Raw genomic sequence first — 57,671 nt, 5'->3', positions numbered from 1 at the left:
ATTATAACCGCATTATTTCGCAGCGCACAAAAGGCGAGGATTATGCCTTGTTTCAGCGTGGGGTGATACAGGGCTTACAGGGTAACTATGATGCTAAAATATCAACCCTGAATGATGTATTGCAGCAATTCCCTAATTCTGACTATGCAGATGATGCCTCTTTCGAGATAGCCTATACTTACTTTTTAAAGAACGACGGGCCTCGTGCTAAAACTGACCTGCAGGCGATGATCCAAAAGTACCCGCGAAGCAGCTATGTGCCGCGTGCTATTGTTACCATCGGTTTGATTGATTATAACGGCAACCAGGATGACGCGGCTGTGGAATCATTCAAAAAAGTGGTGTCTGATTACCCATCAAGCGATGAGGCTAAACAAGCGCTTAAACAGGTTGAAAAAATATATACCGACAAAGGCGACGCGCAAACCTTTATTAATTACGCAGGCACTACTCCTATCGGCAACTACACTACTGCCGAGCAGGAAAATATTATGATAACCGCTGCCAACAATCTTTACTTAAAAAACGATTGGCAGGGCACTGTTAACGCGGTGAACGCCTATCTTGATAAATTCCCGACCAAGCAGATTTATGATAAGCAGGCACGCTACCTGCGCGCGCAGGGCCTTACCAATTTAGGCCGTACGCAAGAGGCCGTGGTTGATTACAACTATATTTTGAACGACTGGACAAGCGCTTATACTGAAAAATCACTGATCAGCATGGCTAAGCTGTACATGGCGCAAAAGAAATATAATGATGCCGTGGTATTCCTGAAACGTTTGGAAACCAACTCCGAATACAAGGCCGATTATACGTACGCGGTGAACACGCTGCTTTATTGCTACGATCAGATGCGGATGTCTGACGATGTATTGAAATACGTAGCCATCGTTCGTGCTAACGAAAAAACCGGCCAGGAAGATAAGTTCCGTACTGGTTTATATGCTGGTAAAGCAAACCTGGAACTGGGTAATACCGAAGCCGCCATTAAGGAGTTTAATTATACGCTTGCCAATACCAAAACCGTTGCAGCGGCCGAGGCTAAGTATAACATCGCGTTGATAGAGTATCAGCAAGGTAAATACAAGGCATCTCAAAAAACATGTTTTGAAATAGCCAAGGATTTCCAGAACTACGAATACTGGTCGGCCAAAACATTCATCCTGCTGGCTGATAACTACGTTAAGCTAAAGGATAATTACCAGGCTACGGCTACCCTGCAAAGTATCATTGATAATTATACTGCCAAGGATGATATACTGCCTGAAGCAAAACAAAAACTGGCTAAACTTAAAGGTATCAAGATAACACCTGAAACCACGCAGGCCGACAGCACCGGCACTGCCGTGCAGGACACCACCCAGCAATAACAGGAGCATTCAACGAACCAACGAGCAAAGACACATGAAATTAAGATACACCTACATATTGTTTACCGCGCTAACGGCTTGTTACTTTGTACCGGCAACCGCGCAGGTAAAAAACACTACTAAAAAAGGGCAAAAAGCCGCAACGCCGGCATCGCAAAGCAATGCCAAAAAACTGGGTGATGCAGCCTCGAAAACAGCGCAGGATACCACTAAGAAAGGCCAGAATAACCCTAACGAGGGGGGTGCCATCTCTGAGGAAATTGTAGTAACCACCTCATACAAACCGGTATTGGCTGATGCGGTAAAAATTCGCCGTAACCCTGATCTGGAAGATAAAACACCATTTAAAGCGCCATTGAGCTACAGCTCGATTGATAAACGCCTGACCAAGGATAACGAGATACAACAGTTAGAGGCCATGAAACGCCCGCCTGAGCGCGACTCGTTACCGACCAATAATTATGTTAAAGGCGGTCTGGGAAGTATGAAAACCACGTTTGGCGAAGGCTACTTCTCCAACGGTGCTGATGAGGCTTTGCAAGTGGGCGGATACATAAAACACTTTTCACAAGGCTCATCAGTATTCCCTAAACAAAACGAAAGCCGTAATGAATTGGGCATTTTTGGCAAGAGCATTACCGATGAGCATACCTTGCGCGGTACCATAACTTATAAACGCCGTGGTGTTAATTTTTATGGTTATAACCGTGATATTGAGCCGCAGCTACAATTTGAACCTCAAAAGCAAGCCTTTAACACCATTGCTGCCGAAGGCGAACTGGCCAAAAACTATCGTGATGTAGAGAACGACTTTACCTATGCGCTTAAAGTTAACGGTTATTCGTTCAATAACTCCTTTAATGCTAAGGAAAGCAACCTGGTTTTATCGGGTTTTGTAAACCAAACGGTTAAGCAGTTTTACGCTGGTTTAGCCGCGTCACTTGATCTGGGTACACAAAAAGACAGCCTGTACTCTTACAACAATAGCATCATCCGCTTAAACCCGTACATCAAGTTTCAGGGCGAAAAGTATAAGATAGACGCGGGTGTGAACATAACCAAGGAATTTGGTTTGAGCAGCCGCTTCTCCATCTTCCCGGCAGCCAAACTGGAGTTCCAGGTGATCCCGAAATATGTTCGCCTGTTTGCCGAAGCTAAAGGTGATATCAACAAGGCATCTATCCGTGATTTTTCTGAAGGCAATCCGTTTATCACCGAAAACATCACCCTTAAAAACTCTGCTGACCGTTTAGCGCTGAGCGCAGGTTTAAAAGGCACACTGGCACCGGGCCTGGGCTTTAAGGCTACCTTCTTCCGTAACCGGGTTAAGGATATGCCACTGTACATTGCCAACTTTAATACCAACAGCACCAACAATAAATTCGCGGTTATTTATGATGATGGCACCGCTACCGTGAGCGGCTTTACCGGCGAACTGGATTTTAAAGCTACTGATGACCTGAACATATTCGGCCGTGCCGAGTTTAAAGATTACAAAATGGACACCGAAGCGCAAGCCTGGAACCTGCCTAAATTTAAACTGACCGCGGGTACCATAATCCGCATTAGCGATAAGGTGAACATTAATGGCTCGCTATTAATTCGTGGTAACGCTTACGACAGGATACTTGATCCACTGAGCACTACCTTTACTGAGCCACGCGCGGTTGAAATTAAATCGTACGTTGACCTGAACGGCGGCGCGGAATATAAAGCGACCAAGCAATTATCCATATTTGTACAGGTAAATAACATCCTGAATAATACTAACCCAACCTTTTTATATTATAATAATTACGGGTTTAATATTTTTGGCGGCGTTGGCTATGCCTTTTAATTTATTTAATAATTAACCGTACTTTTACGGGAATGGACTTAGCCTACTACTTAATTGATTTACTTGGGCAGCGTGGTGAGGTAAGCGTACCGGGCTTGGGCCATTTCTTCTACGCACGGGTAAATGCCACATACAAGGCTGATGAGGCGCGCATCTATCCACCGGGGCAAAAGCTGGAATTTGAGCAAAAGCCTGTAAACGGTGATGATGCTTTTGCCGCCTTCATTTCACAAAAAAAGAACATCTCCATGGCATCAGCAAGGTATTTTGTTGACCGCTATGTGAACGATGTAGTACAGGAAACCGCCATTCGTGATTTTGCTGTGGCCGATAAGGGCTGGCTGCGTAACGATGGTTTCCAGATAGTTTTTAAAAATGCTGATACCGCCGCAGGCAATACGGTAAACTTTGGTTTACCTGCATTGCATCTGCCTAAAAAGGGACAGCAAAAGGTTAAAATAACAACAGTTGTATTAACACCGCCGCCCCCGGTTATGGATGAACCGCAAACGGTTAGCCAACAACCGGTTGTAGAACAACCACAGGTAAATGAGCCTGCTATCATAGCACCGCAAATTACAGTTACACCTGATGCGCAGCAAACTGTTACACAGCATACAGCACCGGTAACAGAAACACCGGAAGCCGGTTTTGTAGAAGACGAAAAGCGGGGTTTAAACGTTTGGGTAATTACGGCTATTGTTGTTGCCCTGTTGGCTATTGCCGGCATTGGGCTGTATATGTATAACCCGGGATTGTTAGGCTTGGATGGTGATAACCGGGCGGCTACCGTAATACCAACTACTGATAGCCTGGCCAATAGTGTTGACACAGCCACGGTTGAACCGGAAAATACTCCTGGGGCATTGGCTAAAACTGGCGATACAACTGAACCGCAGGCCAACATGAGCCTGAACGATTCGGTTAAAACAGTGGTTATTGATTCCCCTGCCGCAGTAAAAAAGCCAGGCGCAGGAGTTCAGGCGGTAAAACCACAACCTGAAGCTGTACAACCTGCCACTAAACCGGCTGCAACTGCCCCGGCAACAGGTTACCCTTACACGGTAATTATTGGCGGCTCGTTCGCTACCGTTCAAGAGGCTGAAAAATGTATCGTAAACTATAAAAAGTTAGGCCTTGAAGCCCATATTTTAGCGGAGCCCGGTTATGGTAAAAAACGTAAGGTAGTTATAGGCACTTACAAAACACTTGCAGAAGCACTCACAGAAAAAAACAAACTTATAAAATCAAAAAAAGTCAGGGATGATGCTTACACCCTGGAAATTACTAAAAAACGATGACACTATTACTACAGATTGCAGATACGGCTGCACAAATGGCGGATACAGTGAATAACGCGGCGGTACCAACCGTACCGGCAGATGATTTGCGCTTTGGCGACCTGTTGCTTAAAGGCGGCTGGGTAATGATACCGATCGGTATTTTAGCGGTATTGGGCCTGGTTATATTTTTTGAACGCTTTTTTACTATCCGCAAAGCCTCTAAAGATGAATCGAGCCTGATGGCGCAGGTTCGTGCCAGCATCATGTCGGGCAACCTGCAATCAGCCGTAGCATTATGCCGCAACAGCAATACACCGCTTGGCCGTATGCTGCAAAAAGGCTTACTGCGCATTGGCCGCCCGATAAAAGATATTGAAGGCGCTATTGAGAACGTAGGCAAACTTGAGGTATCAAAGCTTGAAAAAAACATCGGCATCATTGGCATTGTAGCGGGTATAGCGCCCATGTTTGGTTTCCTGGGTACTATCGCGGGTGTAATCCAGATCTTTTATAACATCTCAAAAACTGATAACATCAGCATGGGTGTAATATCAGGCGGTTTATACGTAAAAATGGTTACCTCGGCCGCGGGTTTGTTTGTTGGTATCGTAGCTTACATTTGCTACAACGTACTTAACATGATGGTTGATAAAGTGATATTAAAACTGGAAACTGACGCTATTGAATTTATTGACCTGTTAGAAGAGCCAAGCAAATGAATTTGAGAAAAAGACAACGGGGCGCGACGGCAGAGGTACACACCTCGGCACTGAACGACATCATGTTTTTCCTGCTGCTGTTCTTCCTCATCGCGTCAACCGTTACCAACCCGAACGTAATTAAGCTGATGCTGCCTAAATCATCATCAGGGCAATCTGTTTCAAAAAAAACCATTACGGTTTCGGTAACCAAGGATTTAAAATATTACATTGATAAAAAAGAAACACCGGTAGACCAACTGGAAGCTACCTTGGGCGGCTACAAAAGTTTGGCAACAGAATTGACCATCGTATTATACGTTGACCGTACCGTAGCTATACAGGATGTAGTACAGGTAATGGATATAGCCCAAAAACTAAACATTAAACTGGTATTAGCAACGGAGAAGAAAGGTTAATCGGTTTGCAGTGGGCGGTTTGTAGTTGACGGTTAACATATTTTAATCTGAAAACGAAAATGAATCTCCTAAGTAAATAATATTCGAAATTGAAAATCCGAAATCCGAAATCAAAAAATGGATTACCGCGAAGAAAATAATTACCCTAAAGCATTTTTGGCAACGGGTATTATACTGGGCATAGTGCTTGCGCTTAGCTACTTTATTGTGTTTCATTCGCTGCCTAAGCAGGAGGATGGTACCGGGGGTATCCTGGTAAATTACGGCACAGTTGACGAAGGTATGGGCGATGCCTACATGAGTATGGAAGAGCCATCCGTAGCCGAAAAAGCTAACAACACCCGTCCTGATAAAGTTACCCCTGACCCGCCGACTGAAGACAAGGTACAGTTGGATAACAGCGATAAGGACGTAGTTACCCAAAATAATGAGGACGCGCCCGAAATAACCGCGAACACCAAAAAACCAAGCCCAACGGTAGCCACCAAACCTAACAAAACAGAAAGCAAACCGGTAATAAACCAAAATGCCCTGTTTAAAGGTAAGCCCAACAACGGCACCGGCAGCGGCGATGGTACAGGCAGCACACCCGGCAATCAGGGCAAAACCACCGGTACAACACTCACCAACAGTTATGATGGTACAGGCTCGGGCGGCGGCGGCGGTGCAACATCCGCACCGGGTTGGGACAGGGCACCTGCAAAACCGGATGTAGGCAATCGTTACAATGGCAAAGTTGTTATTGAATTCACTGTAGATAACAACGGCAATGTAGTTAATGCAGGTGTTGGTCGTGGTACTACCCTCATAGATGATGAATTGGTTAGCAAATGTGTACAAGCCGTACGTAATGCCAAGGTAACGCCATCATCAAGTACGGCAGACGGCCGTAAGTACACCCAGGTATTTGTATTTAAAGCGAGATAAGTTGGGCGGTGGTCATTAGTCATCAGTCATTTGACATTAGTTAATTAAGTATTCAACCTTATGACTAATGACCACCGCCCAATGACTAATGACCATTGTCAACTGACCAATGACCATTGACTACTGCCCATACTATGACCACCTACGCTGAGACCATCGACTATTTATTCAGTCAGCTACCCATGTTTACGCGCATCGGGGCAGCGGCCATAAAAAACAGTCTGGATAATACCTTTGTCCTTTGTGATCTGCTGGGCGATCCGCATAAAAAATTTAAGAGTGTACATATTGCCGGCACCAATGGTAAGGGGTCAACCTCGCACATGCTGGCCGCCATACTGCAAACAGCCGGTTATAAAACCGGGCTGTACACCTCCCCTCACCTAAAGGATTTCAGGGAACGCATCCGTATAAACGGACAAATGATTGCCGAGCAAACGGTGGTTGATTTTGTTGAAAAACACAAGGCGGACTTTGAGCGAATACAACCCTCTTTTTTCGAGATGACGGTTGCCCTGGCTTTTGATATTTTTGCTCAAGAGCAGGTAGATATAGCTATTATTGAAGTTGGCCTGGGCGGCAGGCTCGATTCAACCAACGTGATCACGCCCCTGCTATCCCTCATTACCAATATCGGCTGGGACCATATGAACATGCTCGGCAACACCCTGCCTGAGATAGCCGGAGAAAAGGCCGGTATCATCAAACCAAATATCCCGGTAATTATCAGCGAACGGCAGGAAGAGATTGCCAGTGTGTTTATTAAAAAGGCCGCTGAGCTAAACGCTCCAATTACTTTTGCTGCCGATAATTGGCAGGTAGAAGTTCCCGGTCAGCAGCATGATGCTTTAATACACAAAACCATCACTGCAAAAAAGGGGCAGCAAACTTATAAACTGGATGTTGACCTGACCGGCACCTATCAGCAAAAGAACATAAAAGGCGTTTTAGAAGCGGTTGAGCAATTACGTGCCCAAGGCTTCAACATAACTGATGAGCATGTTGAACAAGCGCTTAAACAGGTAAAACTATTAACCGGCTTGCATGGCCGTTGGGAGGTATTGAGCACCTCTCCCCTTACTATATGCGATACCGGGCACAACCCGGATGGTATTGTCGAAGTGCTGAAAAATATAGCTGCAATAAATTATAACAAGCTCCATTTTGTAATAGGCATGGTGAACGATAAGGATATCACCAAAGTATTAGCCATGCTGCCGCAAAATGCCATCTACTATTTTTGCAAACCAGATATACCACGTGGGCTTACTGCGGAAGAATTACAGGCAAAGGCCGTATCATTCCATTTAAGCGGTGATACTTATACTTCGGTAAAGGCGGCACTCCAGGCGGCGCAGTCAGCGGCCAACAGTAACGACCTCGTTTTTGCCGGTGGAAGTACTTTTGTTGTAGCCGAAATAGTGGCGTAAGAAAGCCTTTCCCTCCCCTTTTGTAACAATAAGAAAGCATTGTGTTTTTCGGGTAAGCATTTGCGATAAAAGCCTATTTTTACCACAACCAACTCATTAAACAGCATGACATATCAACCTGCAAAAAACAGATATCAAAATATGCAATATCGCCGCTGCGGCAAAAGCGGTATAAAGCTCCCGGCCATATCATTAGGCCTATGGCATAACTTTGGGCATGTAGATGTTTACCATAACTATCAAAAAATACTGCACCTGGCATTTGATAGCGGCATAACACATTTTGACCTGGCCAACAATTACGGCCCGCCTCCAGGATCGGCCGAAGAGAATTTTGGCAAGATACTGAAGGCTGATTTCAGCGGCTATCGTGATGAGATGATCATATCCAGCAAGGCCGGTTATACCATGTGGGATGGTCCGTATGGCGACTGGGGTTCCAAAAAATACCTGGTAGCTAGTCTGGATCAAAGCCTGAAACGCATGGGGCTGGACTATGTCGATATATTCTATCATCACCGGCCCGATCCTGATACGCCGCTTGAAGAAACCATGCAGGCACTTGATCTGATCGTTCGCCAGGGCAAGGCTTTGTACGCGGGTATATCCAACTACCCGGCAGATCAAGCTGCCGAAGCCATTAAAATATTAAAGCAACTGGGTACGCCATGCCTTATCCACCAGCCAAAATATTCCATGTTTGAGCGTTGGGTTGAAGGTGGTTTGTTGGATGTACTGGAAGATAACGGTGTAGGCTGTATCCCCTTCTCACCATTGGCCCAGGGCTTGCTTACCAACAAATACCTGAACGGCATTCCTGAAGATTCGCGTGCGGCGAAATCAACCGGTTTTCTGCAAAAAGACCAGGTGACCGAAGCACGTATCAGCCAGATAAAACAACTGAATGATATTGCCGTACAACGCGGCCAAAGCCTGGCGCAAATGGCGCTGGCCTGGTTACTAAAGGACGAGCGGGTTACCTCCGTGCTGATAGGTGCCAGCAAACCGGAACAACTGGCCGACTCGCTGAAAGCGCTGGATAAAATTAAATTCTCTGCCGAAGAACTGGCAAGCATTGAGGGTATTTTGAAGTAATAAGCGATAAACTTAACATAACGGCTATGTAATTACTACATGGCCGTTTGTGTTTATAAGCAAAAACTTTTTATTTTAAACCGGTAAAACCTTTACTTTATTTTTGATGGATACTACAGCATACGCCAAACCCGACAAATCGGTTATTCAACCTTCAAAAGCATTCAGGCAGCAAATAGCGCGTTCGGTAAATGCCGTTGTATTGTTTGTTATTGTTTATATATTCCTGCTGTTAGGAGCCATAGTTTGCGCGGTAATATTTGGTGCTTTAGGTGTAGGCCTGATGTATTTAAAAATTCACTTTATTACGCTCGCTTTAGGTGTGGGGCTTATTTTTTCGGGCTTGATGCTGATCTTCTTCGTTATTAAATTCCTGTTTAAAAAAACCGGTGATAATGCCGGCGAGCGCTTTGAGCTATTTGAAAACGACCAGCCCGAACTGTTCAGCTTTATCAGGCAGCTAACTGCCGAAACCGGTACGGATTTTCCAAAACATGTTTACCTCTCGCCCGAAGTAAACGCTTATGTAAGTTATGATTCTACTTTTTGGAGCATGTTTTTACCGGTTAAAAAAAACCTCACCATTGGTTTAGGTTTGATAAACAGCCTTAACCGGTCGGAATTCCGGGCGGTACTGGCACACGAGTTCGGGCATTTCTCGCAGCGCAGCATGAAGTTCGGCAGCTATGTTTATAATATGAACAAGGTGATCCATAACATGCTGTATGATAATGAAAACTACGAACATATTATTGACCGCTGGGCCAGTTTCCACGCTGTATTAAGAGCTACAGCATGGCTGAATGTGCAGATCATTAAAGGCATACAATTCATCCTGCAAAAGGTATATGTGTTTTTAAACAAAAACCAGATGAGCCTTTCAAGGCAAATGGAGTTTCATGCTGATGCTATATCAGCCTATGTTGCCGGGTCAAACAATGCCATTACCGCATCGAGGCGGTTGGATATTGGCAATATCTGTTACGATACCATTTTAAATTATTGGGACGGTGAGATAAAAAATAAAAAACGTGCTGATAATTTTTACCCGCAACATGGCGAGATCATCCGCTACTTCTCGGAACTTAACCGGCTTGAAACTGATAGCAACGGCCTGCCCGTAGTAAATCACCGCATTGCCGAGCTCGATAATGAGCAGGTGGTTATTGAAAACCAGTGGGCATCGCATCCGTCAAGCCGCGACCGTGAGGCCGCTCTTGAGGCGCTTAACATTCAGCAACCGGTTGATAATAAGAGCGCCTGGTCACTATTTAATAATGCCATGCAACTGCAGTGTACATTTACTGATCAGATGTATAACTCGGTTACCGACAGCAATCAGTTTGAAAAAACAGGCCTGGAGAGTTTTAAATCACAATACTATAAAGTAATAGAAGAAAACAGCTATCACCCGGGGTATCGAGGCTTTTACAATGGCCGCCTGATAAACGCTTTTGATGTAAATGAAGCCATAGCGCAAGCACAAACTACTGCTATCACCCCTTTTAACGAGCTGTTTACCGATGAAAAGAGCAACCTGCAAAAACGCACGCTATCATTAGCGGATGATATTGCTAAACTGGATGCCATCATTGAAAAACGTATTGAAGCGGGCGTTAAAACCTTTGACTTTAAAGGATCAAAATATAATAATGCTGAGGCCGCCTCCATAAAGGAGATACTTACCGGCGAATTACAGGATGTGGAAAGCCAGATAAAGGACATGGATAAGCAGTTGTTTATCCATGCCTACAACAATGCCGATGAGCTTGAAAAACAAAAGCTGAAAGAGGGATATCAGCAGTTATTTAATTACCAGGAGGAAAGCAATGGCGATTATGATATATACAACAAGGTTTGGGCGGCATTGTCGCCGTTATTTAACACCATGCCTTATACCGAAATTGAGCGCGCAGTAAAGGAATTGTATGAAATAGAAAAATCTTTAAAATCCCGCTTGCAGCAGATCACGCAGGATGACACTTATAAAGTGGTTATAGATACTGAACAGGCAGAAGCCATTGAAAAATACTGCTCAAACAACCGGGCGTACTTTGTGCACCCCAACTATGACAACGATGCCATAGCCATACTTGAAACAGCCCTGGCAAGCTACCTGGATATAATTACCGAGCGGATATTCAAACTAAAAAAGCAGCTACTGGAGTTTCAGCTAACCTTGTTAAACAAAAAAGCAGGCTTGTAGGCCTGCTTTTTTGTTATTAATCAAATCCATTTACTATAAATATCCCGGATTTTGTTTCAATTTAGGATTCAAATCAATTTGCTGACGAGGAATAGCAAATAAACTCCTTGTGGCAGTGCTTGGTTGATGATCCCACCAGCTACCGGTAGTAAACTTACCAAAACGTATCAGGTCATCCCTGCGGAAACCTTCAAAAATGAACTCGCGCCCACGTTCGTTTAACAATTCGTCCATTGTTAAAGTAGCCGTAGTATAAGCTTTACCTTCCCAATCGGCAGCGCTGTAAGCACGTTTTTTGCTATCATTAATCAGTTGTACAGCTTCAGCAGTAGCAGCACCACCATTTTTACGCATAATAGCCTCGGCTTTAGCAAAATAAATCCATGTTAATCGGTATAAATGCCAATCAGTGCTGTTATAATTAGCATTGGGAGGTGTGCCATCAAAACCAGGAATCTCATTACCCAGTTTATATTTATTAAATCGCACACCACTATTTTCTTCACCATCGCTCATGGTTGACGAAGTACCGCCTGATTTGTTACGCCTAATGTTATCAACAAATACCAATGGCTGCCCATCATATTCATTACCACCTGTTGCAATAACAGGCTTGCCATCATCAAAACGTGTCATTGGCCCTTCTAATATCCATTCTTTTTTACGCAAATCTTTGTCATCAAACTTAGTATAGTTACCAGGAACAACCACTACACCATCGTTACCATTACGACCACCACCGTAGATAAATCGTTGCTGGAAGTGATAGAAATCACCGGTCCATGATGGTTGAAAATTAGCACGTTGAAACTCATAAGCTATTGAAAATATAGCTTCTTTTGACAGATCATTATTTGGCTTAAAAGCATCAGTAATGTTAGCATCAAGCTCCATAGCACCATTAAGCCCACCTGCCTGATTGTTGATCAACTTGTTGGCAGCGGCAATACAATCATCCCAGCGTGGGGTACCTGTCCAAACCTCAGCATTCAGGTAAAGCTCAACCAGCATTGCATAACCACCTGCCTGGCTCATACGGCCAAGCATTGTTTTAGATAGTTTTGGTGCCTTTTCTACATTATCTAAAATCTCCTTTTCAATAAAATCAAAAGCCTCTTTCCGAGAAAGGTTGGTAGGATAGTCTGTGGTTGGACCATCCGGTACAATTGTAGTAATAGGTATATTACCAAAAAGATCCATCAACTTTAAAAAGTGATAAGCACGTAGCAACTTTAGTTCTGCAATAAACTCACCCTTTTCCTTTTCACTTAGTCCAACATCTGCCGCATTGCGTTTTTCAATATTTTGAATGGGTATAGTGCATAAACCAGCTCCCCAGTACATTAACACCCAAGCATTATTTAATCCGTCCTCATCATTAGTCCAGGTATGGTAGTGCAAGCGCTTCCACTTACCACCATCTTCACCATGACGGCCTTTAGTTGGCCACGCCAACTGATCCGCTGATAGCTCACTCGGCCTCCACCAACCATCCTGCCCTGATGGTGTAGCCCAGGCATTAGCATGTGTATAAGGACGTAGTACAGCTGATATGATCTCATTCCTATTAGTATAAAAATCAGTAGCCGGTATTACACTGTAAGCTTTTTCATCAAGCTTGGTACATGATCCTGCTGCTAAAAGAACAGTCAGGCATGCGGTATATTTTATATTTTTTATAATATTTTTCATGCGCTCTTTTTTTAAAATCCTAAGTTAACACCAAATAAAATTGTGCGGGTACTTGGATATGGGCCACGGCCATCTATACCCGGAGCCAAACCGGTATCATTTACAAAATCAGGATCATTACCTGTATAGCTGGTGAATGTAGCCAGGTTTTGGCCGGTTACATAAGCACGAAGGCTACGTACGCTTTTGGTTTTAAGTTTAAAGGTATAGCCAAAAGTAACCTCGTCAAGCTTCACAAATGAGCCGTTCTCCAGGTAGTAATCTGAATACATATAAGTATCATTGATCTGAGCATATTTTGTAAATGCACTTTGTAATAGGTTGGAGCCACTTACTTTATTACCATAAGATATAGCTGTTGTATTTAATATCTTATAATCAAACTTGCCTCGTAAAAATATACGCAGGTCGAACCCCTTGTAATTAAATGTATTTGTTAGTGATGCGTAGTACTTAGGTATACCATTCCCTAATTTTTGATAATCAGTTACATTTTTGTCAGGCGAATTATTTATCTCAGCATTTGGTATCTTTTCACCATTGCGGTTATAAAACAGCCATTTTCCATCATCTGTGAATCCTGCAAAACGTTTACCCCAAAATTCACCTATTTCACCTCCCTCATAAGTACGTATGGCCCTGCCTAATGCACCATATCCACCTATATCCCCGTATGGTTGATAATTAACAGTAAAAATATCATTAGAGTAAGAATCCAGTGTGTTTTTTGTGGTGCTTGCAGTCGCATCAATATTCCATTTGAATCCTTCATACTTGATTGCTGCAAAACTTAATGACAATTCAATACCTTTTGCCGAAACTTTACCAACATTGGCGTAAATGTTATCTAATACATAAGGAGGTTGCGGCGTTCTGTAACTATCTACCAAGCCATCAGTTGTGCGCTTAAATACATCAATAGTACCACTTAGCCTGTTGTTAAGTAATGTAAAATCAGCACCAATGTTAATCTCCTTTTTACGTTCAAACCTAAAAAACGGGTTAGCGTTGGTTGTTGGACCCAAAGTTTCACGATATTCGCCATCAGGATACAAATAATAGCCTCCGCCACCTAAATAAACGTCAGATTGGTATCTATCAACAGATGCATTACCTGTGACACCATAGCCGGCTCTAAGTTTTAAATAATTAATGAAGCTGGCATTTTTCATAAACTCTTCCTGGCTAAGCGTCCAGCCTGCTGAAACTGCCGGGAAATTACCCCATTTGTTTTCAGGTCCGAATTTTGTTGAACCTTCTCGGCGCAGGATAAATTGCAATAAATACTTATCCTGATATGAGTAATTTACACGGCCAAAAAAACCAACAAGTTTGTCGGCACCTTTATTACTGGACATTCCAGCCTTGCCTGCCGTAAGTTGGCTACCAAGACCAAGATTATTTTCTTCAACAGCATCATTCAAAAAACCGTAATTGCTGGCCGAAAAACTCTCGTCAACATTATAACGGTAACTGTAACCAAACACACCCTTAAGGCTATGATCGCCGAAAGTGCGAGTGTAATTAATGGTTGGCTCAAAAGCGAAGTTTTGAGCTAAATAAGTACCGCGCTCTGCGTAGCCACCATTCTTATATACATCATTTTCCTGCGAGAATTCGCTAAAAACACTACGGTATATACCATCAAGATAGCTGTTACGCTGGTAAGATACAAAGGCAGATGCTGTTAAACCTTTGGTTATCTCATAATCAGCCCTCGCATCAGCGGATGAGGTTTGCTGCTGTCTTTTATTGGTTTCCTGTTGTAATCGTGCAAACTGGTTAGTACTGGTACCTTCAAAGTAAAAAGTTCCGTCATCATTATAGTTAGATAGTGTTGGGTTACGCATAAACTGGTCTTCCCAGCCTCCGCCTCCTAATAAATTGCTTCTGTTTATGTTTGTTACTAAATTAATTTGTGTGTTTAATTTATTATTGAAACCTTTTTGGTTCATGCTCATGCGGATAGTGTATTCAGTACGACTATTTTCTTTTGCAATTCCTTCGAGGTTACGGTAATTTAAACTCACCCGATAGTTGCTCTTGTCAGATCCGCCTTGTAATGATAAATTATGGTTTTGTGACAAATTACCTTTGTTAACCAAATCATTAAAAAAATCTGAGGAGTGTCCGTAATCTGTACCATTTATCTCACCTGCGGCAAGCCTTTGCCTAAATTCAGCAGCATTTAAAAAATCCGGCTTTCTTGCCACAAATTCTTTACGTACATAGCTTGAATAGTTAAATTGAGGTGGGCCAGCCTTTGCTTTTTTAGTAGTAACCAATATCACACCGGCACTGGCATTGGTACCGTAAATTGCAGCACCAGAACCATCTTTCAACACGTCGATTGATTCGATATCATCCTGTTGTAAAAGATCAAGATTACCACCCGGTATACCGTCTATTACAACTAAAGGCTGTGCACTACCATTAACAGAAATTACGCCACGAAGCTGTATACCTACACCGGAGTTTGGATTGCTACCGCCACTTCGGGTAATTTGTAAACCAGCAACCTTACCCTGTATAAGGTCAAGCGCATTGCGCGAACCACTCTGCCTGAAGTCAGATGTATCGGCATGGCCGGTAGCTGAAGTAATCTCGCCCTTTTTTTGCGAACCGTAACCTACTACAACTACCGTGTTTAATCCGCGCGATTCTTCGAGCAGGGTTACATTGATATTGGTTTGTGTACCTACGGCTACATCTTTAGATGTAAAGCCGATTGACGATACGGTAAGCACGGCATTATCGCCGGGTACACTGATGGTAAACTTGCCGTTCATGTCAGTAGCTACCGCGGTTGTTGTGCCTTTAATTTTAACGGTAGCACCCGGTAATGATAGCTTTTGCTTATCAACTACAGTACCTGTTATTTGCTTTTGCGCGTACGCTTGCAAGGTTAACATACTGGTGATAATTACGGCTAAAAGTACCGTAAGTTTTTTTAGGGGAGGCCCCTGGTTCGATGTGCATTTTTTTACATGCGGACGCACCCCCGCCGGGTTAAAAATGGCTTTCATAAAATAAAATTGTAAGGTAAAAATTCACTTACCCGGATTGGGCAAGCATCGAATAGCTTAAATCGGACTCTAACCTAAGGCTTTATTTATTTAAGCACAACAAAAAAAAATTGCGATGCGATGAAAATCATCTCTTCCGGCCTTATTATCTTAAAATATATTGATAAACCGTTTTATTTACAGCATTATAGCGTTTTTGTAAAAATCAAGTTACAATTAAACCGTTTTATCAAAAACAGCTCAAGCCACTACTTATAACTATTAATTAACCCTGTCGAATTACAAATCTTTGAAGATCGATATCTATTTAAAGGTTACAATCATCGCCCTTTATAATAAATGTTCTCATTACTTATAAGATTACATCTAAAAATCCCTGTCGATATTTATATTTACACAACATAAATTTTATCATGAAAAAGTGGTACATCATCCCGTTGTTACTTTCGCTGACCGCATGCCGTAAATCAAATATGATAACGGTTATTAACCAAGGAATAAGTGGCAATAAATCAAGTGATGTGGTAGCACGTATTGATACCGCGCTGCAATCAAACCCTGATATAGCCATCGTAATGATAGGTACTAATGATGTTTCAAGACAGGTACCTTACAATACCTATACTAACAACCTTACCTTTGTTATAAACAAGATAAAAAAAACAGGGGCAAAAGTATTATTGATGAGCCCGCCCCCACGTGGAACGGATGTGATCTCCGCTCCTGATAATTTTAAAAATGGCCGAACGGACACGATTGCTTTGATCATAGATTCCCTCAGTAAAAAGTTTGATTGTTATTACTTAAATATAAATAAGGAATTTAAAGAGGCGGGTACGCCCAGTGCCGGTAAATCAAGCATGATATTTAATAGTGCCAACAACCCGCAAAAGCCGGATGGTGTACACCTGACCATTGAGGGCCGGCAATTTATCGCAGCCAAAGTAAACCGCTTTATTCAGGATAATTTTCCTAAGGGAAGCTACAGCGTGGTTGTTTGTATAGGCGATAGTTTGACAGCCGGCGGCTCAAAAACCTACCCGGCCTATCTCCGCATTCTTTTGAATGCGGATTAATTTACGGCAAATCAAACAAGGGCGTAATCCGGCAAAACTATTCCAAAAGCGCATATTCTGTATAGCTATAAACAATTGTGCAGTGAGAGCTAACCGCCACAAAACATATTGTATAAATTGCTGTTAGCCACATAAGTTTACCCCTGATTATGACAAGCAAAAAATTACTCCCGCCGTTTTATGAACATCTGGCTCTGGTGCTTATTGGCATTATCTCGTTAAGTTACCTCATTATACTGGGTAAAGAAATACTTGACCCATTGATGTTCGGCTTTTTATTCGCAGTGTTGTTACTGCCGGTGGCTAACTTTTTAGAGCGCAGGCTAAAATTTCCGCGCAGCATATCGTCATTTACCGCTATCATATTATTTATTGGCTTTATAAGTTTGGTTGGTTACCTGGTAGGCTCGCAAATATCGTCGCTGGCATCAGACTGGCCCATGCTGAAAACGCAGATCACCGAATCTATCGCCAATATACAAGGGTGGATAGAAAACTCCTTCCATATTAACACTGATAAGCAGATGAATTACGTGCACGATACCACGCAAAAGATAATGGAATCGGGTACGGTAGTGCTTGGTACTACATTTGGGGCGGTATCATCATTGCTGCTTTTTTATGTTTTTATATTGATATTTACCTTTTTTATTCTTTTTTACCGCAGGTTGCTCTTCCGTTTTGTGATCCGTGTATTCAGCGACGATCATTCATCCACAGTAGTGGATATTGTTGAAAATATTCAGAAGATACTGCGCCAGTACATTGTAGGACTGATACTGGAAATGGTGGTTGTTGCCGGTATTAGCTGTGCTGTTTTTTGGATATTTAATATTAAGTACGCCGTTCTTTTAGGCATACTGGTTGGCCTGTTCAACATCATACCTTACATTGGCATATTTACGGCGCTGCTACTAAGTACGGTTGTAACCTTTGCCACCGGCAGCATACAGCAAACGGTTACCGTAGCCATATCTGTAATAGGCATACACGCGCTGGATGCCAATGTGCTTTTACCCATTATTGTAGGCTCGAAGGTACGCCTTAACGCGCTCATCACCTTTATAGGTATAATTGTGGGCGAAATGGTTTGGGGCCTGTCGGGTATGTTTTTGTCTATACCGGTTATCGCCATATTCAAGATCATATTTGACCGTGTGCCGAGCCTTAAACCCTGGGGCTACCTGTTAGGCGGCGATTATGAATATGATGATACCGCGCAAAAGGAAATGAAAACCGAATAATAGCTTGCTTTGATGTAATTTCGCCCATCAACAAAACATACTATGCCAGGTAAATTCTGCTTACTGTTTATGGCCTGTTTATGGCTTTCAACTACCGCGACAGCACAAACAAAAGCACCCTCATTTAACATTGTGCCATTGGGTGTAAAGGGCGGTATTGATGAGAGCAATCTGTCTGCTTACATGGTTGGCGCAGCAGGCAGCAACGGTTACATTTGTCTGGATGCCGGCACCTTGCACTACGGCATTGAAAAGGCCATAAGCAAGCATACCTTTAATGTATCTGCAGAAACGGTGCTAAAGCAATATATTAAAGGTTACTTTATTTCGCACGCACACCTGGATCATGTTTCGGGCCTCATCATCAACTCTCCCGAGGATAGCACCAAGAGCATTTACGGCCTGGCCTCATGTCTCGAAACTATGAAAACCCATTACTTTACCTGGGATAGCTGGGCAAACTTTGCCGATGAAGGCGAAAAACCGGCACTCAAAAAATACGCATACAAACCGATGGAACCGGGAAAACCGGTTTTAATTGATGGCACCGGGCTTACTGTACAGATATTTCCGCTAAGCCACTCTAACCTTACAGGAGCCGCTTACCTGGTAAAAAACAACGATACCTATATACTTTACCTGGGCGATACCGGGCCGGACGAGATAGAAAAGAGCACCAAACTCCGCGAGTTGTGGCAAGCCGTTGCTCCACTGATTAACAAAGGACAGTTAAAGGCGATGATGATCGAGGTAGCGTACTCGAATGAGCAGCCTGACAAAAGCCTGTTCGGCCACCTTACACCCAACTGGCTAATGAAAGAAATGCAGGTACTGCAAAATTATACCGGCGCGGGTAAACTTAAAGGCTTTAACTTGATAGTAACCCACGTTAAGCCGCCGCAAAAAAACATCGATAAATTAAAGCAGCAGCTTAAACAGCAAAACGTGTTAGGATTGAATTTGATATTCCCGCAGCAGGGTAAGCGCATACGGCTTTAACTATTGCGTTTCGAGCAGATCGACGCAGTTTTTGGATAACGTACTGAGGCGTACCTTTACACCGGCTAAACCAGCGGTATCATTTATCTTTTTATATAGCGAAGTAATAGTGTTCATGGTATCTTCGTTCGGGTCGCAAGCCTGGGCTTTTTCCAGATGTGCTATTGCCTTTTTTACCGAATTGATATACGCCCACTTATTAGCGGTTGTTGCATTAGCCTTTACTTTCTTTTCGTTACTCTCAGCATCCTTTATATAAATGTACCCCAAGGCAAGGTGGGCCACATAATAGTCAGGCGCATGCGCTACCACCCTCTCGTAATAAACCCTGGCCTCGGCAGGTTGTCTTTCCTCATAAAGCTTACCTAAAATGTTATAATAATTAACGCGTGCTTTGGGTGGCAGGGCTACGCTATCAGCCATAATGCTTTCGGCAATACGTTCAGCATTGTCGGCATTACCCTCAAACATGGCCATGTTCAAATCAAGATATTTATCAAAAACGGCGGCACTATCAACCGTTTGCGCGGAAGCCACCAGGCTACCCAACATTAATACAATAACATATAGTGTTCTTTTAATCACGATAAATGGGTAACGGTTTATTTTTAAATATAGTGCTTATAGCCTAACCTGCAAATAATTTAATTAGCCGGGTATGGCATCAGCATAAACGAACACCACGTGTAACGAAACCGAACGTTTTTGAAGTGCCTATTTCAACACAAATAGCTGAAAATAAGAACACTAGCAACATGGCATATATTTAGTCGCAAAAATTGAACTGACCGGCGTTAATCAATAATTTTTAAATATTATCAGCCATTACCATGTTTACACACTATTTAAAAATAGCTTTTCGCAATATGCAAAAGCAAAAAATGTACGCGGCTATCAACATCGGTGGTTTCGCTATCGGCATCGCGGCGTGTATTTTAATATCGCTCTATATACGCAACGAAACCAGTTACGATCAGGATAACGTTAATAAGGACAATGTTTACCGTGTAGTTGGTGAAATGAAGATGGACGGCAATACGTTCAGAGGCATCAGTTTTCAACCGCCTATGTCAAAAGCCCTTGTCAATGATTTTCCGGAAGTAAAAAAAGCCGGGCGTATTCTGCACAGTAAACTTTTTGGCGGCACAGAAAACCAGGTACGCCGTACCGATCAGGCTAACAATACCTACGAGAATGGCTTTTGCTTTGCAGACACATCTGTACTTGATATACTCGATGTTAAAATGGTTTACGGCAATAAGCTTACCGCGTTGCGTAATCCCAACTCGGTGGTACTTAGCAAAAGCATGGCCGATAAATACTTCCCCGGGCAAAACCCGGTAGGCAAAGCCTTAATATTTAATAATAACACCAAAGTACCGCTTGTTATTGGCGGCGTAATGCAGGATTTTCCAAACAACTCGCACATGCAGTTCAGGGGTTTTATATCATTAGCCGGGTTAAACTTTTGGGATGGAGAACAGGATAGCTGGTATGCAAGCAACTATGGCATTTATTTGCAAATGAACCCCGGTACGGACGTTGCCGCGTTCAATAAAAAAATGACCGCCGGCATTCTCGATAAATATGTTATTCCTACTATGAAGGAGAGAGGGCGCAGCAACGTTGAGGAAGTCAGGAAAAACGCCAAACTGTACCTACAGCCGTTGACAGATATTCACCTTAAATCGTACGACATCGACGAAAACGACATTAAACATGGCGATGCCCGTTTTATATGGCTTTTTGCCGGGATAGCCGGTTTTATACTGGTACTGGCCTGTATCAATTTCCTTAACCTATCCACGGCACGGTCGGCCAACCGTGCCCGCGAGGTAGGGGTGCGCAAGGTTATCGGTTCAACACGAGCCAACCTGATCCGGCAGTTCCTGACCGAATCATTGTTGTACAGCTTTTTTTCGTTTGTGTTAGGTATCGCACTTGCTTCGGCAGTGCTGCCTTTATTCAACAAGGTGGCCGGTACGCAGCTTATAGTACCCTGGATGGCCTGGTGGTTACTGCCTGCCCTGGTAGGCAGCGCCATCCTGATCGGCCTGATAGCAGGTATATACCCGGCGTTCTACCTGTCCTATTTTAAACCTGCCACTACCTTAAAAGGCTCGATCAGCATGGGTACCCGTAACTCCGGTTTACGCAGCGGGCTGGTAGTATTTCAATTTACGGTATCAATAGTTCTGATCATCGGCACGGCGGTTATTTTTAAGCAGATGCAGTACATCCTTAACTCCAAGATAGGTTTTGATAAGGAGCAAGTAGTAACCATTGAGGGGGCTGATGCCTTGGGCCCGCAAATGGCAGCCTTTAAAAGCGAATTGCTCAACCTTCCATTTATAAAGAATGTAACTGTTAGTGATTATTTACCGGTTAGCGGCACCAAGCGCAATGGCAATTCATTTTTTAAGGAAGGGCGTGAAAAGGAAGATGCACCGATACGTACCCAACACTGGGTTATTGATCAGGACTACCTGGCCACTATGGGGATGAAACTAATAGCCGGCCGCAACTTCCGTACGGATATGCCTACCGACTCGCAGGCTACCATTGTTAATAAAGCGATGGTTAAGCAATTAGGCTATAAAGATCCGCTGGGCAAGGTGATTACCAACGGGCCGGAGCATCTGACTATTATTGGCGTGATTGATGACTTTAATTATGAATCGATAAAGCAGCAGGTTGACCCAATGGTAATGATATTAGGCAACAGCAACAGCATGGTAGCCATCAAACTAAAAAGCGCCGATATGCAGGCAGCCATTGCCGCTATCAATAGTACCTGGAAAAAATTTCAGCCGCACCAAACCATGCGGTACAATTTTTTAGATGAAAGTTATGCCGCTATGTACAGGGACGTGCAGAGCACTCAATATATATTCACCGGCTTTTCGGTACTGGCTATTGTGGTGGCCTGCCTCGGATTATTCGCTTTAGCAGCCTTTATGGCCGAGCAACGCAGTAAAGAGGTAAGCATACGCAAGGTGCTTGGCGCATCAGTAACCAACCTGTTCGCCTTGCTAACCGGCAACTTCCTGAAACTGGTACTGTTATCACTGGTTATCGCTATCCCTATTGGCTGGCTGGCCATGAGCAAATGGCTGGAAGATTATGTATACCGGATAAACCTGAGTTGGGACATTTTCGCTATATCGGGCATTATTGTTATCCTGATTGCCTTGGTAACCGTTTGCTGGCAGGCCGTGAGCGCGGCACTGGTAAACCCGATAAAAAACCTGCGGTCCGAATAATTACAAACCATAAATCCTTTAACAGCAAAGGCATTTACCGCTTGGTAAATGCCTTTTTATTTGGTGAACAGGCCCTGTCAGCTTTTAACAATGGCGTATAAATACTCATCCATCACCTCACCATTTTTAGTAATGGCTGACCGTAATATCCCTTCGAGCGTGTAACCGCATTTTTGGAGCACACGCTGTGATGCCTTGTTATGTGCGAACACACCGGCGAACACGCGGATCAGGCCAATATTAAAAGCATAGTCGGTTAACAGTTTAACGGCGCTTGTGGCATATCCCCTGCCCCAGTAAGGCTCGCCTATCCAATAACCTACTTCGGCACTGTTACGGTGAATATCCGTTTTAACCACGATGCCGCCAACACCAATAAATTCATCCTCCTCAAAAATACCGAACACATGCGGAATGGCACCCTGCACTGCGCCGGCAATAAACTCCTCGGCATCCGCAATACTATACGGGTGCGGAAAAACATCGCGCAGGTTACGGGCAATATTGGCGTTATCAGCAAGTAATTGCAAACCGTCCGCAGATACCTGATCTAAACCCCAGAGCTTTATCATACCGTTTATTTTTTCTCCAGGTAATCAGTAATTTCAAACGAGATATCGTTGTACGGAATATCACGTTTCAATATCTTCCAGTTACCATCGATCAGGTAATAGGTTGGTACCCGGCTAATGCCCCAGGCCTCCACGTTTTTTGATTCATTGCCTTTCAAATCAGAAAACTGCGGCCATTTCATCGCGTCTTCTTTAATAGCTTTAAGCCAGTAATCTTTATTCTCATCCAAATCAATGCTGATGATACCGAAATGCGCACTGTTGTTTACCTGGAAAAACAGTTTGCTGTTCATCTGCAAGTGATTTTGCCTGCTTACCTCGTTACCCGCGCGCCAAAAATCAATCAGGATGATCTTTTTGTTTTTAAACGCGCTGCGGTTAAACGCTTCGCCATTAGCATCGGTACCATAAATATCGGGGGCTGTTTGGCCGGGTACCAGTTTTACCAGTCCGCCGAGTTTAGTGCCCACTTCTTTGCCTTCCTCGGTATTCTTAGCCTCGTCGCTCAATTTATTATACAGGGCATAATAGCGCACCGGATCTTCCTTATAATCTACATTTTTTATAAAGTGCGCGGCAATAGCGCTTTCAGGATACTTGTTGATAAACTTCTCGATAACGGTAGCCTCAACACTGGTTTGCTGCTGTTGCAGTTGGTTAAGCTTATCAACACGTTCAAGGTAAGCGGTACCCTCTAAACTTTTACCGGCACTGCTTTTTAAAAACGCGCGCTCATCCTTTACCTTTTGGGCGATGCCTGCAACCAGTTCATCGGCAAGGGTATAATAGGCTGATAGCTCATTTTGTATTTTTGATTCGGTTTTGATCTTAGGGTACTTGGTCAGATCCTTGCCGTTCAGTTCTATCTGGTACTTGCCATCCTCCAGGTATACCTCATAAGGTATATGGGTTATTTTGGTATCCAACATGTTGGTTACCTTAATGCGGTAGTACCCGGCGTATTCCAGTATCTCGTTTACCTTGAATTTGCCGCCAACAATGTTATCGCCATATATAGGTTTATTTAAAACATCCACAATACCAAAAACGCCGTTTTTAATGTCGGGCGCGGTACCCTCGATCTCCACACGATCGGCACGGTTACAACCGGCCAGCATAGCTGTAATAAGCAAAAGGTATATATATTTCATAGTATAATTATGTACGGGCGAATATAAGGTTAAGCCCTTAAAACATGGCAACCAACATAGTGCTTAGATTGTTTCTAAATAAACCTTAATGCCCTATATTGTCAGAACCATTTACAGTGTTTTAGTATTTAATAGATACTTTTGGCGAAATAATATAAATTTAATAATGAGCGAATTTAAACAAACCTTTAACTCGTCGCTGGGCAAGAAGCTGATTATGGCTTTAACAGGCTTGTTTTTGTGTACTTTCCTAATTGTTCACCTTAGCGGTAACCTTGCATTATTTAAGCACGATAACGGTCAGGCCTTTAATGCATACGCTAATTTCATGACGCATTTTCCACCTATCCGGGTGGTATCGTACCTGCTGTACCTTTCTATACTGGTACACACCGTATACGCTATTGTATTAACGATCAGCAATCGTAAGGCACGCCCTGTTGGCTATGCATCGGCAACAAAATCGCCGGTTTCATGGGGCTCAAAAAACATGGGTATCCTGGGGTCTATCCTGTTTCTTTTCATTGTGATACACATGAAAGATTTTTGGTTTAAATACCATCAGGATGATTTTACAGGTAAAAGCACGCACGTTATTCCGTTTAAGGAGTACAAAACCGACCTGGTAACCGGCAAGCAAATCTCGGCGCGAGACCTGCCTCCGGGCGATTACAATTACGCGATATATACCGAAGGCAGCGTAGAAACCATGATCGCTAAGGATCTTAACCAAACTGTTGAAGTTGCTTTTAAGCAATGGTGGTACGTAGCATTTTACGTTATCGCATTAGGTGCGTTATCATTCCACTTACTGCATGGCTTCCAAAGTGCTTTTCATACACTGGGCTGGGTTCACCGCAAGTACAAACCTATTATTTACTTTATCGGTACATGGGTGTTCGCGGTAATTATTCCGCTTGGTTTCGCGGCAATGCCGGTAATATATTTTTTCTGTAGATAAGGTTTATTGTTTGATATGATAAGGCTGTAAATGCCGATCAAAATATAATTGTAAGAGATGACTTTAGATGCTAAGATTCCCCAGGGCCCTTTGGCCGAAAAATGGAGCAAGCATAAATTTAACCTAAAACTGGTTAACCCGTCTAACAAGCGTAAATACAACATTATTGTTGTGGGTACCGGTTTGGCAGGTGCATCGGCAGCGGCTACTTTGGCCGAGCTTGGTTACAATGTTACCGCATTTTGCTTTCAGGATAGCCCGCGCCGTGCGCACTCTATTGCCGCGCAGGGTGGTATAAATGCAGCTAAAAATTACCAGAACGACGGTGACAGTGTTTACCGTTTGTTTTATGATACCATTAAGGGCGGCGATTACCGTGCCCGCGAAGCTAATGTTTACCGTTTGGCCGAGGTATCAGTAAATATTATTGACCAATGCGTAGCACAGGGTGTACCCTTTGCCCGCGAATATGGCGGCTTGCTTGATAACCGTTCATTTGGTGGTGCGCAGGTATCACGTACCTTTTACGCCCGCGGCCAAACCGGACAGCAGTTACTATTAGGTGCTTACTCGGCACTTAACCGCCAGATACACAACGGCAAGGTAAAAATGTATACCCGCCACGAAATGCTTGATGTGGTTGTGGTTGATGGCCAGGCCAAGGGTATTGTTACCCGTAACTTAAAAACCGGCGAAATTGACACCCATGCAGGCCATGCGGTATTATTATGTACCGGTGGTTACAGCAACGTGTTTTTCCTGTCAACCAACGCTATCGGCTCAAACGTAACCGCAGCCTGGAGGGCACATAAACGCGGCGCGTATTTTGCCAACCCTTGCTATACACAGATCCACCCTACCTGTATTCCGGTTAGCGGCGATCACCAGTCAAAACTTACGCTAATGTCTGAATCATTGCGTAACGACGGCCGTGTATGGGCGCCAAAAACGGTAGAGATTGCGGAGCAGTTACGTACCGGCAAACTAAAAGCCAGTGATATTAAAGAGGACGACCGCGACTACTTCCTGGAAAGAAAGTACCCGGCATTCGGTAACCTGGTACCTCGCGACGTGGCATCGCGTAACGCCAAGGAATTAGCCGACGAGGGCAAAGGTGTAGGTGCATCAGGCTTTGCCGTATTCCTTGACTTTGCCGACGCTATTAAGCGTTTAGGCCAGGAAACGGTTGCTGCTAAATATGGTAACCTGTTTGATATGTACGCGCAGATCACTGCCGAAGACCCGTATACGCAACCAATGCGTATTTACCCGGCGGTACACTATACTATGGGCGGCCTTTGGGTTGATTATAACCTGAGTACCAATGTACCGGGGTTATATGCCTTAGGCGAGTGTAACTTCTCTGATCACGGTGCTAACCGCCTTGGCGCTTCGGCGCTGATGCAGGGCTTGTCTGACGGTTACTTCGTTATCCCTTATACTTTAGGTGATTACCTGGCAACTATCGGCCCTAAACCGGTTGATAAAAGCCACCCGGCATTTGAGCAAACCAAACAGGATGTGCTTGCGTACATCAATAAACTGCTTTCGCTTAAAGGTAATAAAACCGTGGTTGAGTATCACCGCGAGCTTGGCCACATTATGTGGGAGTATTGCGGTATGGCACGTACCGAAGAGGGTTTAACCAAAGCCAAAGGTTTGATACAGGCACTGAAAGCTGATTTTTGGAAGAATGCTATTGTAACCGGCGAAAATGAGGAGATCAACGCGGCACTTGAAAGAGCCGGCCGTGTTGCCGATTTTATTGAGCTTGGCGAACTGATGGTTGACGACGCGTTAATGCGCCGGGAATCATGCGGTGGCCACTTCCGCCTGGAATCGCAAACAGAAGAAGGTGAAGCATTGCGTGATGATGAAAACTTTGCCTTTGCCGCAGCCTGGGAATTTAAAGGTGAAAACCAACCCGAAGAACTGCACAAAGAAGAGTTGATATTTGAAAATGTTAAGTTAACACAGAGGAGCTATAAGTAAGATTTGAGATATTAGATTTGAGATGTGAGATAAACCACCTCTTACTAATATCAAAAAAAAACACCTGCTATGCATAATTTGACTGAACTGAAAATATGGAATAAAGCTATTGATTTAGCTGTAGAGGTATACAAAGCCACTGCTACGTTCCCTGCTGACGAAAGGTTTGGATTAACAAGCCAATCAAGAAGAGCGGCAGTATCAATTCCATCAAATATTGCCGAAGGTGCCGGTAGAAACTCTAATAAAGAGTTCTGTAATTTTTTAGGCATAGCCAACGGCTCATCTTATGAATTGCAAACTCAGTTAGTTATTTCAAATAGATTAAATTTAATTGAAGATGATTTGAAAGATGATCTGTTAAAACAAATTGAAGAGCTACAGAAAATGAACTATGCTTTTCAACAACGGTTAAAACAGTAATTGTCAAATCTAATATCTCACATCTCATATCTAAATAAAGATGAGTAACGGAAATATGAACCTGACGCTTAAAGTGTGGCGCCAAAAAAATGCACAAACCTCAGGAAAGTTTGTGAGTTACAAGGCCGAAAATATTTCGCCTGACATGTCATTCCTTGAAATGCTTGACGTGGTGAACGAAAGCCTTACCAAAAAGAACGAAGAACCGATTTATTTTGACCATGACTGCCGCGAGGGCATTTGCGGTATGTGTTCGCTATATATCAATGGCCGTCCACATGGCCCTAAGCGTGCTATTACCACCTGCCAGTTGCACATGCGCTCGTTTAAAGATGGCGAAACCATCACTATTGAGCCTTGGCGCGCAGCGGCCTTCCCGGTTATAAAGGACTTAGCGGTTGACCGTTCGGCGTTTGACCGTATACAGCAGGCCGGTGGCTATGTATCTATCAATACAGGTGGCGTACCTGATGCCAACGAGATCCCTATCCCTAAGGTTATTGCCGATGAGGCCTTTAACTCTGCAACCTGTATTGGTTGCGGTGCCTGCGTTGCAGCCTGTAAAAATGCTTCGGCTATGCTATTCGTATCCGCTAAAGTATCTCAACTGGGTATGTTGCCGCAAGGCCAGCCTGAGCGCTGGAGCCGTGTACAATCAATGGTTGCGCAAATGGACGAGGAAGGCTTTGGTAACTGTACCAATACCGGTGCCTGCGAGGCTGAATGCCCTAAAGAGATCAGCCTGACCAATATTGGCCGCATGAACAACGATTTCTTTAGCGCCAAACTATTCAGGGAAGAACGTGTGCACGATCACGCACAATAAAAACATATACATACTATTTACAAAGCGCCTCCCTTACACGAGGCGCTTTTTTTATGCATGAAATTTTGATGAAAAAGTTTAGCAACAACTACAGGTTGTTTAGTTAATTATACAATAATTAAATTATTAAATAATATTAAAACTATCATATACAACATATTATAGTTTGCGGTATAACATTTGCCATTATGGTAATATATTATACAAAATCATAATATTTATTATTTACTTATTTACAACTATGAAAATGTTTAACCCATTTAAAAGCACCAAACTATTATCATTATCATGCATTATGCTGACAACCGTTGCTCTATCATCATGCGATAAAAATGATGATGAAAATGTAGATACAGATAGCGCTTCAGTACGTATAACTAATGCCGTTGAAGGTTCATTGTCACAAGAACTATATATTGGTGGCACCAAACTCAACACCTCGGCAGTAGCTTACGGCGAAACGTCAAATTATGTACAAACCGCATCCGGTGATAACAAAACTGTGCAATTCCGCAACGTAGGTTCATCATCTGCCAACGTATCTTTTAATGTTGATCTGGATGACGACGATCATTACAGCTTATACTATGCAGGTAATGCCGATGCTAAAACTTATGTTGTAGCAAAAGATGACAGGAAAGCACCTGCATCAGGCAAAGCTAAAGTACGTTTTATACACCTGGCATCAGCCGTTAACAGCAGTGTCGATCTGGGTTTTAGTGCTACCAACAAACTGTTTACTGATGTAGCTTACAAAGCGGTAACAGCTTATAAAGAAGTTGATGCTAACACCAAATTATTTTTATATGCAGCCGGTCAGGCCAATTCGGTACTTGATCTGGATACTAAAGTACAGGTTGGTAAAATTTATACCGTTTATGTATCAGGCTCAACAGCATTTACATTAAAATACCATGTAATTGCTGAAAATTAATCAGCGATTATATTATCAACAAAAAACCACCGCTAATAACGGTGGTTTTTTTTGTTTCAACTCGATTGTATAACTCTATAACTTAAATTTTTATTAATAATATAATGTGTAGAATATAAATTCCATATAATTAATAAAAACAATTACACATTTTCATAATTACTTTTATAAATTACGATACTTAATATTAAAAGCTATAATTAAACATAACTGTTCGGGTAGTTTATGGAAGAATCGGCATATTTTAATAAATACAATCCCATAAATGGCGTTTGGGACGAAATGTATGGCGAGAACAGTGACGTACGCGACCATTACCGAAAGGTAATCGACTATATTTCGCGTGAATCAGCCGATGATCTAAATAAAAAAGAAGAATTGGCCAAACGCCTGTTCATGAGCCAGGGCATTACCTTTACGGTTTACAACAGCGGCGAGGGCATTGAAAAAATTTTCCCGTTCGATATCATACCCCGTATTATAACTGCGGCAGAATGGGCGTTTGTTGAACGCGGCATTAAGCAACGGTTAACCGCCCTCAACCTGTTTTTAAAGGATGTTTACAGCAATCAGTTTATTATTAAGGACGGTATTATCCCGATAGAGGTTATTTACTCGTGTCCGCATTTTTTACGCGAGATGTATAACCTGCGGGTGCCGCATGATATTTACATCCATATTTCGGGTATTGACCTGATACGTGATTACGACGGCACTTTTTACGTGCTCGAGGACAACCTGCGTACACCGTCGGGCGTAAGTTATATGCTCGAGAACCGGGAGATCACCAAGCGTTTATTCCCTGACCTGCTGCCACAGTGCGGTGTGCGCAGTGTAACCGAATATCCGTCTATTTTATATAAAAACCTGCTGGCCTTATCGCCAAGGCAGATACATAACCCTACCATTGTGTTGCTGAGTCCGGGTATTTACAACTCGGCTTACTTTGAGCATACTACCCTGGCCCGCCTGATGGGCGTAGAACTGGTAGAAGGACGCGACCTGGTGGTGAATAATCATAAAGTGTACATGAAAACCACTACCGGCCTGCAACAGGTAGATGTAATTTACCGCCGGGTTGATGATGATTACCTCGACCCGTTGGTGTTCAATCCGTCGAGTATGCTGGGCGTGGCGGGCATTATGGGCGCGTACCGCAAAGGCAATGTAGCTATTGTGAACGCCATAGGCAATGGCGTAGCCGATGATAAGGCGGTGTATGCCTACGTGCCCGATATGATAAAGTATTACCTTAACGAGGAGCCTATACTTAAAAATGTGCCCACCTACCAACTGGGTAACCGTGATGAGCGGGAGCATGCCTTTGCCAACATCAACAAAATGGTAGTTAAACGCACCAATGGCAGCGGTGGCTACGGTATGCTGATGGGCCATGCCTCAACCGAGCAGGAGATTGACGAGTATAAGCAGGAGATATTGAAAAATCCGCGCGATTTTATAGCGCAGCCCACCATCAACCTGTCGGCAGCGCCATGTTACATGCAGGGCGAACTGACACCCCGCCGCATCGACCTGCGGCCTTACGCGTTGTTTGGCCCAAGCGGTATTGAGATCGTGCCCGGCGGGTTAACGAGGGTTGCCTTAAAAGAAGGTTCGCTGGTGGTGAACAGCTCGCAAGGTGGGGGTAGTAAAGATACATGGGTGTTAACGTAATTCGAATTTCGAAAGTTCAATTTCGGATTTTTTCCGTTACGCTTTCGGAGGCATCGAACGTCACCTAAAATTGATTTATAAACTTTCGAAATTGAAAATTCGAATTCCGAAATACAAAAAATGTTAAGTAGAGTAGCAGCAAGTTTTTATTGGTTAAGCCGTTATATTGAGCGTAGCGATGGTATTTTACGTATGCTCAAAATTAATTACGCTTCATCGCAGGATACCATACAGGAGTTTACCTGGGAGCCGGTGGTGCGCCTGTTTGCCGGTTTGGATGACGAAGAAGCCCAAAAGCTGGAGAACGATACCCGCGCGGTTTTAAAGTACATGGTTACCGGCAAAACCAACCCAAACAGCATCTGGAATATTATAACCCATGCCCGCGAGAATGCCCGCAGCGTGCAGGAACATATCACCAAGGATTTATGGCAGTGCCTTAACGAGTATTACCACGCCGTTAAGGATAGCCGACTGGAGCGCGCCTTACAGCGTGAAGACCCTATTGGGATACTGGACGTACTGATAAAACAGGTAATGCTGTATTATGGCACCGTAGAGATCACGATGGAGCGCGGCGAAGGCCGTAGTTTTATGAACATAGGCAAATACCTGGAACGGGCCATACAGTCGGTGGATATTTTGGATATGAAGTTTGTATCCGTTACGGATAACCCCGACCTTCTTACCGATACCAGCTATTGGAAACACCTGCTGTTATCATTAGGCGGATACGAGCTTTACCTGAAAACCTATCGTGAAGGCTTTGAGGCCGAGAACGTATTGGAGCAGGTGGTTTTAAATAATGATTTCCCACGCTATGTTATCTACTCGGTAAACAATATACAGCGCTATTTTGAACGCCTGAAAAATGATAACAACCTGGAGAATTTCCGCGAAATGTCATTCCAGATCGGCCGTTTGCAAAGCCGCATTAAATATAACTCGGTACGCAGCATCCGGCAGGAAGGGCTGCATACCTTTTTAACACAAATACGCGGCGAACTTTACGGCATAGGTAACGCCATGAATGAGTATTATTTTGCCAATTCTTAAAACCAGCACCATTATGCCCGAATTTGAGATACAACACACCACCCGGTATATTTACGAAAGATCAGTTCGCGATAGCGCTAACCAAATCATCCTCTACCCTATTGTTGATGATTACCAGGAAGTGATACGCCAGGAAATAACCGTTACCGGCAATCCGGATATTGATGTACATACTGATTATTTTGGCAACCAGATAGGTAGTTTTACCTATACCGATTCACACAATATGCTGATGATCAACTCACGTGTGCTGGTAGCTACCAAACACCGTACGCTGCCTGTAAATGATATTTTTCCATCGCACCAATGGGATGATCTTAAACGCCTGCAAAGCGTAGTGCCCTATATTGATTTTTTAAAGCAGGAGTATTTCGAGGGATTAAATGAATTGCAGCAAGTGGTAAACACCGAGCGTAAAAGCGATGATACGCCCTACCAGATCGTGCTGCGTTTTTGCCAGTACGTGTTTGATAATTTTGAATACATAAAAGGCGTAACCACTGTTGATACCAAGCTCGACCAGATCTGGAAAATGAAACAGGGCGTTTGCCAGGATTTCGCCCATATTTTGATTGAGATGCTGCGCATTGTACATATACCCGCACGCTATGTAAGCGGCTATATATGCACCAACAGCAATGGCATGCGCGGCGAGGGAGCTACCCATGCCTGGGTTGAGGCCTACATACCCGACTATGGCTGGCTGGGCATTGACCCAACCAATAATTGCATAGCTAACGACACCCATGTGCGTTTGGCTGTGGGCCGTAACTTTTCAGATTGTTCGCCGGTTAAAGGAGTCTATAAGGGATCATCAAACCACAAACTCAGCGTAACCGTATCGGTAGATCAGGAAGCCTTGCCGGATAACCAGCACCAGGTAATTGAGGTGCCCATTGCCGACCAGGTAACCGAATTTACCAAGAACAGCTACCAGCGCTATATGGAAATGATACAGATGCAGCAACAACAACAGCAGCAACAGCAGGAAAAGCAATTACAACAGTAGAGCTTATACTTTTTTTACCTCTGCTAAAAGCTCATCCGCCTTTGGTGCTTTAGGGAATGCCTTTACCAGTTTGCCATTCTTATCATACAACACGGTGAACGGGGTTTGGGCTATCTGGTAGTACTTTTGTACCGGCATATCGTAACCCTCGGTACCCACTTTAAAGTTGGGTTGTTTGGCCAGTTCAAACTCCTTGTAAAACGGCTTTAACGATTCGTATTTGGTCCAGGTAACCAATACCACCTGCACTTTGGCAAGCTGTTTAAATTGCGGCTTCAGCTCTTTCATTAAATCATGGCAATGGCCGCAATCGGGTGCAAAGTATATCAGCAATACTGGTTTGCCGGGTTTTAAATCCTTGTAGCTAAAGTAGGTACTATCCGTAGTGAGTATCTTAAACGGTGCCAGCTTTTCGGTGTTACGAATAGGTGCTTGTTCGGTATTGGTACTTTCTGTGCTCTTATCGTCATTATTATTTTTCGCCTGAATGCACCCTACAGCGGTAATTAGTACAAGTGCGGCGTATATTAGTTTTTTCATAATCCTGTTAAAATTAAGCTTCCAGTATTTCAATCTGCCAGGCAATATGCTCTTCTGTTACCGGGAACAACGCGCCTTCGCGTATGGTATGATATACTGCCTTAAATAAATTTTTATAATCCCCTTTTTTTGAAGGCATCGTCTCTGTTACCTTCTCTCCTACCTCGTTAAACGTAACCAGTTTGCCCTCGCTGCCAGCAGGTTCAATACCATAGGCCGCATCGGTTGGCATCATACCGGCATTCAGTTGATCTTCCTGCACATCGGTGCGCGGTTTAACAAAGCTGCCCAGTGTGCCATGCACCACAAATGCCGGCAAATGCTCTGCTATCAATAAGCCAGCAGTGAGATATACATTTACTTGGTTTGGGTAGATGAGATGCAGGTTTATATAATCATCAACCTGCGAGCCTTCACGATAGCTGCCGGTAGTTTTATGCCAGCTTACCGGCCTGCCTAAAAGCGCAATAGCATTATCCAGCAAATGCGGACCGAGATCGTAAGATATCCCATTGGCCACCATGTCCTTACTTTCCTTAAAAGTTTTGGGGCCGATGGCCGCGCGGTACCTGTCGAAACGGAAATGCACCTCGATCAGGTTGCCTAAACGGCCGCTTTCTATTACCTCCTTTACGGATAGAAAACCGCTATCCCAACGGCGGTTTTGATACACGAGTAAATGAAGTCCTTTGCTATGAGCAAGATCAAACAGTCCCTTTACCTCTGCGGTGGTAGCCGCGGCAGGTTTTTCGAGCAACACATGTTTGCCCGCGTTAAGCGCCTGTTTGGTTAAATCGTAATGGGTATAGTTTGGGGTGTTGATCACTACCAACTCTATCTCCACATCGTTAAGCAATTCATCAATAGCATTATAGCTGATGATATCAGGATAATACTCGTGTGCCTTTTTTTGATTGCGTTCAACCACGGCCTTGAGCCTGAAATTTTCGCTGGTACTTAAAAACGGCGCGTGGAACACCCTGCCCGACATGCCGAAAGCCATTAAACCGGCTACTATAGGTGATGACATAATGCAATATTACAATTTTAGCCTTGCTGTTGCATCTGTAAAAAGCAAAAAAGCGGCAAACTTTACGCTTGCCGCTTTTTCACCTTGCAAAATTATTGCGGTGAATTATTTCAATTTGTCTTTGATGGCTTTGATATGCTCCTGGTGAGCTTTAAGCTTTGGCAATGTTTCAGTAGCGAAAGCTTTTAGGTCAGCATCTTTTGCATCTTTTGAGCCTTCTTCAAATAATGATACAGCTTTGTCATGGTCTTTCACCATTTGGTCAACATAAGCTTTATCAAATTCAGCACCTGCTTTGGTTGATAGATCGGCAGCTACTTTTTGCTCTTCTTCGCCCACTACAGCAGGCAGGGTAATGTTTTTAGCAGTAGCTAAAGCTTTTAATTTTTCGTTAGCAGCGCTGTGATCTTTGATCATGGCTTGTGCAAATGCTTTAACATCAGCATTAGTTGATTTTTTTAATGCCAGTTCTGACAGGGCTACTTCAGCCATACCCGCGTTAGCGGCTTCGGTTGAGAATTTTGAATCTTCATCAGCAATAGTACCGCTGTCTGCAGCAGATGCGCTGGTGCTGGTATCAGTGTTAGTGTTCAGGCTGTCTGCTGTTTCAACAGCATCTTTGCTGCCCGAGTTTTGGCAAGCCTGAAAAGTAAGAGCGCCAAGCGCCATCATCATTACTAAACTTAGTTTTTTCATGGTAGTATATGTTATTTGTATTATTAGTTAACAATATTTATACCATTGCTTAGCCAATCAGTAATTATTTTGGCGAAACGCATATATCGTACTTTTTAAAGCAAAGTTTTTTTATTTTTGGGCACATTTAAATATTAACTATAATGGAATTTCCGGCCGAATTAAAATACACAAAAGACCACGAGTGGATAAAAGTTGAGGGTGACCAGGCTATTATTGGCATTACCGAATTTGCACAAGGCGAACTGGGCGATATTGTTTATGTTGACATTAATACCGTAGGCCAAGAAGTTGCTAAGGAAGAAGTTTTTGGTACCATTGAGGCCGTTAAAACCGTATCCGACTTATTTATACCGGTTACCGGCACAGTAAGCGAAGTTAACGCGGCTTTAGATAGCCAACCTGAACTGGTAAACAGCGACCCTTACGGTGAAGGCTGGATAGTAAAAATAACCCCTGCTGATATTGCTGATGTTGACGGCCTTTTAACCGCCGATGAATATAAAAGCTTAGTAGGCGCTTAATGAGCATTATGCTTAAAAGTTACTGGCCCGCTATTTTGTGGGCCTTTTTTATTCTGTTTATCTGCGATGTTAAGATGGGCGGCGTAAGCCACTCGCCCGCGTTTTTTGAGGGGTTTGACAAGCTGGTACATTGCGGCCTGTTTTTTACCATGACGGTTTTATACAGCAGCGGCTACTTAAAGCACAACAAAAAAACCGGCTTATCCGTATTAACAGCAGTGCTGATCGTAATAATGATGGTTGCTTTTGGCGGAGCCATTGAACTGTTGCAGAAATACATTTTCACCTGGCGCAGTGCCGATTGGAATGATCTGTTTGCGGATACAGTAGGCATCTGTATGGGCATGTTCAGCATATTAGTTACCGGTAACGCAGTAAAACATGCAAATAAGTAAATTATACATTTTAGCGTTGGCCTGTGCCGCGCTTATGCTGTCATCATGCGGCATCTTTAAAAAAGATTGTAATTGCCCGCATTTTGGCTATGTACAGGGCAAAACCGAGCGTCATTCATAAATCATTATATAAATAATAACGCCACTAAGCTCCGGCTTATTTGGATCGGGTATAAATAAGCCTATATTTGCAGGGTAATTTATACTAATGATGGATCTATCGCAGCTTGAAGTTGGCCAAACCGGCGTAGTAAAGGAGTTTACCGATCTTGAAATGTCGGTAAAATTGATGGAGATGGGTTGCTTGCCGGGCGAAACCGTTAAAGTTACCCGTGTTGCCCCGCTTGGCGATCCTATAGCGATAACCGTTTCAGGCTACCAGCTCAGCCTTCGCAAACTGGAAGCGTCAACCATCATTTTACAATAGTTTTTACGATTTGAAAGCCGATATACGCGTAGCATTAGCCGGAAACCCCAATACAGGTAAATCAAGCCTTTTTAACGTACTTACCGGCTTAAACCAAAAAATAGGAAATTTTCCGGGTGTTACCGTTGATAAAAAGATCGGCTATATGCAACTGCCTGACGGCCGCCACGCCGAAGTGGTGGATCTGCCAGGTACCTACAGCCTTTACCCTAAAAGCAAGGACGAATCCATCGTATTTTCGGTATTGGCCGATAAAATAGACACCGCCCGCCCCGACCTGGTAGTAGTGGTTTTAGATGCCACCAACCTTAAACGCAACCTTTTACTATATACCCAGATAGCCGACCTTAAAATACCGGTTATTATCGCCCTCAACATGATGGATATGGCCCGCACATCGGCTATACAAATTGATGTTAAGCAATTCTCCAAAAAGCTGGGCGTGCCTGTGGTACCCATGGCCGTGCGCAAGGGCGAAGGTGTTGCCGAGTTAAAACAGGCCATTGCTTATGCTAACAAAATAGCCCTGCAACCTGATACTATCGACATTAATGTTTTCGCGCCGGAATTGATCGGGCAGATCAGCGAGGAACTACAGGTTGATAACCCCTACCTGGCTTTGCAACTGGCGCACCAGCATGAGCATTTACGCTACCTATCTAACGAGCAAAGCGATCGGATTGAAACGCTGGAACAGGAACACGCGTTCCATTCGCAAAAAGCGCAGGCGGCTGAAACCGTTGCCCGCTATAATTTTATAAATGACCTGCTGTACGATACGGTTAAAACGCCCGAAGCCGCGCAGCACGAAAGTTTCAGCAACCGGATAGACCATATATTGACGCATAGGGTATGGGGCTTTATCATCTTTATGGGGATATTGCTTTTTATCTTTCAGTCGATATTCGCCTGGTCATCCTACCCGATGGATCTTATTGAAGCATCCTTTGTTTGGGCTGAGGACATCATGCGAAACCTGTTACCCGAAGGTCCGTTGGCCAGCCTGCTTATTGACGGCGTTTTGGCCGGATTAAGCGGCGTACTGGTTTTCATCCCCCAAATTGCCATCCTCTTCGCTTTCATATCCATACTGGAAGATACCGGCTATATGTCGCGCGTAACCTTTATGATGGATAAACTGATGCGCAAGGTAGGCCTGAGTGGTAAATCGGTAGTACCATTGATCGGCGGTTTTGCCTGTGCCGTACCATCCATTATGGGCACCCGTACCATCGAAAACTGGAAAGACAGGATGATCACCATTATGGTTACCCCACTGGTGGCCTGCTCGGCACGTTTACCGGTTTACACCCTGCTTATTGCCCTGGTAGTACCCGATCAGCGGGTTTGGGGCATATTTAACATGCAAGGCCTGGTACTTACGGCCATCTATGTTTTCAGTTTGGTATCGGCCATTATTGTGGCGTTTGTGCTCAAATTCATTCTCAAGGTGCGCGAGCGCGGTTACTTTATTATGGAACTGCCCGTTTACCGTATGCCGAGGTGGAAAAACGTTGCCTTCTCCATGTACGATCGCTCCAAAGCATTTGTGATCCAGGCCGGAAAGGTCATCATTGCCGTATCTATCGTACTATGGGTACTGGCCTCCTACGGGCCCGGCGACCGGTTTGAGCGCATTGACCAGAAATATCGGGTAACCGAAAAAATAAAGACCAACAGCCCGGAAGAGCTTAACCGCATCATCGCGTCCGAAAAATTGGAGAACTCTTACGCCGGTATGCTTGGTCATGCCATTGAGCCGGTGATCAAACCTTTGGGTTACGATTGGAAGATCGGCATCGCCATTATTACCTCATTTGCCGCCCGCGAGGTTTTTGTGGGCACCATGGCTACCATTTACAGTGTAGAGGGCGATACGGACGACATACAATCGGTACAGCAAAAAATGGCCAGCGCCCGCAACCCCGAAACCGGGCTGCCGGTATTTACCCTGGCCACAGCCTTTTCGCTCATGATGTTTTACGCCTTTGCCATGCAATGCGCCAGTACGGTCGCGGTGGTTTACCGCGAAACCAAAAGCTGGAAATGGCCCGCCATACAATTCGCGTACATGACGGTGCTGGCCTACGGCGTAGCCTTTATTACCTACCACCTTTTAAAATAAGCGGCAGGTTAGTATCTTTGCCGGCAGAAGTTACCGTTGGATAAAGTACAAATTCTTGCCCGTTACATGCCCTCCGATGCCGCGCCGCTTATTGGCCGGTGGATAGATCATTTTAAATGCGAATTTAAGATATCGCGCGGGCGCAGCAGTAAATTTGGTGATTACCGTGCCCCATTTGATGGCAAGGGGCACCGCATATCTATCAACTTCAATTTAAATCCCTACGCGTTTTTAGTAACTACCGTGCACGAATTCGCGCACCTGCATACCTGGAATGAGCATAAACACAAGGCTAAGCCGCATGGCACCGAGTGGAAGAACAATTTTAAAAAGATGATGCAGCCTTTTTTTGAAAAGGATGTTTTTCCGCCGGATATAAAGCAGGCTATTGTGAAGTACTTGAATAATCCTGCCGCGTCAAGCTGTTCTGACCTTAACCTGTACCGTTCGCTGCGGTTGTATGATGCGCCACAGGAAGCCATCCACACGGTGGAAAAAATACCGGCCAACACCTTGTTCAAAATAAAAGATGGCCGTATATTTCAAAAAGGCGAAAAGCTGCGCAAGCGCTACAAATGTATCGAGGTAGCTACCAAACGCATTTACCTGTTCAGCCCGGTAGCCGAGGTGGAAGTGCTGCCGACAAACCAGTAGTTTTTGTTCATCAAACTGTAGCGTTATTATTTATTGCTGCGTAATGGCTTTAAAACCTGCCATTATGTTTAAGAGAGCCTTACTAATTGTATTTGTAGCCGCTACAATTTTATCATGCGGTAAAAAGAATATATCTACCTGCCAGGATAAAGTTTGCACCGAAGAATTTGCCATGATCTTGATGTTATTTAAAGATCAGAATGGCCCTGTAAAATCTCTAAGTAAGCTATCCGTAATAAACAAACGCACCAACCAGCCTATTGACCGCGGTACGGCTGCAGCCATTAATACTACTCCGGGCTATTACCTCATCATAGATGACCGGTCAACCAAAACATTATCTGAAAGTGGTGACGACATCCTGATCACCGCCACTGACAGCGCCGGTATACAAACCAAAACCGCCACTATAAAAGTAGCGGGCGGCGCATGCGCCTGTCACATCAAAAAACTTTCCGGCCCGGATGAGTTGCAGTTTAACTAAGCAGAACTATTATATATAAATAGTGTTTAATTGTTGTGAGGCCCGGCCTTAATAAATCGGGCCATTTTTTTTATAATTTCTAATTTACCCATGACCAAATTACCCGTAATGCTTTTAGCCATACTGGCTATAAATACCTGTAATCAGGCCGAAGAAAAATGCCCTGACAAAGCCTGCACCATGATGTTTGCCAGCGTGCCGGTGAGCTATAATAAGCCGGTTAAGGATTTTAAGGCAGTTAACCTGCGCACCGGTCAAAACCTTACCCATAAGGATCAAACCACAGGCAACATGTTTACCATTGTTGATGATAGCGATCTTAAAAAACTGACCGAAGGCGGTGACGACATTGAACTTACCGCGACCGACAGTGCCACCAACGTTAGCCGTAAGGATACCGTAAAAATATCGGGCGGTAAATGCGCCTGCCACGTGGAGCGTGTATCAGGCCCTGCCGAGATCAGTTTTAAGTAACATCGGCGTTAAGGGTTGCTAAAGTTTTTCAATATGCGTTAATTTGAGGTAAGCCGGTGCTTTGTACGGGCTTACCAATTATAATTAACCGATACCGCTTATGAAAAAACTGCTCTTAGCCTTATGGGCTACCGCTGCCTTTATAACTACCCAAGCCCAGCAACCCGAAAAATTCAACGGATTGGATATGAACTTGGGTAACCTGTCCCGCCTGTCCGATGCGCAAACGAGATCCATTAGTCCGGAGAATTTTACCGGCGGTAAGGGCAAGGGAGCTATGGCCGACCCGGTGAAGAACAAAGGCCAGCGCAATGTAGCCAACGCGGCTAATGAGGCCCGCGACCTGGGTATCGGCTGGAAGGTAAACCCCTTCATCATCGTAAACCCCGGCGAAACCATTACTATTGCCGAAATGGAAGGCCCTGGTGCCATACAGCAAATATGGATGACCCCTACCGGCAACTGGCAGTTCTCTATTCTTCGTTTTTATTGGGATGATGAAACCGAGCCATCGGTGGAGTCGCCGGTTGGCGCGTTCTTCGGGATGGGTTGGGGTAACGAGTATGCGCCGCTAAATTCGTTGCCAGTAACCGTAAACCCTGGCAGTGCCTTTAATTGCTACTGGAAGATGCCCTTCCGCAAAAAATGCAGGGTTACGCTGGAGAATATTAATAAGGCCGAACCTATGCGCCTGTACTACCAGATAAACTACACGCTTACTACAATCAGTAACGATGAGGCATACTTTCACGCGCAATATCGCCGCTCAAACCCTAACACCACATCGTTGCATACCATATTGGATGGCGTTAAAGGCAAAGGCCAGTATGTGGGTACCTACATGGGCATCGGCGTAAATAATAACGGCTGGTGGGGCGAAGGCGAGATCAAATTTTTCATGGATGGCGATAAGGAATACCCAACCATAGCCGGCACTGGGACGGAAGACTACTTTTGCGGATCGTACAACTTTGACCGCGGCGGCAAGTATGCTGAGTTTACCACACCCTACGCCGGTTTGCACCAGGTGATCCGTCCCGATGGTTTATATAAAGCCCAGCAACGCTTTGGCATGTACCGCTGGCATATTATGGACCCCATAAGGTTTGACAAGGATTTGAAAGTAACCATACAGGATCTGGGCTGGCGCGATGGCGGCAGGTACCTTCCACAAAAGTCGGATATTATAACTGTGGCCTACTGGTACCAGCGCGAGCCGCATGGCAAGTTCCCGAAATTGCCGGAGAAGGATCTTTTGGAAGTGAATTGATTAAACCTTAATAGGGCATTAAAACAATTTTAATGGTTAATAATACAGGTAATATAGATCCGCGGCTATGCCTATACCTAAAGTGATAACGGTAAAACTTGTCATCCCTAACAGGTAAGCAATAAAGGCTTTTAAATAGCGTACAAATTGAGTCCCGCTGTTAAAAAACTGCCCGATAGCCCATGAGGCATAAATGATGTAGATGGCACTTGAAACAGCCATCAATTTATGATGTGTTACGCCCTCAATAATTGCAAAAACGGCAAACATCAGCATACCTATACCTATTACAAAGCATAGCAATATTAATATCTCATAAAAGTTATAAATGCTTTCTTTAAAAAATAATTTAAGCCAAAGAGCGATAAATATACCCATAATGATATTCGAGTAACCGTAATGGTTTTGCACCCATGAATTTATGGAATAGGTTACAGTGTCCTTATCACCCTTTATATTGATATACCCCTCTTCGATATGAAAAAAATGACTGACAATAGTATATATCAATGAGGTTACAATAATGAATATGACGGGCTTAACCAGCCTGCCCCTGTTTTCAGTAATAAAAAATCTTATGCTTTTACCCGGCCTTAGTAAGAGCTCCCTGATGGTATACAATATACCCTTTTCAAAATGCAGCACGTGTAACATTTCATGCTGAATATAGTGCCCGTCAATGCGTTTCAACTTGGCCGGATGGCCGCACTGCGGGCAATAGTTGTTAGTTACCTCGGCACTGCAATGATTACAATTTACCATATTAAACAATGTTATCCTTTGCCGTATAGTTGTTTTTGCGCAAATCTATCTCAGCACTTATAGCCCGTAACGAATTAAGTATGGGCAGCCAGGTGATAGGCAGTACCATCAGTGGTACAAATGTACTTGCCGACATAGGTTTTGATCTGACAAAATACATGTAGGCGTAAACCGCTACCAACATACCGGCAAGTACCATAAAACCGATAAGGATACCTTTGATCCTACTTTTACGCGCTTTTAACGCCTCAATACTTAATGATGATAATTGCTCCATAGCAAAGGCTTAATTGTGATTATTGCAAAAATTAAAAAAGTAGCGCATCGGCATACTACACTTTAGTGTAGATTTGTGGTACCTTATACCCTAAATGAGCATAAACAACAAAACCCGCTTATTAACCCGTAATCAACTCGGTAAGATACCTGCAAACGATGATCTACAACAGCAGGGTTACCTGGAAGCTGTACAATCATTTGCACGCTTAACTTATGAAAGTATTTATGTAATTGACTACGTAAAAATGGGGTTTGAATATGTGTCAGACAATCCTTTGTTTTTAGGCGGATATACAGCTAAGGAGGTGATGGAGATGGGCTATGATTTCTATTTTAAAAATGTGCCCGAACCTGATTTGCAGATGCTGGGTGTAATTAACCAGGCCGGTTTTGATTTTTTTGATAAGATACCCTGCAACCAAAGGAAACAGTTTACCATTACGTATGATTTTCACCTGGTTAACAAAAACGGAAAACCTGTGCTGATCAACCATAAACTTACTCCTTTATTTTTAACGGATGAAGGCAAAATATGGAAGGCTGTTTGCATGGTGTCGCTATCTCAGCAACAGCAGCCGGGCAATGTTCTGATAACCCAGCAAGGCACCGACAAAATTTGGGAGTTGGACATGGCAACCCAATTCTGGCGCAAGCTTGTAAAACCTAAACTAACCAAACGCGAAACCGAAATACTACACCTCTACGCGCAGGGATTAACCATTAACCAGATCGCCCAAAAAATATTTGTATCGCCCGACACGGTTAAGTACTACCGCAGGCGAATTTTTGAACGGCTTAATGTAAATAACATAGCCGGGGCGCTTGCTTATGCCATAAAAAACAAAATTATCTGACCGGAAACCTGCATCCGCGCAATTCCTCTCTCAAACATAAAATACGGGTACTCCGCCTGCTGAAATTTGCGCTACAGCTCAAATAATCATCTACTATCGTATTACAAGTTGTTTTTTTCCTCCACTTTTTACCACCATTGCTTCTGGCATCCTAACTAACTGGTCTACAGTTAAATTATTCATAACAAAATCGCAACAAAACGCGCACTAAAAATGTTGAAAACTTTTAGTGGGGGAAAGTGGTAGAAAGTGGGAAAAGTGATTTACTTTTACGTTACAAATATTGCCGATACACCATAGATGTCATTCCTGTTAGGAGAATATGATTGCAAGCTGGATGCCAAGGGGCGCTTAATGATCCCTTCGGACCTCAAGAAACAACTCCCCGGAGTTGAAGGAGAGGGTCTTGTGATTTTGCGCGGCTTTGAAAAACAGTTGACGATATACACTAAAACGGAGTGGGAAAATACGGTGAACGACCTGAGCAAACTTAATCAATACGACAGAAAAAGCCGCGACTTTGTGCGCTTTTTCACCCGTGGAGCCATGGGCTTGTCGTTAGATGCCGCCGGGCGTGTACTGTTGCCAAAAGCATTGCTTGATTATGCCGGCATCGGCAACGAAGTAATTGTGGCCTGCCAGCTTAATAAAATTGAGCTATGGGCACCGGCCGCTTATGATGAATTGATGAACAGCATACCTGATGATTTTGCGGCAATGGCCGAGCAGGTAATGGGCAGCGCAGGAAGGAGGGATAGTGAATAACACTTACCACGTACCTGTAATGCTTAAGGAATGTATTGAGGCGCTGGCTATAAAGCCCAACGGCATTTATGTTGACGTGACCTTTGGCGGCGGCGGCCACTCGCGCGAGATATTGAAGCATTTAGGCCCCGAAGGCAGGCTGATCGCGTTTGATCAGGATGCAGACGCGCAGCAGAACATCCCTGACGATGACCGCTTCACCTTTGTTGACCAGAACTTCAGGTTTCTGAAAAACTTTTGCCGTTTGCATGATGCGATCCCGGTGGACGGTATACTGGCGGACCTTGGGGTATCATCCTACCAGTTTGACCAGGCTGAACGCGGTTTTTCTATCCGCTTTGATGCCGAACTGGATATGCGCATGAACCAGGCCGATGCCCTGACAGCTAAAGAAGTGGTGAATACTTACAGCGAGGCAGAACTGCACCGCATTTTTGGTATTTACGGTGAGATACAAAATGCCAAATCGCTGGCCAAAACCATTGCAACAGCAAGGTTAAATACCCCGCTGAATACCATTGCCGATTTAAAGAACGCTATCAGCAACCTAATACCGCGCGGCAAAGAAAATAAATACCTGGCGCAGGTTTTCCAGGCGCTGCGTATCGAGGTTAACCAGGAACTGGAAGCATTGAAGGACTTTTTGACACAATCGGCAGAGGTACTGGGTGCCGGTGGCAGGCTGGTGGTTATGTCATACCATTCATTGGAGGACAGGCCGGTAAAAAACTTCATCGCCAAAGGCAAATTCAGCGGAGAGGTAGAGAAAGACCTCTATGGTAACGATAAAAAACCTTTTGATGCGGTGAGCCGTGGCGCAATTACCGCAACTAAGGAAGAGATAAAAGATAACAACAGGGCGCGCAGCGCGAAACTTAGAATAGCTGTAAAGAAATGACGAATCGTTTACGCAGTGAAATTGAGGAAGAAGTAGCCGAAAAGGAACTTATTGTGGAAGAAAAGCCGGTACGTGAAATACCGGACAACTTTTTTACGCAATTTTTAAATAAAGGCTTTGTAACCACCGAGGAGGCTACAAACGCCCTGCCCTTTATATTATTTGTGGCGTTTTTGTGTATGCTATATATAGCAAACAGGCATTTGGCCGAAAAAAACCTGCGCGAAATTGATAAGGTAAGTAAAGAGTTAAAAGAGCTCACCTGGGATTATAAATCGGCGAAAGCCGAACTGGCTTACAAAAGCACACTGACCGAGGTGGCCAAACGCACCGATACCATCGGCATAAAACAATCTATTGAACCACCTCAAAAAATAACCGTTAAGGAGGATCAAAATGGGAATTAGGACCAACATACTGCTCAGGGTTTACCTTGCTTTCGGGTTGATCCTGCTTTTCGCTATTGCCGTGGTATTTCAGCTTGGCCGTGTGCAAGTTGTGCAGGGCAAAAAATGGCGCTCAATGGCTGATAGCCTTTCGGTACGTAATATGGATGTGGAGGCTGGCCGCGGTAACATCTTCTCGGTTGATGGCAGCCTGCTGGCTACTTCGGTACCGGAATATGAATTGCGTATGGATATGCTTGCCGGCGCAATAGAGAACGATAAGATATTTTACGAAAAGGTTGACTCGCTGGCTTATAAGCTGTCGGCTTTATTTGCTGATAAATCGGCACGCCAGTATACGCGCATATTGCGTGAGGCCAGGCACGAAAAAGCCCGTTACTTTTTACTGAAACGCAAGGTAACTTATCAGCAGTTAAAAAAAGTACGCCAGTTCCCTATTTTCAACATGGGTAAATATCGCGGCGGATTGATCGCCGTGCAAAAGAACAAGCGTATTATGCCTTTTCAAACACTGGCGGCACGTACCATTGGTTATAAAAATGATAACGTGCAAAACCCGGTTGGTTTAGAGGGTGCTTACGCCGGTTATATTAATGGCGAAAAAGGCCGCAGGCTGATGCAGCGCATAGCCGGTGGTATATGGATGCCGGTTAACGGCGGCGAATATGATATTGCCCCTAAAGAAGGCGCGGACATCATCTCCACCATTGATGTGAACTTTCAGGATGTGGTGCAAACCGCCCTTGAAAAGCAAATGATCAAAAGCGCTGCGCACCACGGAACCGCCATTTTAATGGAAGTAAATACCGGCGAAGTACGCGCAGTAGCCAACTTTACCAAGGTTGAAGATGGTGTGTATAAAGAAAAATTTAACTACGCTATAGCAGGTAATCAGGATCCGGGCTCAACTTTTAAAGTAGCCTCATACATGGCTTTGTTAGAAGACCATAAGGTAGATACCAATACCATGGTAAATACCGGCGTTTACCCTATCAAGGGCCATAACATTAAAGACTCGCACGGCAGCATTGGCCGCGTAACCGTTAAAAAGGCATTTGAGGAATCGTCAAACGCGGCGGTTGCTTATTTGGTAAATACCGCTTACCATGATAATCAATCTCAATTTACCGATCATTTGTATGATTGGAAGCTGAACGAAAAAATGGGCCTGCAAATTCCGGGTGAAGCAAAACCAGTTGTAAAAAACCCAAACAATCGTAGCTGGAACAAGAACATGAGCTTACCGCAAATGGCTTATGGTTATGAGATGCAGCTTACGCCATTAAAAATGCTGTCGTTCTATAATGCTATCGCTAATGATGGTAAATACGTAGCGCCGATTTTTGTGCGTGAGATACGCCGTTTAGGTAATACGGTTGAGCATTTCAATGCCCGCGTTATCAACCCTAAAATATGCTCAGAGGTAACATTGAGCAAAATGAAAGCCATGCTTGAAGGTGTAATAACCGAGGGTACAGGTAAAAACATTATTAATAACCCGGTTTATAAAGTGGCCGGTAAATCAGGTACCGCGCAAGTGGCCGATGGTAACCGCGGTTACAAGGCAAACAGGCAATACCAGGCATCGTTTTGCGGTTACTTCCCGGCAGATAAGCCTAAGTACTCGCTGATCGTAGTTATTAACGACCCTAAGAATGGCTACTACGGCGCGTCTGTATCAGGGCCGGTATTCAGGGAGATAGCCGACAAGGTTTATGCTGCTGATATGCACATCAACCAAAACCAAACCGAGCACCTGGTAGGTAATACCAGCATGCCTGACGTTAAAAAAGGCAACGTAAAAGCACTTAAACAGGTGTATAACAAACTTGGCCTTAAACCGCTTTACGCTTCGGTTAATGCTTTAGAAAACGGCATTGATACCAGCAGCGGTATCGCCTTTGAAGACACCAAGGTTAAAAAAGGCTCAGTACCTAACGTTACCGGCATGGGCCTGAGCGATGCGCTTTATGCCATGGGTAATGCCGGTTACAAAGTGGTTGCACGCGGCAGCGGCTCGGTAAAAAAACAATCGGTAACGGGTGGCAGCCTGATACCTAAGGGATCAAAAATAATACTCGAACTGCAATGAGATATTTGAGCGATATAATTGAGGGGCTTGCTTTTACCGAGTTACAAGGCAGCGCGGATGTTGAAATAACAGCCGTTGTTTTTGATTCGCGCAAGGTTGTGCCCGGCTCGTTGTTTGTTGCCGTTAGAGGCACCGTGGTTGACGGGCACGATTATATTGAACAAGCGGTTAAACAAGGCGCTATCGCCATTATTTGCGAGGAGCTACCTGCGCATGTTACCGGCGAGGTGGACTTTCTAATGGTTGCCGACTCGGCCATAGCCTTGGGTATTGTTGCCGCTAATTTTTACGAAAAACCATCATCAAACCTTAAACTGGTTGGTGTAACGGGCACTAACGGTAAAACCACCGTAGCCACGCTTTTATACCAGTTGTTTCGCGATATGGGTTATAAATGCGGATTACTATCCACTGTTGAAAATCAAATCAACGGCACTATCATTCCGTCAACCCATACCACACCTGATCCGGTAGCGCTTAACAACTTGCTGGCTGATATGGTAGACCAGGGTTGCGATTATTGCTTTATGGAGGTAAGCTCGCACGCGGTGGCTCAACACCGTATACAAGGGTTGAATTTCGCGGGCGGCATTTTCACCAACCTTACGCACGATCACCTGGATTACCACAAAACGTTCCTGGCTTATCGCGATGCTAAAAAGGCTTTTTTTGATGGCTTGCCTAAAAACGCATTCGCCTTAACCAATGCCGATGATAAAAACGGCAGTGTAATGCTGCAAAATACCAAAGCCCATAAAAAGAGCTATGCCCTTAAAAGCATGGCCGACTACAAGGCTAAGATTTTAGAAAGCGCGTTCGACGGCTTGCTGCTGAACATTGATAATGAAGAAGTTTGGTTCAGGATGGTGGGCACGTTTAATGCCTACAACCTGCTGGCGGTTTACGCTACTGCCATGCTGCTTGATCAGGATAAAGCCAAGGTATTGACCAGCTTGAGCAAATTGCCAGGTGCCGAAGGCCGTTTTGACTATATAGTAGCACCTAATAAAGTTATTGGCATAGTTGATTATGCCCATACACCTGATGCAGTGCAAAATGTGTTAAGCACCATTCACCAGATCCGTAAAGGCGACGAAAAGGTAATTACGGTAATTGGCTGCGGCGGCGACCGGGATAAAACCAAACGCCCGGTAATGGCAAAGGTAGCCTGCGAATGGAGCGACAACGTGATCCTGACCTCAGACAATCCGCGCAGCGAAGACCCTACACAGATCATCGAAGATATGAAAGCGGGCGTTGACCCGGCATTTAAACGCCATGTATTGAGCATTACCGACAGGCGCGAGGCAATAAAAACAGCCTGCACCCTGGCAAAGCCCGGCGACGTAATATTACTTGCCGGCAAAGGCCACGAAAAATACCAGGAGATAAACGGCGTACGCAACCACTTTGACGATATGGAAGAATTGGTAGCATTATTTAAAGAATTGAACTAAAACAAAGGCGGATGTTATACTACCTGTTTCAATACCTTAACGAAAAATTCCACATTCCGGGAGCGGGGGTGTTTCAGTACATCACGTTCCGTACGGCAATGTCGGTAATTACGTCGTTAATAATAACAACGGTATACGGCCGCAGGTTGATTGATTATCTGCGATTTAAACAAGTAGGCGAAACCGTACGTAACCTCGGTTTAGAAGGCCAGATGCAAAAATCAGGCACCCCAACCATGGGTGGTATAATTATCATTTTAGGTATTATTATCCCTACCCTGCTTTTTGCCCGGTTGGATAATATATACATCATTATGATGCTGGTAACTACCATCTGGTTAGGTGCTATCGGTTTTTTGGATGATTATATTAAGGTATTTAAAAAGAACAAGGAAGGCCTGGCCGGTAAATTCAAAATAACCGGACAAGTTATCCTGGCATTATTCATCGGCTGGACCATGTATTTTAATGACAGCATCATTATCCGCCAGGAAGTTAAACTGCCGGTAACTTACGATGCCCCGGTATCATTCCACATGCGCGACAATGTGCCGGTTTATACCCAGGACATTAAATCGACCATTACCACCATGCCGTTTTACAAGAACAACGAGTTTGATTACAGCAAGGTATTAAAATTTGTAGGTGAAGATTATGAGCAATATACACTGGTTGTATTCCTGTTCTTTGTCATCATTATTATAACGGGAATCTCCAACGGTGCCAACATTACGGATGGTATTGATGGCCTGGCAACGGGCACCTCGGCCATTATCGGCATTACGCTGGCACTGCTGGCTTATGTATCGGGCAACACGGTTATAGCCGATTACCTCAACATTATGTATATCCCCAACTCGGGCGAGCTGGTAATTTTTGCCGGCGCATTTGTGGGTGCATGTGTCGGTTTCCTATGGTACAACTCCTACCCTGCCCAGGTTTTTATGGGCGATACAGGCAGTTTGGCCATTGGCGGTATCATCGCCGTATTCGCCATCATGATACGCAAGGAACTGATGTTACCTATTCTCTGCGGCATCTTCATCGTAGAGAACATGTCGGTAATTATGCAGGTATCGTACTTTAAGTATACCAAAAAGAAATACGGCGAGGGCCGCAGGATCTTCCTGATGTCGCCCCTGCATCACCATTACCAAAAAAAGGGCTACCACGAATCAAAGATCGTTACCCGCTTCTGGATCTTAGGCATTATGCTGGCCATTATAACGGTAATAACATTGAAGCTAAGGTAGGGTGATGAATGGTGAATAGTAATTAGAGATTAGTAATTAAAGGTTAGTAAGACAGAATAAAATATATTAAATCGGTGCAATCAAAGCAAAATCGGTGGAATCATAAACAAAATCAGTGGAATCACAAAACAACATATCAACCTTAAAAGTACAGGCTAAGCTTGTGGTGCTTGGCGCGGGCGAAAGCGGCGTGGGCGCTGCATACCTTGCGCAACAAAAGGGTTTTGATGTTTTTGTGTCGGACTTTGGCCCGATTGCCGATAAATACAAAGCGCAGCTACAGCAGTGGAACATCCGCTTTGAGGAGCAGCAGCATACCGAGGCCGAGATACTGGCCGCTACCGAGGTGGTGAAAAGCCCGGGTATACCGGAGAAAGCACCGATCATTAAAAAGCTGCGTGAGCAAAAAACCCCGGTAATATCCGAGATCGAATTCGCGGGCAGATATACCGAAGCAAAGATGATCTGCATTACCGGCTCAAACGGAAAAACCACCACCACCAGCCTTACCTACCACATCCTGAAAAACTCGGGATTGAACGTGGGCCTGGCAGGCAACATCGGCAACAGCTTTGCCTACCAGGTGGCTACCGAAAGCTTTGATCATTACGTTTTGGAGATCAGCAGCTTTATGCTGGATGATATGTATGAGTTTAAAGCGGATATAGCGGTACTGCTCAACATTACACCCGATCACCTGGACAGGTACGATTATAAACTGGAAAACTACGCGGCATCAAAGTTTCGCATTACGCAGAACCAAACGGAGCACGACTATTTTATATACTGCGCCGATGATGCCGAAACCCTGAAGGGATTGCAAACCCGCACTTTTGGCGCGCAAATGCTGCCTTTTAGTATTGAAAAGACTTTACAACCGGGCGCATACCTGGAAAACGACAATATTGTCATCAACACACAACAAGAACATTTTATAATGTCAATTAAAGAACTGGCCCTGCAGGGAAAGCACAACATCTATAATTCAATGGCATCGGGCATAGTAGCCAAGGTGCTTGAATTACGGAACGAGAGTATGAGGGAAAGCATGGGCAACTTTAAGAACATTGAGCACAGGCTTGAGTTTGTTGCCAAGATATCAGGCATCAGCTTTATTAACGACTCAAAGGCTACTAACGTGAACTCAACCTGGTACGCTTTAGAGAGCATGACCAGCGATGTGGTGCTGATATTGGGCGGTGTTGACAAGGGCAATGATTATGGTATGCTTAAAGACCTGGTAAAGCAAAAGGTAAAAGCCATTGTATGTTTGGGTAAGGATAACAAACGCATACATGATGCCTTTGAGGATGATGTTGAGGTTATAGTAAATACCTTTTCGGCACAGGAAGCGGCGCAGATTGCTTTCCATTTAGCTAAAAAAGGAGATACCGTTTTACTATCACCGGCATGTGCCAGCTTCGATCTGTTTAAAAACTACGAAGACCGCGGTCAGCAATTTAAGGATGCAGTAAGGGAATTATAGTTAAGACCATGGACTATAGACCATGGTCCATGGACGAAAAAATAAAAATGCCCTCTCCTTAGGAGAGGGTTGGGAGAGGTAAATATGTTAAACGCGATACTAAACAATACCAAAGGCGACCGCTGGATCTGGCTGATCGTGATCGTGCTGTCGGTTATTTCGTTAATGGCGGTGTACAGCTCAACCGGTACCATCGCTTATAAACATGGCACCGGTGCCGAATCGTACCTGATGAAGCACCTCGCCATGATCGTGGCGGGCATCGCCCTCATGTACATATCGCACAAACTGGATTACCGCTATTATGCCGGTATATCAAAACTGCTCATGATCGTTACCATCCCGCTGCTGCTATACACGCTGTTGTTTGGTAACCACGTAAATGATGCCAGCAGGTGGATCGCCTTACCCGGTGGCTTAACCTTTCAAACCTCGGATTTAGCCAAGCTATCGCTGATAACCTACCTTGCCCGTACCTTATCGCGCAAGCAGGAAAATATCAAGGATGTTAAGCAATCATTCGTACCTATCATGGGTTCAGTGTGTGTGGTGTTTGTATTGATCGCCCCGGCAGGTCTTTCAACAGCCATCATGTTGTTTGGCGTGAGCATCCTGTTACTTATTGTAGGGCGTATAAGTATAAAACAAATTTCGCTGGTTTGTTTAGCGGGTGTTGTGTTGTTAGCCGGGGTAATGATGTTTGGCGGGCGTCGTGATACTTATGTATCACGTATCAACGCTTTCATGCACCCGGAGAAAGCCGATCCCGATAAATCCTTCCAGTCCGACCACGCCAAGATCGCTATCGCGACCGGCGGATTTGTGGGTAAAGGACCGGGCAACAGTACCGAGCGTAACTACCTGCCTCACCCCTATTCGGATTTTATATATGCCACAATTATTGAGGAGTACGGCATGATAGGTGGCATAGCGCTGGTAGGTATCTACCTGTTTTTGCTTTACCGGTGTATCAAGATAGTAACTAAAGCCCCTAAAGCCTTTGGCGCCTTGCTGGCTGCCGGACTTAGCTTTAGTTTAACCATACAGGCATTTGCCAATATGGCCGTAGCCGTGGGTTTAGGCCCGGTAACCGGTGTACCGCTGCCGCTGGTAAGTATGGGTGGTACATCCATCTTGTTTACAAGCGTGGCCTTCGGCATCATACTATCAGTAAGCAGGGATATTGAGGAACCTAAAAAAGTAGTGGTTGGCGAGATAAGAGAAGTGGCGGTATAGAACAATGTCGGATTTCGAAATTTCGATTTCGGATTTTTATAACTATTTAGAATTAGAATTTAGCTTTTAGGATTTAGAGTTTAAGCAATGGCAAAAAGAATCATCATCAGTGGCGGCGGAACGGGCGGGCATATTTTCCCGGCGGTATCAATTGCCAATGCCTTGAAAAAGCTCGATCCATCAACCGAAATATTGTTTGTAGGTGCCAATGGCCGTATGGAAATGGAAAAGGTTCCGGCGGCAGGCTACAAGATCATCGGCCTCAACATACAGGGTATACAGCGTGGCTCTATCATCAAAAACCTCCTGTTCCCTTTTAAACTGATAAGCAGCGTACGCGCGGCGCTAAAGATCATCAGAGATTTTAAGCCCGATGCCGCCGTTGGTGTTGGCGGTTATGCCTCGGGGCCTTTATTATACGCGGCATCATTAAAAGGTATACCAACCCTTATACAGGAGCAAAACTCCTACGCGGGCGTAACCAACAAATGGCTCGGTAAAAAGGCCAAAAAAATATGTGTCGCGTTTGATGGGATGGATAAATTCTTCCCGGCCGACCGTATCATTAAAACCGGCAACCCGGTACGTAAGGAGTCGGTAAATATTGCGGGTAAGCAAATGCAGGCTTTGGAGCTGTATCATCTGTCAGCACATAAAAAAACAGTGGTGGTATTGGGCGGCAGCCTGGGTGCCCGCACGCTGAACAACAGTATACAAGCCGGACTGCAAAAATTTATTGATGCCGATGTACAGGTTATATGGCAAACCGGCAAGTACTACTACAAAAGCATTATAGAGCAACTGGGCGAAAACATTCACCCTAACATACAGGTACGGGAGTTTTTAAACCGTATGGATCTGGTTTACGCGGCGGCTGATGTGATTATATCACGCGCCGGCGCAGGTACTATCGCTGAACTGTGCGAGGTTAAAAAGCCGGTGATCCTGGTGCCCTCGCCTAACGTGGCCGAAGATCATCAAACCAAAAACGCATTGGCACTGGTGCAGGAAAACGCCGCCAAGTTTGTGGCCGACCGCGATGCCGAGGCCAAACTGGTTGACAAGACCCTGGAATTATTGAACGATAAAGAGAAACAAAAAATATTATGCAATAACATTGTCAAACTGGCTATGCCTAATGCCGATGAAGTAATTGCGAAAGAGGTTATCCAAATAACAATTAACAATTAAACAATAAGGTTCCCTCTTTGCAAGTAGAGGGGCCTTATTTTAAGTGATGATGGAATTAAGCAACATAAAACGGGTTTACCTGGTAGGCATAGGCGGCATAGGCATGAGCGGCCTTGCGCGCTATTTCCATCAGTTGGGTTGTGTTGTTTGCGGGTACGACAAAACGCCGACCGATTTAACGGATAGCCTGCGTAATGAGGGTATCTGCATCATATTTGAGGATAAACCGGCCGAGATACAAATAAGCTTTCGGCAGCCCGATGATAGCACGCTCATCATCTACACCCCTGCTATACCTAAAGACTCGGCCATACTGAACTTTTTTACCGGCAAGGGTTTTACGTTGTACAAACGTTCGCAGGTTTTAGGATTGATCAGCGCCAGCAAGTACACCGTAGCAGTAGCGGGCACACATGGTAAAACCACTACTTCCAGCATGATCGCCCATATCCTGAAAGATTCGGGTACGGATTGCTCGGCATTTTTGGGTGGCATATCATCCAACTACCAAACCAATGTTCTGTTCGGTAAAAACGATATTGTGGTGGTTGAGGCTGATGAGTACGATCGTTCCTTCCTCACCCTGCACCCGGATATTGCCGTGGTAACTTCGATGGATGCCGACCACCTGGATATTTATGGCGATCACTCGCATTTAACAGAATCATTCACGCTGTTTGCCTCGCAAATAAAGCAAGGCGGACAACTGATACACAAACAAGGCCTGCCACTGGCAAACGGTACTACCTATACCATAAACGGTGAGGCCGATGCCGTTGCGGAAAACATCCGGGTAGAGAACGGTAACTTTTACTTCGACTTTAAAAATAATTCGGTAAGCATCAGCAATATTTGTTTGGGCATTGCCGGCTTACATAATATTGAGAATGCCGTAGCGGCTATTGAGGTAGCGCTGCGTTTAAATGTATCTGCCGATGCTGTAAAAAGCGCGCTCGAATCATTCAGAGGGGTTAAACGCCGCTTTGAATATATCGTAAAAAGCGACCGGCACATTTTTATTGATGATTACGCCCACCACCCCGAAGAGTTGCGCGCGGCCATATCATCCGTAAAAACATTATATCCGGATAAAAAGCTCACCACCATATTTCAGCCGCACCTGTATACCCGCACCCGCGATTTTGTTGACGGCTTTGCCGAGGTGCTGGATATGTGCGACGAGCTGCTGATACTGGATATTTACCCAGCGCGCGAATTGCCTATTGAGGGTATTGATTCAGAACTGATACTCAGCAAGATGAAATTGTGGAATAAACGCAAATGTGGAAAACAAGAAGCGATAGCTATAATAGAAAATGAAAAACCTGAACTACTTTTAACGGTAGGTGCAGGTGATATTGACCAGTTGGTGCAACCATTAAAAAAGGTGTTTGAAAATGTCTCGTAAACGTGTTTGGAACCGTGTGCTTGTTGGTTTTGCCTGGGTAATTTGCCTGGGTGGCCTTATCGCGCTCATGAGTTTTATCGAGATAAAAAAGGCCGAAGTGGTTTGTAAAGGCATAAAGGTATACATACCCGGCAACCAGTATTTTATTGACAGGCAGGAAGTAGATAACATTTTGCACACCACCAGCCATACGCTGGAAGGCCGCAAACTTGAAAATATTAACATTCACGATCTGGAGAACCAGCTAAAAGGCAACCCTTTTGTAGAGTTTGCCAAGGTATATACGGATATGGATGGCATGATAAAGGTTGAAATTACACAACGCCAACCCCTGCTGCGCATTATTAACCGCTTTGATCAGGATTTTTATGTAGACCAGCACGGATTAAAGATGCCCCTGTCAAACAACTATACCGCCCGCGTGGTTGTAGCCAACGGATACATTGATGAGCTTTTTGCCAACCGTGTAGATACCCTGCACAGCAAGCTGGCTATATCGCTATATCAAACCGCGGGGTATATACATCAGGATTCACTTTGGGATGCACAGGTGGCGCAGATCTATGTTAATCAGTCGCACGAGATTGAATTGATACCCCGTGTAGGCAATCAAAGAATATTATTAGGCAATGCCGACTCGCTGGATATAAAATTCCGCAACCTGAAGGCTTTTTATACCCAAGCCCTGCCAAAAGCCGGATGGGATAAATACAAGGCGCTGAATGTTAAATATACCAACCAGGTTATTGGTATCCGGAACGAGGATATTAAAACAGATACCGCCAAAAAAAGAAGTGCCCCGGTAAAAAAGGACACCACAGTAAAATTGAATAACGACACATCGCAAATAAAACAACAGTAAAATGGACAAGGGTTTATCACAGGAAAAAAGTTCACCAATCATTGTAGGATTGGATATCGGGACTACAAAAATATGCGCCATTGTTGGCCGCCGCAGCAAAAACGGAAAGATAGAGGTATTGGGTATAGGCAAAGCTGAATCGGCCGGTGTTACCCGTGGTATGGTGTCAAACATCGATAAAACGGTGCAGGGCATTGCGCAATCTGTTGATGTTGCCGGTGCACAATCAAATGTTGAAATCAAGGTAGTGAACGTGGGTATAGCGGGGCAGCACATTAAAAGCCTGCAGCACCGCGGCTTAATTACCCGCCGCGATCTGCAAAGCGAAATATCACGCAAGGATATTGATAAGCTGATCGAGGATATGTATAACCTGGTGATGCCTCCGGGCGAGGAGATCATCCATGTACTGCCGCAGGAGTTTACTGTTGACAACGAACCCGGCATTAAAGATCCGATCGGTATGGCTGGCGTACGTTTGGAAGCTAACTTCCACATTATATCCGGCCAGGTTACCGCTATTAAAAATATTGTTAAATGTGTTAATAAAGCACATCTGGAAAGTTCTGAACTGATACTGGAGCCTTTGGCCTCGTCAGAATCAGTTTTGAGCGATGAAGAAAAAGAAGCCGGTGTGGTATTGGTTGATATTGGTGGTGGTACTACTGATGTGGCTATCTTCCACGAAGGTATTATCCGTCATACAGCCGTTATTCCGTTTGGTGGTAACAGCGTAACGGAGGATATCCGCGAAGGCTGTTCAGTTATGCGCAACATTGCCGAGCAGTTAAAGGTACGTTTCGGCTCTGCCCTGGCTGATGAGAATAAGGAGAACGAAATAGTTTGTGTACCGGGTTTGCGCGGTCGTGAGCCTAAGGAGATCTCTGTTAAAAACCTGGCCTTCGTTATCCAGGCCCGTATGGAGGAGATCATCGA

52 protein-coding genes (2 of these 52 running past the window's edge) are annotated in these 57,671 nt (G+C 44.3%); 42 read left to right on the top strand and 10 right to left on the bottom strand.

What is annotated here, in order from left to right:
* The 9 genes from AC3WJC_RS02860 to AC3WJC_RS02820 all read left to right on the top strand — a co-directional run.
* Positions 1 to 1,373 carry the final stretch of a tetratricopeptide repeat protein gene (locus tag AC3WJC_RS02860; RefSeq protein ID WP_492397560.1) on the top strand. 1,723 nt of this gene lie to the left of the window's left edge, so 1,373 of the gene's 3,096 nt are visible here — the last part of the coding sequence; its start codon lies beyond the left edge, outside the window; it ends in the stop codon at positions 1,371 to 1,373.
* Positions 1,374 to 1,407: 34 nt separating this feature from the next.
* Positions 1,408 to 3,210: a porin family protein gene (locus tag AC3WJC_RS02855; RefSeq protein ID WP_492397559.1), complete on the top strand. Its 1,803-nt coding sequence runs from the start codon at positions 1,408 to 1,410 to the stop codon at positions 3,208 to 3,210.
* A gap of 32 nt (positions 3,211 to 3,242) precedes the next feature.
* Positions 3,243 to 4,511, top strand: coding sequence for an HU domain-containing protein (locus AC3WJC_RS02850; RefSeq protein WP_492397558.1), 1,269 nt, complete (start codon positions 3,243 to 3,245; stop codon positions 4,509 to 4,511).
* Complete coding sequence (locus AC3WJC_RS02845; RefSeq protein WP_492397557.1) at positions 4,508 to 5,212, top strand: MotA/TolQ/ExbB proton channel family protein; 705 nt, start codon at positions 4,508 to 4,510, stop codon at positions 5,210 to 5,212. Before AC3WJC_RS02850 ends, AC3WJC_RS02845 begins: the two co-directional genes overlap by 4 nt.
* On the top strand, positions 5,209 to 5,610 hold the full coding sequence (locus AC3WJC_RS02840; RefSeq protein ID WP_492397556.1) for an ExbD/TolR family protein: 402 nt from the start codon (positions 5,209 to 5,211) through the stop codon (positions 5,608 to 5,610). The genes AC3WJC_RS02845 and AC3WJC_RS02840 overlap by 4 nt, the downstream gene beginning before the upstream one ends.
* Before the next feature lie 117 nt (positions 5,611 to 5,727).
* A complete protein-coding gene (locus AC3WJC_RS02835; RefSeq protein ID WP_492397555.1) occupies positions 5,728 to 6,537 on the top strand; it encodes an energy transducer TonB family protein in 810 nt (269 codons plus the stop codon).
* 134 nt (positions 6,538 to 6,671) lie between these two features.
* Positions 6,672 to 7,967 (top strand): bifunctional folylpolyglutamate synthase/dihydrofolate synthase, encoded by a 1,296-nt coding sequence (locus AC3WJC_RS02830; RefSeq protein ID WP_492397554.1) that lies wholly within the window; start codon positions 6,672 to 6,674, stop codon positions 7,965 to 7,967.
* A gap of 105 nt (positions 7,968 to 8,072) precedes the next feature.
* Positions 8,073 to 9,062 (top strand): L-glyceraldehyde 3-phosphate reductase, encoded by a 990-nt coding sequence (gene mgrA / locus AC3WJC_RS02825; RefSeq protein ID WP_492397553.1) that lies wholly within the window; start codon positions 8,073 to 8,075, stop codon positions 9,060 to 9,062.
* A 106-nt stretch (positions 9,063 to 9,168) separates the two neighbouring features.
* Positions 9,169 to 11,268, top strand: coding sequence for a M48 family metalloprotease (locus AC3WJC_RS02820; protein ID WP_492397552.1), 2,100 nt, complete (start codon positions 9,169 to 9,171; stop codon positions 11,266 to 11,268).
* A 33-nt stretch (positions 11,269 to 11,301) separates the two neighbouring features.
* Here AC3WJC_RS02820 and AC3WJC_RS02815 read toward each other — a convergent pair whose 3' ends face one another.
* Complete coding sequence (locus tag AC3WJC_RS02815; protein ID WP_492397551.1) at positions 11,302 to 12,960, bottom strand: RagB/SusD family nutrient uptake outer membrane protein; 1,659 nt, start codon at positions 12,958 to 12,960, stop codon at positions 11,302 to 11,304.
* Positions 12,961 to 12,971: 11 nt separating this feature from the next.
* Complete coding sequence (locus AC3WJC_RS02810; RefSeq protein ID WP_492397550.1) at positions 12,972 to 15,986, bottom strand: SusC/RagA family TonB-linked outer membrane protein; 3,015 nt, start codon at positions 15,984 to 15,986, stop codon at positions 12,972 to 12,974.
* 413 nt (positions 15,987 to 16,399) lie between these two features.
* On the opposite strand from AC3WJC_RS02810, the gene AC3WJC_RS02805 reads away from it, so the two are divergent.
* The 3 genes from AC3WJC_RS02805 (at position 16,400) to AC3WJC_RS02795 (ending at position 19,305) form a co-directional block, all read left to right on the top strand.
* Positions 16,400 to 17,062, top strand: coding sequence for an SGNH/GDSL hydrolase family protein (locus AC3WJC_RS02805; RefSeq protein WP_492397549.1), 663 nt, complete (start codon positions 16,400 to 16,402; stop codon positions 17,060 to 17,062).
* A gap of 149 nt (positions 17,063 to 17,211) precedes the next feature.
* Positions 17,212 to 18,306, top strand: a complete 1,095-nt coding sequence (locus tag AC3WJC_RS02800) for an AI-2E family transporter (RefSeq protein WP_492397548.1) — start codon at positions 17,212 to 17,214, stop codon at positions 18,304 to 18,306.
* Positions 18,307 to 18,348: 42 nt separating this feature from the next.
* Positions 18,349 to 19,305: an MBL fold metallo-hydrolase gene (locus tag AC3WJC_RS02795; RefSeq protein WP_492397547.1), complete on the top strand. Its 957-nt coding sequence runs from the start codon at positions 18,349 to 18,351 to the stop codon at positions 19,303 to 19,305.
* Here AC3WJC_RS02795 and AC3WJC_RS02790 read toward each other — a convergent pair whose 3' ends face one another.
* A complete protein-coding gene (locus AC3WJC_RS02790) occupies positions 19,306 to 19,890 on the bottom strand; it encodes a tetratricopeptide repeat protein (protein ID WP_492397546.1) in 585 nt (194 codons plus the stop codon).
* A 281-nt stretch (positions 19,891 to 20,171) separates the two neighbouring features.
* Between AC3WJC_RS02790 and AC3WJC_RS02785 the strand changes: the two genes are divergently transcribed.
* Positions 20,172 to 22,568 (top strand): ABC transporter permease, encoded by a 2,397-nt coding sequence (locus AC3WJC_RS02785; protein WP_492397545.1) that lies wholly within the window; start codon positions 20,172 to 20,174, stop codon positions 22,566 to 22,568.
* Between the two features lie 77 nt (positions 22,569 to 22,645).
* On the opposite strand, the gene AC3WJC_RS02780 is transcribed toward AC3WJC_RS02785, so the two are convergent.
* Positions 22,646 to 23,140, bottom strand: a complete 495-nt coding sequence (locus AC3WJC_RS02780) for a GNAT family N-acetyltransferase (protein ID WP_492397544.1) — start codon at positions 23,138 to 23,140, stop codon at positions 22,646 to 22,648.
* A 5-nt stretch (positions 23,141 to 23,145) separates the two neighbouring features.
* Positions 23,146 to 24,291, bottom strand: a complete 1,146-nt coding sequence (locus AC3WJC_RS02775; protein ID WP_492397543.1) for a TlpA family protein disulfide reductase — start codon at positions 24,289 to 24,291, stop codon at positions 23,146 to 23,148.
* Positions 24,292 to 24,457: 166 nt separating this feature from the next.
* On the opposite strand from AC3WJC_RS02775, the gene AC3WJC_RS02770 reads away from it, so the two are divergent.
* The 8 genes from AC3WJC_RS02770 to AC3WJC_RS02735 all read left to right on the top strand — a co-directional run bounded on the left by AC3WJC_RS02770 (position 24,458) and on the right by AC3WJC_RS02735 (position 33,166).
* Positions 24,458 to 25,252, top strand: coding sequence for a succinate dehydrogenase cytochrome b subunit (locus tag AC3WJC_RS02770; protein WP_492397542.1), 795 nt, complete (start codon positions 24,458 to 24,460; stop codon positions 25,250 to 25,252).
* A gap of 57 nt (positions 25,253 to 25,309) precedes the next feature.
* Positions 25,310 to 27,244, top strand: coding sequence for a fumarate reductase/succinate dehydrogenase flavoprotein subunit (locus AC3WJC_RS02765; protein WP_492397541.1), 1,935 nt, complete (start codon positions 25,310 to 25,312; stop codon positions 27,242 to 27,244).
* A 69-nt stretch (positions 27,245 to 27,313) separates the two neighbouring features.
* A complete protein-coding gene (locus AC3WJC_RS02760; RefSeq protein WP_345331808.1) occupies positions 27,314 to 27,667 on the top strand; it encodes a four helix bundle protein in 354 nt (117 codons plus the stop codon).
* Between the two features lie 40 nt (positions 27,668 to 27,707).
* Positions 27,708 to 28,493: a succinate dehydrogenase/fumarate reductase iron-sulfur subunit gene (locus AC3WJC_RS02755; protein WP_492397540.1), complete on the top strand. Its 786-nt coding sequence runs from the start codon at positions 27,708 to 27,710 to the stop codon at positions 28,491 to 28,493.
* A 241-nt stretch (positions 28,494 to 28,734) separates the two neighbouring features.
* A complete protein-coding gene (locus AC3WJC_RS02750) occupies positions 28,735 to 29,427 on the top strand; it encodes a DUF4397 domain-containing protein (protein ID WP_492397539.1) in 693 nt (230 codons plus the stop codon).
* Between the two features lie 225 nt (positions 29,428 to 29,652).
* The gene (locus AC3WJC_RS02745; RefSeq protein ID WP_492397538.1) at positions 29,653 to 31,101 is read left to right on the top strand and encodes a circularly permuted type 2 ATP-grasp protein; all 1,449 of its coding nucleotides are present in this window, start codon (positions 29,653 to 29,655) and stop codon (positions 31,099 to 31,101) included.
* 120 nt (positions 31,102 to 31,221) lie between these two features.
* Positions 31,222 to 32,157: an alpha-E domain-containing protein gene (locus AC3WJC_RS02740; protein WP_492397537.1), complete on the top strand. Its 936-nt coding sequence runs from the start codon at positions 31,222 to 31,224 to the stop codon at positions 32,155 to 32,157.
* A gap of 13 nt (positions 32,158 to 32,170) precedes the next feature.
* Positions 32,171 to 33,166 (top strand): transglutaminase family protein, encoded by a 996-nt coding sequence (locus AC3WJC_RS02735; protein WP_492397536.1) that lies wholly within the window; start codon positions 32,171 to 32,173, stop codon positions 33,164 to 33,166.
* A gap of 3 nt (positions 33,167 to 33,169) precedes the next feature.
* Here AC3WJC_RS02735 and AC3WJC_RS02730 read toward each other — a convergent pair whose 3' ends face one another.
* The 3 genes from AC3WJC_RS02730 to AC3WJC_RS02720 form a co-directional block, all read right to left on the bottom strand.
* Entirely contained in the window at positions 33,170 to 33,706 is a 537-nt protein-coding gene (locus AC3WJC_RS02730) for a TlpA family protein disulfide reductase (protein WP_492397535.1), read from the bottom strand.
* Between the two features lie 13 nt (positions 33,707 to 33,719).
* Complete coding sequence (locus AC3WJC_RS02725; RefSeq protein ID WP_492397534.1) at positions 33,720 to 34,736, bottom strand: Gfo/Idh/MocA family oxidoreductase; 1,017 nt, start codon at positions 34,734 to 34,736, stop codon at positions 33,720 to 33,722.
* A gap of 105 nt (positions 34,737 to 34,841) precedes the next feature.
* On the bottom strand, positions 34,842 to 35,432 hold the full coding sequence (locus AC3WJC_RS02720) for a DUF4142 domain-containing protein (RefSeq protein WP_492397533.1): 591 nt from the start codon (positions 35,430 to 35,432) through the stop codon (positions 34,842 to 34,844).
* Between the two features lie 143 nt (positions 35,433 to 35,575).
* Here AC3WJC_RS02720 and gcvH point away from each other — a divergent pair, with 143 nt between their 5' ends.
* From gcvH to AC3WJC_RS02680, 8 genes are all read left to right on the top strand, one after another.
* Positions 35,576 to 35,956: a glycine cleavage system protein GcvH gene (gene gcvH / locus AC3WJC_RS02715; RefSeq protein WP_492397532.1), complete on the top strand. Its 381-nt coding sequence runs from the start codon at positions 35,576 to 35,578 to the stop codon at positions 35,954 to 35,956.
* An 8-nt stretch (positions 35,957 to 35,964) separates the two neighbouring features.
* The gene (locus AC3WJC_RS02710) at positions 35,965 to 36,351 is read left to right on the top strand and encodes a VanZ family protein (RefSeq protein WP_492397531.1); all 387 of its coding nucleotides are present in this window, start codon (positions 35,965 to 35,967) and stop codon (positions 36,349 to 36,351) included.
* Between the two features lie 211 nt (positions 36,352 to 36,562).
* Positions 36,563 to 36,778 carry a FeoA family protein gene (locus AC3WJC_RS02705; RefSeq protein WP_492398982.1) on the top strand — a complete coding sequence of 72 codons (216 nt, stop codon included), beginning with the start codon at positions 36,563 to 36,565 and terminating at the stop codon, positions 36,776 to 36,778.
* 10 nt (positions 36,779 to 36,788) lie between these two features.
* Complete coding sequence (feoB, locus tag AC3WJC_RS02700) at positions 36,789 to 38,903, top strand: ferrous iron transport protein B (protein ID WP_492397530.1); 2,115 nt, start codon at positions 36,789 to 36,791, stop codon at positions 38,901 to 38,903.
* 36 nt (positions 38,904 to 38,939) lie between these two features.
* The gene (locus AC3WJC_RS02695; protein WP_492397529.1) at positions 38,940 to 39,557 is read left to right on the top strand and encodes a SprT-like domain-containing protein; all 618 of its coding nucleotides are present in this window, start codon (positions 38,940 to 38,942) and stop codon (positions 39,555 to 39,557) included.
* Positions 39,558 to 39,600: 43 nt separating this feature from the next.
* Positions 39,601 to 40,041, top strand: coding sequence for a hypothetical protein (locus AC3WJC_RS02690; protein WP_492397528.1), 441 nt, complete (start codon positions 39,601 to 39,603; stop codon positions 40,039 to 40,041).
* A gap of 90 nt (positions 40,042 to 40,131) precedes the next feature.
* Entirely contained in the window at positions 40,132 to 40,515 is a 384-nt protein-coding gene (locus tag AC3WJC_RS02685; RefSeq protein WP_492397527.1) for a hypothetical protein, read from the top strand.
* A 100-nt stretch (positions 40,516 to 40,615) separates the two neighbouring features.
* Positions 40,616 to 41,785, top strand: a complete 1,170-nt coding sequence (locus tag AC3WJC_RS02680; RefSeq protein ID WP_492397526.1) for a glycoside hydrolase family 172 protein — start codon at positions 40,616 to 40,618, stop codon at positions 41,783 to 41,785.
* A 36-nt stretch (positions 41,786 to 41,821) separates the two neighbouring features.
* Here the strand turns inward: AC3WJC_RS02680 and AC3WJC_RS02675 are convergent, their stop codons facing one another.
* The gene (locus AC3WJC_RS02675) at positions 41,822 to 42,547 is read right to left on the bottom strand and encodes a DUF3667 domain-containing protein (protein WP_492397525.1); all 726 of its coding nucleotides are present in this window, start codon (positions 42,545 to 42,547) and stop codon (positions 41,822 to 41,824) included.
* Between the two features lies 1 nt (position 42,548).
* Entirely contained in the window at positions 42,549 to 42,824 is a 276-nt protein-coding gene (locus AC3WJC_RS02670) for a hypothetical protein (RefSeq protein ID WP_492397524.1), read from the bottom strand.
* A 94-nt stretch (positions 42,825 to 42,918) separates the two neighbouring features.
* Between AC3WJC_RS02670 and AC3WJC_RS02665 the strand changes: the two genes are divergently transcribed.
* From AC3WJC_RS02665 to ftsA, 13 genes are all read left to right on the top strand, one after another.
* Entirely contained in the window at positions 42,919 to 43,680 is a 762-nt protein-coding gene (locus AC3WJC_RS02665) for a response regulator transcription factor (protein WP_492397523.1), read from the top strand.
* Positions 43,681 to 43,980: 300 nt separating this feature from the next.
* Positions 43,981 to 44,445 (top strand): division/cell wall cluster transcriptional repressor MraZ, encoded by a 465-nt coding sequence (gene mraZ / locus AC3WJC_RS02660; RefSeq protein ID WP_492397522.1) that lies wholly within the window; start codon positions 43,981 to 43,983, stop codon positions 44,443 to 44,445.
* On the top strand, positions 44,438 to 45,343 hold the full coding sequence (rsmH, locus tag AC3WJC_RS02655; RefSeq protein ID WP_492397521.1) for a 16S rRNA (cytosine(1402)-N(4))-methyltransferase RsmH: 906 nt from the start codon (positions 44,438 to 44,440) through the stop codon (positions 45,341 to 45,343). The genes mraZ and rsmH overlap by 8 nt, the downstream gene beginning before the upstream one ends.
* Positions 45,340 to 45,750, top strand: coding sequence for an FtsL-like putative cell division protein (locus AC3WJC_RS02650; RefSeq protein WP_492397520.1), 411 nt, complete (start codon positions 45,340 to 45,342; stop codon positions 45,748 to 45,750). Before rsmH ends, AC3WJC_RS02650 begins: the two co-directional genes overlap by 4 nt.
* Positions 45,740 to 47,842 (top strand): penicillin-binding transpeptidase domain-containing protein, encoded by a 2,103-nt coding sequence (locus tag AC3WJC_RS02645; RefSeq protein ID WP_492397519.1) that lies wholly within the window; start codon positions 45,740 to 45,742, stop codon positions 47,840 to 47,842. The genes AC3WJC_RS02650 and AC3WJC_RS02645 overlap by 11 nt, the downstream gene beginning before the upstream one ends.
* Positions 47,839 to 49,299, top strand: coding sequence for a UDP-N-acetylmuramoyl-L-alanyl-D-glutamate--2,6-diaminopimelate ligase (locus AC3WJC_RS02640; RefSeq protein ID WP_492397518.1), 1,461 nt, complete (start codon positions 47,839 to 47,841; stop codon positions 49,297 to 49,299). Before AC3WJC_RS02645 ends, AC3WJC_RS02640 begins: the two co-directional genes overlap by 4 nt.
* 11 nt (positions 49,300 to 49,310) lie before the next feature.
* A complete protein-coding gene (gene mraY, locus AC3WJC_RS02635; RefSeq protein ID WP_492397517.1) occupies positions 49,311 to 50,552 on the top strand; it encodes a phospho-N-acetylmuramoyl-pentapeptide-transferase in 1,242 nt (413 codons plus the stop codon).
* A gap of 115 nt (positions 50,553 to 50,667) precedes the next feature.
* Entirely contained in the window at positions 50,668 to 52,038 is a 1,371-nt protein-coding gene (gene murD, locus AC3WJC_RS02630) for a UDP-N-acetylmuramoyl-L-alanine--D-glutamate ligase (RefSeq protein WP_492397516.1), read from the top strand.
* Positions 52,039 to 52,122: 84 nt separating this feature from the next.
* Entirely contained in the window at positions 52,123 to 53,274 is a 1,152-nt protein-coding gene (locus tag AC3WJC_RS02625; RefSeq protein WP_492397515.1) for an FtsW/RodA/SpoVE family cell cycle protein, read from the top strand.
* An 87-nt stretch (positions 53,275 to 53,361) separates the two neighbouring features.
* On the top strand, positions 53,362 to 54,465 hold the full coding sequence (gene murG, locus AC3WJC_RS02620) for an undecaprenyldiphospho-muramoylpentapeptide beta-N-acetylglucosaminyltransferase (protein WP_492397514.1): 1,104 nt from the start codon (positions 53,362 to 53,364) through the stop codon (positions 54,463 to 54,465).
* A gap of 49 nt (positions 54,466 to 54,514) precedes the next feature.
* On the top strand, positions 54,515 to 55,873 hold the full coding sequence (murC, locus tag AC3WJC_RS02615) for a UDP-N-acetylmuramate--L-alanine ligase (protein WP_492398981.1): 1,359 nt from the start codon (positions 54,515 to 54,517) through the stop codon (positions 55,871 to 55,873).
* The gene (locus AC3WJC_RS02610; protein ID WP_492397513.1) at positions 55,863 to 56,735 is read left to right on the top strand and encodes a cell division protein FtsQ/DivIB; all 873 of its coding nucleotides are present in this window, start codon (positions 55,863 to 55,865) and stop codon (positions 56,733 to 56,735) included. Before murC ends, AC3WJC_RS02610 begins: the two co-directional genes overlap by 11 nt.
* Position 56,736: 1 nt before the next feature.
* Positions 56,737 to 57,671, top strand: the 5' portion of a protein-coding gene (gene ftsA, locus AC3WJC_RS02605; protein ID WP_492397512.1) for a cell division protein FtsA. Its footprint extends 421 nt past the window's final position; 935 of the gene's 1,356 nt are visible here — the first part of the coding sequence; the start codon lies at positions 56,737 to 56,739; its stop codon lies off the right edge, out of view.

This window comes from Mucilaginibacter sp. FW306-07-L (genome assembly GCF_058782065.1).
This window is presented reverse-complemented; position numbering and strand designations above follow the sequence as displayed.

What these genes read in the sequence shown, in the direction of transcription:
- AC3WJC_RS02725 (WP_492397534.1), bottom strand. Translation starts at nt 34,736, where the DNA reads ATGTCATCACCTATAGTAGCCGGTTTAATGGCTTTCGGCATGTCGGGC.
- AC3WJC_RS02780 (WP_492397544.1), bottom strand. Translation starts at nt 23,140, where the DNA reads ATGATAAAGCTCTGGGGTTTAGATCAGGTATCTGCGGACGGTTTGCAA.
- AC3WJC_RS02745 (WP_492397538.1), top strand. Translation starts at nt 29,653, where the DNA reads ATGGAAGAATCGGCATATTTTAATAAATACAATCCCATAAATGGCGTT.
- AC3WJC_RS02855 (WP_492397559.1), top strand. Translation starts at nt 1,408, where the DNA reads ATGAAATTAAGATACACCTACATATTGTTTACCGCGCTAACGGCTTGT.
- AC3WJC_RS02640 (WP_492397518.1), top strand. Translation starts at nt 47,839, where the DNA reads ATGAGATATTTGAGCGATATAATTGAGGGGCTTGCTTTTACCGAGTTA.
- mraY (WP_492397517.1), top strand. Translation starts at nt 49,311, where the DNA reads ATGTTATACTACCTGTTTCAATACCTTAACGAAAAATTCCACATTCCG.
- AC3WJC_RS02750 (WP_492397539.1), top strand. Translation starts at nt 28,735, where the DNA reads ATGAAAATGTTTAACCCATTTAAAAGCACCAAACTATTATCATTATCA.
- AC3WJC_RS02835 (WP_492397555.1), top strand. Translation starts at nt 5,728, where the DNA reads ATGGATTACCGCGAAGAAAATAATTACCCTAAAGCATTTTTGGCAACG.
- AC3WJC_RS02650 (WP_492397520.1), top strand. Translation starts at nt 45,340, where the DNA reads ATGACGAATCGTTTACGCAGTGAAATTGAGGAAGAAGTAGCCGAAAAG.
- AC3WJC_RS02680 (WP_492397526.1), top strand. Translation starts at nt 40,616, where the DNA reads ATGAAAAAACTGCTCTTAGCCTTATGGGCTACCGCTGCCTTTATAACT.
- AC3WJC_RS02760 (WP_345331808.1), top strand. Translation starts at nt 27,314, where the DNA reads ATGCATAATTTGACTGAACTGAAAATATGGAATAAAGCTATTGATTTA.
- murC (WP_492398981.1), top strand. Translation starts at nt 54,515, where the DNA reads ATGGAATTAAGCAACATAAAACGGGTTTACCTGGTAGGCATAGGCGGC.
- AC3WJC_RS02765 (WP_492397541.1), top strand. Translation starts at nt 25,310, where the DNA reads ATGACTTTAGATGCTAAGATTCCCCAGGGCCCTTTGGCCGAAAAATGG.
- AC3WJC_RS02610 (WP_492397513.1), top strand. Translation starts at nt 55,863, where the DNA reads ATGTCTCGTAAACGTGTTTGGAACCGTGTGCTTGTTGGTTTTGCCTGG.
- AC3WJC_RS02805 (WP_492397549.1), top strand. Translation starts at nt 16,400, where the DNA reads ATGAAAAAGTGGTACATCATCCCGTTGTTACTTTCGCTGACCGCATGC.
- AC3WJC_RS02830 (WP_492397554.1), top strand. Translation starts at nt 6,672, where the DNA reads ATGACCACCTACGCTGAGACCATCGACTATTTATTCAGTCAGCTACCC.
- AC3WJC_RS02850 (WP_492397558.1), top strand. Translation starts at nt 3,243, where the DNA reads ATGGACTTAGCCTACTACTTAATTGATTTACTTGGGCAGCGTGGTGAG.
- AC3WJC_RS02785 (WP_492397545.1), top strand. Translation starts at nt 20,172, where the DNA reads ATGCAAAAGCAAAAAATGTACGCGGCTATCAACATCGGTGGTTTCGCT.
- AC3WJC_RS02720 (WP_492397533.1), bottom strand. Translation starts at nt 35,432, where the DNA reads ATGAAAAAACTAAGTTTAGTAATGATGATGGCGCTTGGCGCTCTTACT.
- AC3WJC_RS02730 (WP_492397535.1), bottom strand. Translation starts at nt 33,706, where the DNA reads ATGAAAAAACTAATATACGCCGCACTTGTACTAATTACCGCTGTAGGG.
- AC3WJC_RS02670 (WP_492397524.1), bottom strand. Translation starts at nt 42,824, where the DNA reads ATGGAGCAATTATCATCATTAAGTATTGAGGCGTTAAAAGCGCGTAAA.
- mraZ (WP_492397522.1), top strand. Translation starts at nt 43,981, where the DNA reads ATGTCATTCCTGTTAGGAGAATATGATTGCAAGCTGGATGCCAAGGGG.
- AC3WJC_RS02645 (WP_492397519.1), top strand. Translation starts at nt 45,740, where the DNA reads ATGGGAATTAGGACCAACATACTGCTCAGGGTTTACCTTGCTTTCGGG.
- AC3WJC_RS02710 (WP_492397531.1), top strand. Translation starts at nt 35,965, where the DNA reads ATGCTTAAAAGTTACTGGCCCGCTATTTTGTGGGCCTTTTTTATTCTG.
- gcvH (WP_492397532.1), top strand. Translation starts at nt 35,576, where the DNA reads ATGGAATTTCCGGCCGAATTAAAATACACAAAAGACCACGAGTGGATA.
- AC3WJC_RS02685 (WP_492397527.1), top strand. Translation starts at nt 40,132, where the DNA reads ATGACCAAATTACCCGTAATGCTTTTAGCCATACTGGCTATAAATACC.
- AC3WJC_RS02810 (WP_492397550.1), bottom strand. Translation starts at nt 15,986, where the DNA reads ATGAAAGCCATTTTTAACCCGGCGGGGGTGCGTCCGCATGTAAAAAAA.
- AC3WJC_RS02795 (WP_492397547.1), top strand. Translation starts at nt 18,349, where the DNA reads ATGCCAGGTAAATTCTGCTTACTGTTTATGGCCTGTTTATGGCTTTCA.
- murG (WP_492397514.1), top strand. Translation starts at nt 53,362, where the DNA reads ATGGCAAAAAGAATCATCATCAGTGGCGGCGGAACGGGCGGGCATATT.
- AC3WJC_RS02775 (WP_492397543.1), bottom strand. Translation starts at nt 24,291, where the DNA reads ATGAAATATATATACCTTTTGCTTATTACAGCTATGCTGGCCGGTTGT.
- AC3WJC_RS02740 (WP_492397537.1), top strand. Translation starts at nt 31,222, where the DNA reads ATGTTAAGTAGAGTAGCAGCAAGTTTTTATTGGTTAAGCCGTTATATT.
- AC3WJC_RS02705 (WP_492398982.1), top strand. Translation starts at nt 36,563, where the DNA reads ATGGATCTATCGCAGCTTGAAGTTGGCCAAACCGGCGTAGTAAAGGAG.
- AC3WJC_RS02820 (WP_492397552.1), top strand. Translation starts at nt 9,169, where the DNA reads ATGGATACTACAGCATACGCCAAACCCGACAAATCGGTTATTCAACCT.
- AC3WJC_RS02690 (WP_492397528.1), top strand. Translation starts at nt 39,601, where the DNA reads ATGGCTTTAAAACCTGCCATTATGTTTAAGAGAGCCTTACTAATTGTA.
- AC3WJC_RS02625 (WP_492397515.1), top strand. Translation starts at nt 52,123, where the DNA reads ATGTTAAACGCGATACTAAACAATACCAAAGGCGACCGCTGGATCTGG.
- AC3WJC_RS02755 (WP_492397540.1), top strand. Translation starts at nt 27,708, where the DNA reads ATGAGTAACGGAAATATGAACCTGACGCTTAAAGTGTGGCGCCAAAAA.
- AC3WJC_RS02675 (WP_492397525.1), bottom strand. Translation starts at nt 42,547, where the DNA reads ATGGTAAATTGTAATCATTGCAGTGCCGAGGTAACTAACAACTATTGC.
- AC3WJC_RS02770 (WP_492397542.1), top strand. Translation starts at nt 24,458, where the DNA reads ATGAGCGAATTTAAACAAACCTTTAACTCGTCGCTGGGCAAGAAGCTG.
- AC3WJC_RS02665 (WP_492397523.1), top strand. Translation starts at nt 42,919, where the DNA reads ATGAGCATAAACAACAAAACCCGCTTATTAACCCGTAATCAACTCGGT.
- AC3WJC_RS02735 (WP_492397536.1), top strand. Translation starts at nt 32,171, where the DNA reads ATGCCCGAATTTGAGATACAACACACCACCCGGTATATTTACGAAAGA.
- AC3WJC_RS02800 (WP_492397548.1), top strand. Translation starts at nt 17,212, where the DNA reads ATGACAAGCAAAAAATTACTCCCGCCGTTTTATGAACATCTGGCTCTG.
- AC3WJC_RS02815 (WP_492397551.1), bottom strand. Translation starts at nt 12,960, where the DNA reads ATGAAAAATATTATAAAAAATATAAAATATACCGCATGCCTGACTGTT.
- AC3WJC_RS02845 (WP_492397557.1), top strand. Translation starts at nt 4,508, where the DNA reads ATGACACTATTACTACAGATTGCAGATACGGCTGCACAAATGGCGGAT.
- AC3WJC_RS02840 (WP_492397556.1), top strand. Translation starts at nt 5,209, where the DNA reads ATGAATTTGAGAAAAAGACAACGGGGCGCGACGGCAGAGGTACACACC.
- mgrA (WP_492397553.1), top strand. Translation starts at nt 8,073, where the DNA reads ATGACATATCAACCTGCAAAAAACAGATATCAAAATATGCAATATCGC.